Origin of the sequence: Botrimarina hoheduenensis (genome assembly GCF_007859815.1) — a bacterium.
GTDB lineage: Bacteria > Planctomycetota > Planctomycetia > Pirellulales > Lacipirellulaceae > Botrimarina > Botrimarina hoheduenensis.
On record NZ_SJPH01000012.1, the window covers coordinates 18,564 to 69,434 of the forward strand.

The window sequence follows — 50,871 nt, forward strand, 5'->3', positions numbered from 1 at the left end:
TACCTCTTCGCGGTGCGTGGTGCCCCAGAGCACATCCGGAGTGACAACGGCCCGGAGTTCGTGGCCAAGAGCCTCCGTCGATGGCTCGACCGGGCGTGCGTGAAGACGCTGTTCGTCGCCAAGGCGAGCCCTTGGGAAAACGGATACGTCGAGAGCTTCAACAGCCGCTTCCGCCAAGAGCTGCTGGACCGTGAGCTGTTCTTGGGGCTGGAGGATGCCCGGTGGTGCGTTGATCGGTGGCGGCTGGACTACAACCACCACCGGCCACACAGCTCGCTGGGTCACATCCCTCCGGCCGAGTTCGCCGCCCGTTGGGCCGCTTCCGCTCCGGGCCCTGCTCAGCCTACGGCTTCGCAGGCCCCTCCGCTCCAGCTGCCCAACGGACTACCATCTAATCATCCCGATTCTCTCAGAGCGACTGGCACATAGATCGGGGGAAGACCAAGAGCCTCGCCACGGCTTTAGGCTCTACCAGACGCCATCCTTGCCCAATCTAGGTACTGCCTCTCGAAAGTAACTCAGCTAGCGTTAGGCGGCAGTCAAGGCAAAATTCTGCAGCAAGCGAAGAGGCCAATCGATCCAATTCAGCTGAGTTGGTGCAACCACTGGTGCAACGGTCGTATGCAACCGTCGTAAGTGTATGCTCTGTTAGGGGGTTAAAACCCGTTTCTACCCGATTGCAAATCCGACATCGGCGGTTCGATTCCGCCCGGCGCCTCTCGATCAAACCCCGTGAAAACCCAGTGTTTCGCGGGGTTTTTTCGTTTCTTGGCTCCGCTAATGAGCAACGGCGCTAATGAGCAACGGCGAACTGTCAGCAAACGCCTCCAATTTGCCCCGGTTGCCTGCAAGCGGGTGAAACTGTTGGTGCAACGCAACGCGAACGGTTCGGTTTGCCGTGTTGGGCAACTGTCACCGATCGTAGGTGCCGGTGGCTTAGCGAAGCTTCCCCGAGGCTGGTGAGCCAGAAAGCGGCAGTGCTGGCAGCGCAACGAGTTCTTGGCGGTCGAGGGATTCTCGTCGCTTGCTGCGGCTCGCCGACCTGCTGCCTCGCTTCCGCTCCTGAGCTGTTCGTAGTGCTACGCCTCAAGACGCATAGCGCGGCGGCGATTGGCGGTAACCAAAGCCGCTAGGAAGATTATGGCGCAACTGGGCTCGGGAACGGCGACGGAGGTGGTACTAAGAGTGTCGCGCCAGAGGGTGTAGTCACCGAGGTCAACTACCCCGTTGAGATTAGCGTCGGCGTCCAAGTTGGTTGTCGAGCCGAACGTCGATCGCCAAAGTTCATAATCGTCGCTATCGACGACGCCAACGGTCCGTTCGCACGCAGCGGATCGTGTCTCGCACCTCGTCGATGAGATCCCGGGCCGCGAAGATTGCCTCGCGCGGCTTGGCGGCCTCGCCCAAGAGCGGAACGCCATCGAACACCGGGGGGGGATCGGCACCGGCAAGCGAGAGGATCGTCGCCGTCACATCGATCGCCGAATAGAGCCCTTCTTCGACGAGCCCCTTACCGATACCGCCCGGCCGACGAATGATCAGCGGTACGTGCAGCCCGCCTTCGTAAAGCCAGCACTTTCCACGGAGGTGGCAACGGCCGTTGTCACCCATGAAGATCACGACCGTGCTCTCGGCGAGTCCTTCCTGATCGAGACGATCGAGGATCTGGCCAACCTGCGCGTCCATCGCTTCGATCGAGTCGAGGTAGCCTGCCCAGTCGAGGCGACACTCGGGCGTGTCCGGGAAATACGGTGGCAGTTCGACGGCTTGCGGATCGACGGGCGACTCGGCCGCGGCCCGAATCTTCGACCAGCCAACGCCCGGATGCCGGTGCGTGATCCCGAGGGTGATTTGTGCGAAGAAGGGCTGCCCGTCGGCTCGCAGTGACCAGTCATCGCCATCGAAGACCTGCTCGGCGACGAAGTTGAAATCGGTCTTGGCGTTGTAGCCACAGCCAACCGCGCAGTAGTAGCCGGCTCGACGGAGTGGTTCGGTGATGGGCTGAACCCCAGCGGGCAGCACGACGCCACCTCGACGCTGGTCCTGCGTTCCGGTGCGTGTCTGATAGACGCCGGTGATCATCGCGTTCCGCGAGGGCGTGCAGGATGGGCCCGTGCAGAACAGCCGCGTGTACCGCACCCCATGAGCCGCCAGGGAGTCGATCTTCGGCGTGCGGACCGCCGGGTGCCCATAACAGCCGAGCTCGGGACTCATATCCTCCGCGTAGATGAGGACAATATGAGGACGCGTCGATTCCGCGATATCGGCCACCGCGAGCCGACAAAGACAGAGGACGAAGAAGGTAGCGAAAAATCGGTGCATCGAGGGCTGCGATTCTAGGTGAGCGATAGGTTGCCGTGTGTCGCCGAGCTACGCCGCTAGGCCTTCTGATCAATCGTAAACGGGACGAACAACGCGGCACCACGTGCGAGGAAGATTGTCCATCTCTCCGATCAGTTCAAGCAATCGACTCCATCTGACCCTGGTCTTCCTCGCCTGGTTTTCGAGTAGGCTGCGAAAGACCGCGCCTAGGCAGCGGTCGGGATCGCTAGCCAGACGCTGGGCTATTGACCCTAAGCAGGCAGCTCGATAACACTTACCGAACTCGCCAGGGGATGCCCTTCCCTGGTGAGGCTCTCGCTTTTTCCGTGCCGTCTACGACGGAGGCCCGAGCGGTGCTTCGATAGCCGTTCAGTGGTGCCTCCGGCAGCGGCCATCATGCCTGCGGCAGCGCGAGATCCCGCGATCCGGGTTCTTTTAGCGGCTCAGACAAGCAGAGTTACTCAGGGCCCCGTGGCGCAACTGGATAGCGCGTCGGCCTCCGAAGCCGAAGGTTGCTGGTTCGAATCCAGCCGGGGTCACTTGTCTTGAGCTGGCTCCCGTCTCTTGAGCTGGCTCCTGTCCTGGGCAAGTGCGGGGGATCCGTCGCCGCGTTGCACCGCGTTTTTATGACGACCATAACCCGAGCGCCGGGTTGCGGATGAAGTAGAACGGCTCGCCGTCGGGGCCTTCGTGCCAGCCGTCGTTGAGCTGATCGATGCTAAACGCCTGCGCCACCTCATCGTACGATCGGTGCTCGTAACCCACGCTGCGGATCTCTTCCGCGGTTAGGCCCGCGCCCGTGGCGTAGGTCACGCGGAAGCGCCCTTCGGTCGAACCGTGGATCAGGTGGGCCGCGGCCGAGAGATTGCCCGCCAAATCCTCATCGGCTTCCAGCGCCGCGAGGGTCGCCGGGGTTCCGCAATATCCGTACTGGCGAATCAGCCGATCGATCTGGGGGTCTTCTCCGAAAGCGTGCACGGCCGGGGCGAGCACGATCAATTCACCGTTGTCTGCCATCGCTTTACGGGTGCGGTAGATCGCTTTGTTGCCGAGCCACGTTGAAGAAAACTCGCGCGGGTCGAGGTAAACCACGCAGCGGTTGAGCGGTCGATCAACGTGCTTCAGGTTCAGCTCCCCCGAGAGCCGTGCGGCCCATCGGAAGCACTCGCTGCCATCGCCGGCGGTAAGCGCCCGCAGCGCCGGCCCCCCCGGCTTGTCTTCAACGACGGTAAGCAGGAATCGCACGTCGGCCCGCGGCCGCACGAACCGATAGAAGCCCTCGTCCATGAGTCGGCGAACCGGCGTATCGATAACCCCCAGCACCTGTTCGATGCCGCAGACGGCACCGAGGAAGTGCGACTGATGCAGCATCTGCCCCCCGCCGCAGCCAATACAGATGTTCTTCGAGTGGTTGGCGAAGCCGATCACCTCGTGCGGCACGACCTGACCGAGCGAGAGTACCAGATCGTAGCCTCCGGAAATAATCCGCCGATTGACGGCGACTTCAACGGGCGACCGCATCCGCCCCCCCGAGAGTTCATCGAGAAACTCCGCGGGGAACACGCCCAGCGGCTTGAGATCCGTCCGCCAGTTATGGGCATGGAACCGGTCGAGCGGGATCTCCTCGCCAAACATCATGCGGAGCTGTCGCTCGGTCATCGGCAGGTGCGTCCCCAGAGCGGGCAGGATATCGATCGCGACCCGATCGTGGAGCATGCGCCACAGCTCGGCGGTGAGCGTACCGGCGAACGAATAGAGCCGCGTGTGATCGGGCGGCACGAGCAGCAGACGCTCAACACCGGCGTCGAGGATCCACGTCTGGGCAATCTGTTCGAGACATTCTTGCCAATTTTTGGTGGTTAATCCGGCGGGACCGCCGTCGAGTGTAATTAGTGGGTCGTTCACGACGTTCACTTTAGAGGCTTCTCATTAAGGGCCGGGCGGCGGGTCGAACAGATCGCTGCCGCTTGATAGTATCACCGCACCGCGGACACGATCGCCCCCGAAAAATCACCGATCTTTACCGTTTCGCTCGGAACGTTTGCCCCCGCTCGCAGGGGCTGTCTTCCGCAAGTCTTGTCCTTATTAACGCAAGCTATGGCCGCTCTGAAAATCCGCCCGGATGACTGTGAACTCGACTTTCTCTCGCTGGGTGCCCTCGTCCACCGGCTCGATCCGGGGACCACTCCCTTCCGGAGAGCCCGCTCGTTCGATGTCCATGTTTCGGGGGGCGAATACAACTGCGCGGCGAACCTGGCGAGCTGCTTCGGCCTGAAGACCGGTGTCGCCACGGCGATGGTCAACAACGGTGTCGGCGAGCTGATCGAAGCTCAGGTCCGCGAACGGGGCGTGCGCCCCTACTACAAACGCTTCGAGCACGACGGCGTGCGCGGGCCGAACATGGCCACGGTCTACAGCGATCAGGGGCACGGCGTGCGCGCCCCGGTCGTGTTCTACAACCGGGCTAACGAGGCCGGCGCGTTGCTCAAGCCCGGCGACTTTGACTGGCAGGCGATCTTTGACCGCGGCGTGCGCTGGTTTCACTCGGGGGGGATCTTCGCGGCGATCGGAGCGCACACGGCCGAGCTGATCGTAGAAGGCATGCAGGCCGCTCGGGCCGCCGGTGCGGTCACCTCCTTCGACCTGAACTACCGCGCAAAACTGTGGCGGACCCTCGAAGGGGGCGAAGCCAAAGGCCTGGAAATGATGCGCGCGATCGCCGCGAATGTCGATGTGCTGGTGGGCAACGAAGAAGACCTGCAGAAGGGGCTCGGCCTCGAGGGACAAGACGTCGAGCACAAATCAAAGCTCGACCCCGAGGCGTTCTTCGGCATGATCGAGCAGGTGAAGGGGGCGTACCCCAACGTCAAGGCGATCGCTACTACGCTGCGTGAAGTGAAGAGCACCAACCGCCACAACTGGGCCGCCGTGCTCTGGATGCAGGGTGCCGACGTGGGCGCTGGAGAGCGTCTGGTGAGCCCGACGATGGAGCTAGACGTGCTCGACCGCATCGGCGGCGGCGACGGCTTTGCCTCAGGTCTTGTGTACGGCTTGCTAAGCGGCCGACCGACTGAAGAAGCGCTGCGGCTGGGCTGGGCCCACGGTGCCTTGCTCACGACCTACGCTGGCGACGTTTCACTGGCAACGCTAAGCGAGGTCGAAGCGTTGGCAGTAGGCGGATCGGCACGCGTGCAGCGCTAGAAAAACTCCGCCGCAGTTTGTGTTTTGTGCCGATTAAGCACGCAACCATCGGGCTGTCTCGCCGTAGAGCAGCCGCTGCACGTCTTTGCGGATGGCGGGCTCTTCGCAGCGCCATCCCGCCGCCGTTAGGTCGGCGTACTTCTCGACAAGCACATCGCCGATGATCCGCCGACTATGATCCCACTTATAAATCAGTTGCTCCAGCACGCGGCAGTCGCTGTGCTGCGGCACAACGCTCGTTCCCAGCAATTCGATCCGCATCCGCGTGATCTCGCTGATAAGCGACGGATTATTGAGAAACCACCAGCAGCCAAACGGCAGCAGGTTGCGGAACTTGCGGGCGGTCACGGCCAGGGCGTGCTGATTCTCGCGAGCCAAGAGGGTTACCAGGAAGTTCACGTCCGGAAAGTCCCGACACAATGCCGCCACCGAATCCATATCGGCCGCGCCAAGCGAATCGCCCGCCAATCGCAGCGCCGGATTCTGCGCACGCGTGACGCCGATCATGAGCGCCTGGGCCACGCCGTGACGCTCGCAGGCGGGCAGGATCGCCTCGGTCAGAATGCGGTTGCCGGGCGTCGGGGCCGGATAACGCCACGCGGGCGGGAGACTCATCGCACAGTAGGCTGCGCCGATCCGTTCGATCCATTCGTCGAGCAGCCGACCGACTTCAGCGAGGGTATCGCCCGCAAGGTCTTCTTGCACGCGGTAACCCCAGGACCGAAGCTCGGCGCAGGCTCGGGGCCAATCGACCACCAACGCATCGAACCGCAGCACGGGGATAAACCGTTTGTCGGCGCGCAGTGCTGCTGGGTCGGCAAGCCAGCGCGCGCGTTCACCGGCGTCGAACAGCTCGTTGGTCATGGTCACTCGCTCGACTCCGGCCACGCCCAAGACGCGATCGATTTGTTCTGCGGGCGACTGGGCGGCGAACCACTTGCGGTAGCCGTCGAGTGTCGGCTCGTGGGGATCGAGCCCCAGCCGCGTGAGGGTCGTTACCACGCCCCGGCGGGCCTCAGAGAGGGGCGTCGACTCGACAAACAGCTTCTGCCAGATGAGGTCCGCCTGCTCGGATTGGCTCAGGCTCCAGAAGCGCTCGGTCGGCAACTCCTGGGCACTCAACTCGCGCAACACTTCGGCAATCAAATAGTGGTAAGTGACGAGTTCATCAATTCCCCACAGCATCAAGCCACGCGAGTCGGGGGCCACGCCGCGTCCGATCGGCGTGCCGAAGGCGGGGGGAAACAGGTGCGTGTGGAGGTCCCACACCGGAGTTTCCGCGACGACACGACGCACGAGCGGGCCGATCTCACTCGCAGGGGGGTTAGCGCTGGTGCTGTTCATGGATTAAAGCTTAACGGGGTTGGTCGCGTCGCGACAGAAGCGCCCCGCCCCGATTCAAACCGCCTTCGATTTGTCTCTTCCGTTACCCGGTCAGGATATTGATGGACGCTGCAGACTTTCGTCTCGATGGAAGAACGGCCGCGGTGATCGGCGGCACGGGAACGCTGGGCGGTGCCATGGCAGGAGCCCTCGCGGCCGCCGGCGCGCGTGTCGCCGTCTTGGGACGCAGCGCCGAGCGCGGCGCGGAGCGGGTGCGATTGATCGAGGCCGCCGCAGGACAAGCCGCGTTCTTTACCGCTGATGCGCTCTCGGGCGAATCGCTCGCAGCAGCTGCGGAAGAGATCGCATCACAAATGGGACCGGCGACGATCCTCGTGAACGCCGCCGGTGGCAATCGACCCGAGGCGACGCTCCCCCCCGGAGCCGACTTCTGCAAGCTGCCGCGTGGTGCCTGGAATGAAGTCTTCGACCTCAATCTGGTCGGCGGCTCTCTGCTGCCCAGCCAGGCCTTCGGCCCGGCGATGCTCTCCGCGGGCGAAGGGAGCATTATCAACATCGCCTCGATGAGCGGCATGACGCCGCTCTCGCGGGTGGTCGCTTACTCGGCGGCGAAGGCGGCCGTGCTGAACCTGACACAGTTCCTCGCCCGTGAGTGGGCTACGCACGGCGTGCGTGTGAACGCCATCAGCCCGGGGTTCTTTCCTGCCGAGCAGAATCGCGCGCTCTTGATGAACGACGACGGCAGCTACACCGAGCGCGGCGGGCAGATCATCGCGCACACGCCGATGGGCCGCTTTGGCAAGGCACACGAGCTGTCCGGTGCCGTGGTGTGGCTGGCAAGCCGGGCAGCGTCGTTCGTCACGGGACAGAACATCGTGGTCGATGGCGGCTTCTCCGCGACGACCATCTGAGATCCGCGACAGCTTTCTCCGTAAGCCTTTGTCAGACTTCGGCGGCGGCCGGTTGGCCGATCCACAAACGATTCCCATCGGGGTCTTCTATTCGAAACTCGGTCATGCCGTAGAAGGCCACGTCGAGGTCAGCGACGCTCACCCCGTTAGCGCGCACCTGGTGGTGATACGCCGCGAGGTCCTCGGGATAGAGATAGAGGACCCCTGCCCGGGGTGCGTGCGGGGCGATGTTGATCGATTCGTCCACCATCAGCTGACAATCGCCACAGCGGAGCAGCGCCCACCGCCACTCGTCGTTGCGTTGCTCGACGCTGAAACCAAGCTTCTCATAGTAAGCAACGCTGGCCGGCATGTTGCTCACGGGCAGCATGGGGACGATACGATTCATCTTCATGAAAGCGCTCGGTGAAAGGCCAGCGGACGGGATCGGCTTCGTAAAATGAGCACGCTGCTCTCAGCCGAAAGCTCCGTCTGCCCCGACACTAAAACGACAAGCCCACACGCACGATTAGCGAGTCGTCCAGATCGACCGCTTCGCCCGAGTCTTCGTATTCCAGCTCACGGCCGAAAACGTAGCCCAACTCATAACGCCAAGTGGCACCCCCCAGCGATTCGCGATCGTAGCCGATCAGAGCGGCGTAGCGGCTCAGCTGCAACGGTTCGGTTACGCCCGAGTCCCGTTGCACGGCCCAGACACCACCGCCGAACTCCCCACTGACATAGACGTTCGACTTGACGCCCGACTCATTGGCCAAGGGAACGATGATCCGCGGCCGAGGCATCATCGCCTCGTACTTGATCCAGCCGCGATCGTGGATGAAGCCGACTACGGGGATCACCGCCAGGTCGGCGTTGTTCACGTAGCCGGCACCGATCGCCCACTGCCAAGCGGGCGAGAGGTTGTAGATGCCCATCGCAAAGCCTGAGATCTGCGCGGCGTCGGCATCGTCCAGGCTGTGCTCATCGCCGTAGAGCCCCACGATCACGTTCCCCCGAAAGAACCACTTTTCGGTCAGCGGACGAAACGTGGCAAAACTTAGCTGCAGGTCATGTACGACCGCCGGCGTCTGGAGCGTCGTGGGCCCCTCGAACGTGTGGACGCCGTAACCCGGGCTTATCAGGATCGGGCAGCCCAGCAGCACCGGAGGCAGCCCAATATCGACGCTCGTGAACCAGGCATTGTGCCCCATCCCTGCGTCGTCGAAGGCGGGGATGTACTCGAAGGTTGTTTTAGCACCTTGGAAGAAGCCCGGTCGGCGTGCACCGGGGATCCCCGGTGCACGGCTCGGCGGACCGCTCAACGGGGCTTCGTTCGGGATAGCGTCTTCGGCAACATTGTGCTGCAAAGGCAAGTAAACCGGATCCACCTGCGGCGTAACGAACAGCAGCGAGGCCTCTTCACGGCGCGGCACGCCCTGCCCCAGTTCATCGCCCACACTGACTCCGCCCACCCAATCGTCGGTGCTGATTGCGTTGGTCGGCGCTGGCTCGGCGGCCAGGTCGGAGCCGATCCATAGCAAGAAGGGCAAGAACAGCGCAAACCGTCGTGTGTGGCGTGTCATGAACATCGATCGCGTCGGAGCGCTGCGCCTTCGAGTCGGTTGGTTAGTAGCCGATGCCAATGCGGAACATCACCGCGTCGTCCGGAAGAAAGCGTGCCGGATCGCCCGAATCGCCAAAGAGAATCTCGCGATCGAAGGCGTAGCCAACTTCGATATGCCCGCGTGCCTGCGTCGCAGCCTGCCATTCCAAGCCGAACAACAGCCTCAGGTCGTTGTAGTCGATGCGATCACCGATATCTTCGCGCTGGACCGTCCACGATCCGCCGCCGTATTCGCCGGCGACATACCACCACCAATCGGTTGAGCCAAACGACCGCATGGTGCGGCGGATCTTGGGATTCGGAAAAACCAAGTAGAGATCCCACTCGGGCGAGGGTCGCCAGCGGACGCCGCCTGCCGGCAGCGTCTTCACGCGCAGCCGATCGAGATACACGGCACCCAGCAGCAGCTCAAACTGCGGCGTAAGGGTCACCACTCCCAGCGCGCGCCCGAGAAAACGCATCGAGTCGGTGCTGACTTCGTCGAAGTCGGTCCAGACACCCGTACGGAAGCCCAGTTCGGCCCCCAGCTCGGGTGAGAATCGGGGAAACCACGAGAAGTCGACATAGGCGTCGTACGCCCGTGGTGGCAGGTCGGGACCACGCGGCATCGAGGTGGGGTCCCCTTCGGGACCGTTGAACCAATTGAACGCAAACCCCGGCGTGACCAGGAGCGGCGTTTCGATCTGACCGGCGATCGGCCACGCGAATGTCGAGGCGATCTCCGTGCGGTTCACCTCAAACGCATCGGCAGAGTTGTCGCCCAACAGGATCGTGTGCTCTCCGCGCAACCGTGAGAAAAACTGACGGAACCGAACGGTGCTTCCGTCTCCTTGCTCGAATCCATACGTACCCGGCTGCCACCCCAGCGGCGACCCTTCGCCGTACAAGCCGGCCGGGGCCGGCGGCGCACCGTACGAGTACGACGGAGCAACGGGCGCCGCGCTATAAGGTGCCCCATAAGGAGATGCTGCCCCCGGAGCGAGTCCGCCATAAGCCGGGGGGGCCGCGTAACCGCCACCAGCTGGCGGCGCATAAGAATAGGGCAAGGCCGCGGGAGGCGGGCCGGCGTAGGGCGCGCTGCTAAACGGCGAGGGACCGTTCGGAACGCCAATCGCCCCGCTGTAGGGATCGAAGCTCGGCGGCGGCACCGATGCGGCGGGTGCCGCAGTAAACGGATCACCCCATGCCGGCGGCGCGGCCGAGTAAGTCCCTTGCGGCACCTGGAGGCGTTGCCCCGCCACGGGAGGGCAATTCAACACGCTAACCGCAGCGGCCAGGATTACCGCGCAAACACACCGGCAGCGCAATGCGCCGCGGTCGGCAATCGTGTGTGGCTCGCTGGCGACGCGCACGCGTCCTGCCTCCGGGTTCAAGGGGGAACCGAAGGCGGGTTCGTAGCAGTGTCAGCCGAGCAGGGTCAAGGCGAAGCGGCTCTCATGCCGCTCCGCAACCGCCGCTAAGGCTCAGTTGCCGGTGGCACCCCAACCGGTGCTGCCAACTTGGTGAGCTCCACGAACGCGGGGGGCGGAGCTAGCGGGCTCGACGCTGGAACGGCTCGAAGTGGCTTGCGCGGACGCGGCTCCCTCCAAGGGCTGGCGGTAAACCGCCTGCCAGACCGGGGCCGCAAGCTTCTGCGTCACACGGTCGCGCGAATCGAACAGCGGCGGGGCTTGCCAATAGGCACCGCTATCACCGCTGGCTTCGTTGGCGTCGATCGAAATGCCCGAGTTCGGATCGCTCAGCGCTGGCGTATCGGCGTTCGGCTTGAAAGCCCGTTCGGGAGTGGGGTTATCGTTGGGACCAAGCGCGGGCTGCGGCTCGCTGTAACTGGGTGAGGGACCGGCCGGGGTCGGCGCGAGCTGCGTGCTGGGAGACGTGTAGACTGGCTGGCTGGAGCAGCTGGCGCATCCGCTCGAAAGCGGCGCATCGTAGACCGCCTGAGTGACGCCACCGCAGGCGTCGCAACCCGACGAACAGCAGCTGGTGCAGCTCGAAGTGATCACGGGCGAGAGCGTGACCGGACGCGAGACGCCGTAGGCCAGTGACGACATGACCGGACCATACGATGCCGGGTAGGTGGGGCGGTAGGCGGTTTGGTACGTCGCGCTCGGCGTGTAAGCCGGCGCATAACCCGCAACATAGGAGCTCGGTGCTGCCGCAGGAGCGTAACCCGCCACATAGCTGGTCGACGTGCGCGGCGCAAACAGACTACGCGTGAAGTCCGTCAGGTACTTGCCCGGATACCAGCCGTTGTAAGTCGATTGCGTCTGATAAATGACCGGCGAGTAGGCAACGGTCGCCTGCGGCACGACTCCGACAGGCGAGCAGCACTGAGCAGAAGTTTCAGCAACAAGCGCGGCCGCCGCCAGAGCGACGAATCCGAACGACAAGGAACGTATTGGGGAAGTCATAGGTGTGGCCTGATGGAACGACAGGAACCGACGGTCTCTTCAGAATATGTAACTCGCGTTACGCACCTTGGACAACCATTGGTTCCAGGAACTTCAACATTTGGACGCAGATTCCGAATAGGAGGGCTCGGCGAACACGCTCGGGTGTACCGGTTATTCGTATTCTGCGGGTCCTGACCGATCTAGTCGGCCTCTTTTGGGCTGTCCCGGCTTGCCCGCCGGTGAGTGCTGAGAATGCCCCCAAGACGCTCCGAGGGTGCCGTTCGCCGGCTCTGAGCCCCACTGGGTGCCTGCGCTGGACACCTCCGCCGAAGCCCAACCAGCCCGACCAATCGTACCCGTTGCTAGCGGAAAGCGACGCGACAAGGCCCCACGGGGGGCTGCCCGCGTCGCCGTTCGTGCTCCAGGTGCAACGCCAGCCAGGTCGCTCGATAATCGCCACCGTGGGCATGGAAGCACGCCGCGGCTTCGCTCAAAGAGATCGGGGTAGGACGCTCGCGCGTCAGTTGATCGAAAAGCAGCGCGAAAATCTCCGCTGAAGGACTGAGCGTCGTGAGCACGGGGATTCCGCGCACCACACGATGCGTGGTGACAAGCACGCGGAGTCCACTCCAACGGACGAAGATCGTCCACAGCCCGACTAGCAGCATCGACCAGCGTTCGAGCCCTTCGATCACTAGCAGCGTGCGTCGATCGCCACGGATCCCCCTTAGCAATGCCCGGGCGGGAGTCGTCACTACAATCGAAGGCGGCCCGCCAATGTGAGCGGCTAGGCTCCGGACGAGAACCGACTTGCCCACACCATGCGGGCCAACCACCTGCCCGCGATAGCCGAGCCGCTCCAACTCAACCTGGAGCTTTGGCAATGAGAGCGCACGCGTCTCGACGTGGGCCAGCTTGCCGGTGCCGGTCCAGCAAGTCGCAAAGGGATTCAGGGATCGCGAAGGAATCGACGCTGCCGCAGACACCGCCACAGCCGAGGATGCGATGGCAGTCATGAGCGCGTTCCTTCTTCGGCAGAAGGTCCAAGCCAAAACGGCTCTTCAACAACCCGCTGCTTTCCACCCGCGAAGAATCCGCGTAGCCGCACGGCCCAGCAAACCTTGAGCAGCTGCCCGTCGTAGCTCCAAGGGCTACCGGGCAGCGTCGTGCTAAACATGTCCGGCGATTCGTCGGCGCGACGAGGCAGCGTGGCCTCGCGACGGCGCAGGAAGTCGTGCACCGCCAAGTCCTCTTCGCCCTGGCCGGTGGTGTACCACAGGACGGCTAGCTCGAGGTGTTGCAGCCCCGCCTCACGCCATCCGCCCAATCGATACCGACCCGTCAGGATTTCGCCCGGTGCATAGCGGCGACCACCGCGGTCCAGCCAAAGCTCGGGGGGTTCGTCGAGCGTGGGATCGGTCATCGAGAAACAGCCTCGAGCGAAAGGCCACTTGAAGACAGGCTTACCGAGTCCGCGGAAGGAGCAAGCGTCGGCTCGGGTGGGTATACACAGAGCGGGAACCGCCGCGTTGCTTCTGCCGAACGAACCGGTGCCAGCCGCGTTTCGAGCGACCACCGGACCTCGTTATGGGGAGAACGAAACGACAACGGCCCCGTTGCGGGGATCGTGATCGTAAAATCGAGTTCTAGCGCCTGCCCCGGTTCGACGAGCAGGCCGCGCTCGCGGACGAGCGTCTCACGAACCACCTCGACCGTTGCGACACGCGAATCGGTCCCCTGCTCATAGGTAGCCACTTCTTCGCAGACCAGTGAAATGGTCAGCAAGCGGATCCGGCCCGATCCCGACTGGAACACCACCCCTTGGACACTCTGTCCGGGCTGGAGCGGGTGCGTAGCAATCTCAGCACGCGTGGCTCCGAAACCGCCCACGCTGGTCGCATCACGCCACAGCGAGCGAATCATCCACACGCTGGTCGCGGCCAGCGGCGCGACCACCAGCAGGGTCAGGCCAAGCCGACCGGGAAGCGAGTCAAAACCGATCGCCTGAAAGACCACCAGACCGGCCAGCAGGTTCCACATGACGCACAGCGTGGCCATGCCGCTGAGTCGCCATCCCTCGCCGCCGTCGAGCGGCAAACGATAGGCCAATCGCAAGCCAGGGCTGTCGGCGATCGGCTCAGCATTCGGGAGCGGTACCGCCGACGGAGCGGTGCTAGCGCGGCGTTCGGCAGAGGACTGCACCCGCGCAATCGCCCACCACAAGCCGATTAGCCCAGACGCCATCAGCGACACCGGAATCACAAGCACAAACCACGGCCACCATCGGCTGCCGGTCGATAGCACAACCCGCTGGGGATCTTCGGGATCGTACCAGCACGGCAGATTGGCCCCCTTCTGGAAAGGCTCCAGCGCCAGGGCAGCCTCTTGTCGGCTGGGCGTATCGCGGCCAACCCCGTGGCGAGTCCACGCCGTGATCGTGCGCGCGGTCTTGGTCTTGAAACGGATCCGCAGCTCGGGACAGTACTCATCCTCGGCAAGACCGGGCCGAACGGCCACGTGCGTGTCGACGACGGTTCCCTTCGCCCGCTGAAAGCCCTTGATCTCTTGCGCGAGCTTCAGCTCGGGCAAGAGAACGTCCGTCAGGCACCACCAAGCACCGATCGCCCCGGCAACGACGAACGTTGCTTGGTACGCGAACTCTGCGGCTCGGGTCCAGGCGACCGATCCCGTGCGGCGACGACCGCGCTTCTTCAGCAGCAGCGGAAAGCGACTACGCATAAGCGGGGCAGACGGACGATAGGCGGGGCGGAAGCGGCTACTTCGCCCGGCGCACCATCGGCGGGCCCCCCTCAACGGCGGGCACCGGCTTATAGCCCGGGCGGTAGAAACCTACATTCTCCAGCGCCTTGAACACCTCTTCCAGCGTCTTCTCGCCAAAGTTCGAGATACTGAGCAAATCTTCGCGGGTGCAGTGCAGCAGGTCATGCACCGTGAAAACGCCGCGTTCTTCGAGGCAGTTCGTGGTCCGGACGGCCAGACCGATCTCGGCCGTGCTCATCTCTAAACGACGCTTCATATCGTCGCTTTCCGCCTGCACACGATCCAAAGGCACACGTGTGGCCATGGGTTCCCTCCCGTTGCGGTGATGTGAGTCTTCCCTAACTCGCGGTCCGCGGTTCGCAGGGAACCACGACGCGTGAGGGGAAAATATACCGACCGTGGCCCCTACTTCGGCAAGTTTTTTTCGGATTTTTTTGGGCGTCTTTCGGGGGGGTAGCGATAGCACATGCCACCGATGGTCGCCCCCGACCCGTACCCCGTATACTGGAAATTGATGACGACCGATCAACCTGCCAGGGGCTGACGAGCTGCCAGCGGGCCGCATGACGGCACGCCTGCCGCTCGCCCCTTCCGTTGGTCGTTGCGATCGCTGGCAACCCGCACAGAACACCTTGATCCTATGCCCAACCTGTTCGCCGGCCTCAATCCGTCGCAGCGTGAAGCGGTTGCGCACCTCGAAGGTCCGCTGCTGATCCTCGCCGGCCCGGGCAGCGGAAAGACGCGCGTTGTCACGCACCGCATCGCCCACCTGCTCGAGCAGGGTGTTCCCGCTCGCAATGTGTTGGCCCTGACCTTTACCAACAAGGCGGCCGCTGAGATGCGTCGCCGCGTCGAAACGCTTGCTCCCGGGCAACGCGTGTGGCTCGGTACGTTTCACCGGTTTGGTGCCGCGATGCTGCGGCAACACGGCGAACGCGTTGGGCTGGACCCCAACTTCACGATCTACGACGCCTCGGACGCTCGGCAAACCCTCAAACGGGTCATTGAGAATGAGCGCATCAATACGCTCAGCTACACGCCCGATCGGCTCGCCGCGGCGATCAGCGACGCCAAGAACCGGCTGATCACACCCGACGAGTACCAGCCCCGCCGCGGAAGCCCCCTGGGGCAGATCGTCGCCGAGCTTTACCCCGCTTATCAGAAGCGTCTGCTGGCTTCGGCTGCGGTCGACTTCGACGACCTCCTGCTGCACGTCGCCAAGCTGCTGCACGACGACCCCGATCTGCGCACGCAACTCGACGAGCGCTTTCGGTATGTCATGGTCGACGAATATCAAGACACCAATCGGGCGCAGTACGTCATCCTGCGCGCGCTGTCGGTTAATTCCCCCAACCTCGCCGCAACAGGGGACCCCGACCAATCGATCTACGGCTGGCGGGGGGCTGACCTAAACAACATCCTCGAATTCGAGGCCGACTTCCCCGGCGTGCGTATTGTTCGGCTCGAACAGAACTACCGCAGCACCAAGAGCATCTTGAGTGTCGCTGACGCGCTGATCGCCAACAACAAGCGGCGAAAGCCCAAAGCCCTGTTTACCGAAAACGCCGCCGGCACCCCGGTTCGGCTGACCACCTACGCCGACGAACGCGAAGAGGCCCGCAGCCTGGCCGACGGCATCCACGCCGCGGTCGCGAGCGGCACCCGACGCTACAGCGACTTCGCTGTGTTCTATCGGGTCAATGCGTTGTCGCGGGCCGTGGAGCGCACCTTCCGCGAGCGACGGATCCCGTTCCAGATGGTCCGCGGCCAAGAGTTCTACCAGCGCCGCGAGATCAAGGACGTGCTTGCCTACGCTCAGTTAATCAACAACCCTCGCGACGACCTCGCGTTCGAGCGGACCGTCAATAGCCCGCCCCGCGGGGTCGGCAAGAAAACGCTCGAACGCCTCAGCGCGTTCGCCACTCGGCAGGGCGTGTCGATGCTGGATGCCTCGCGCTGCGCGGCTCAGGTGGAGGGCATCGGTCCGCGCCCCGCGAAGCAGATCGCCGGCTTTGTCCAGATCATGGAGCGGCTCGACACTTACGCCGACGCCCCGGTCGAGGAAGCCATCGGAGCCATTCTTTCTGAATCAGGCTATCGCACGCACCTCGCTACGAGCGAATCAGATGAAGACGCCAACCGACTCGCGAACTGCGAAGAACTGCTGACCGACGCCCGGCAGTACGACGAACAGTCCGCCGAAGATGACACGCTCGACCCCAGCCTCGAAGGGTATCTGGAACGGGCGTGGCTCGTGAATGAGATCGACGGCTGGGAAGACGACACGGACAAGGTCACCCTCATGACCCTACACGCGGCGAAAGGGCTCGAGTTTCCCGTCGTCTTCTTGATGGCCGTTGAGGACGGGATCCTGCCCCACGAACGTTCGGTGAACGACCCGGAACAGCTTGAAGAGGAACGCCGTCTGGCATTTGTCGGCATCACCCGTGCCGAAGAAGAGCTGCACTTGAGCCACGTTCTGCGGCGCGACTTTCGCGGTCAGCGACGGATCGCGATCCCCAGCAGCTTCCTGTTGGAATTGCCGCGCGATGAGATGGCCTGCAAATCGGCACGTCCGGCCGTCGACTGGGAACTCGAAGGCTGGGACGAGGGCCCTGCGGACGAAGTTGAGATCCAGATCAACGCGCTCACCGATGAATCGGTCGAACTGCCTCGCGCGACCGACGATCCGGCGCTGAGGATCGCCGCCGCGGCTTTGACGACCGGTGCTGCGCTGCTGTCCGGAAGCCGCGCCGCTGCCGCAGCGGCACCAGACGCTTTTCGGGTCGGCATGGCGGTCGATCATCCCGAGTTGGGTCGAGGAGAGGTGCTCACGCTCAGCGGCAACGGCAAGGGGCGGCGTGCGACCGTACGGTTTGGCGGTATCGAAAAGCGTTTTGTGCTCGCGTTCAGTCCGCTGCAGCCGGCAACGAAGAACTAGTCTCGCACGTCTCCTTGTTGGACCGGCACCACCGATGAAGATCGCGGTATTCAGTACGAAACCTTATGACCAACGTTTCCTTGAGCCAGCCGCCAAGGAGCACGGGCACGAGCTGACTTTCTTCGAGACGCGGCTCACTGCGGACACGGTCGGGCTCGCGGAAGGAAACGATGGCGTCTGCGTCTTCGTGAACGATCAGCTCAACCACCCCGTGATGATCGAACTCGCAGCCCTCGGGGCGAGGCACGTCGCGCTGCGGTGCGCCGGATACAACAATATTGACCTCAACGCCGCCAAGAAACTGGGCGTGCGAGTGGTCCGTGTGCCCGCCTACTCACCCCACGCCGTCGCGGAACACGCGGTGGGACTGATTCTGGCCCTGAATCGCAACCTGCACCGCGCCTATGGTCGGGTCCGCGACGGCGACTTCCGCCTCGAAGGGCTCTTGGGCTTTGATCTGGTGAGCCGGACGGTTGGCGTGGTGGGCACGGGGCGTATCGGGTGGGTCTTCGCCCAGATCGTGCGCGGATTTGGCTGCCGAGTGCTCGCGTATGACACGCAGCCCCGCGCGGAAGGACCACAAGCCGGCATCGAGTACGCCCCGCTCGAGACCGTGCTCACTCAGTCAGAGATCGTCTCCCTGCACTGCCCCCTGACGCCCGAAACGCATCATCTCATCGACGATCGAGCGATCGAGCGGATGCGCGCGGGGGTGATGATCATCAACACCAGCCGCGGGGCGGTCATCGATACACCGGCGGTGATTCGTGGACTCAAGAGCGGCAAGATCGGCCACCTGGGCCTGGATGTCTATGAGGAAGAGGCCGACATTTTCTTTGAGGACCTCTCGGATCGGGTGCTGTCGGACGATGTATTGGCCCGCTTGCTTACCTTCCCCAACGTACTGATCACAGGCCACCAAGCCTTCTTCACATCCGACGCCCTCCACAGTATCGCCGAGACAACGATGAGCAACCTGTCGCAACTCGAACGGGCCGATACATGCCCAAACGAGCTGCTGGCCTGAACCAGCTGCGGTTGATCCGAAGCACCTGAATCGTGCCCCGCGCAACCCCCGCTACTCGTAGATCGGGAAGAACGTATTGAACGCTTCCTCGCAGAAGACTCCGGGATCGTTGAAGCGACGATGCTCGTCGAGTCCGTCCAGCGTCGCCATTTCTTCGGCAGTCAGCGCGAAGTCAAACAGCTCGCGATTCTCGCTAAGTCGCTCGTGACGAGTGGTCTTTGGTATGACGGCGGCACCGCGTTGCACGCCCCACCGCAGCAGCACCTGGGCTGCTGACCTCCCCTGCGCCGTGGCGACGCTGTTCACCGCGGGATGCTTCAGCAACGACTCCTGCGGGTCGGCCATGCCGAGCTGAAAGTACGACTGGGCTCCCAGCGGAGAGAAGGCCGTGCAGGCGATGCCTTCCTCATGGCAAAACCGCAACAGCTTGGGCTGGGCCAAGCGCGGGTGCATCTCGACCTGGAGCGCTGACGGGCGGATCCGCGCCGAAGCCAACAGATCGCGCAGCAGCGCGATGTTGTAGTTGCACACGCCGATTCGGCGGGTCAGACCGGCTTCGACCAACGCCTCCATGGCCCCCCACGTGTCCGCCAATGGAACGCGATCGGGGGCCATCGCCGGTGACTTCGCCGCCGGGTCATCGAACCATCCGGGGGGGTAGCGCAGCGCCGGATCGACGTACCGCAGCGCAATGGGAAAGTGGATCAGGTAGAGGTCAAGCTGCTGCAGACCGAGATCCGCAAGCGTTCGCTCGAGCGCAGGGCGGACGTGTTCAGGTCGGTGGTAGGTGTTCCACAGCTTCGAGGTGATCCAGAGTTCATCGCGGCGGATCCCTTCGGCAAGCGCCGCCTTGATCCCCTGCCCCGCTTGCCGCTCGTTGCCGTAATCGCAGGCGCTGTCAAAGAGGCGATAGCCGTTCGCCGCGGCAGCACGGACGGTCTCCGCGGTCGTTTCGGGGGGAATCTTCCACAGTCCTAATCCAACCGCTGGCATGCGATCGCCGCTTGGCAAGCAGAAATCTGCTCCTTCGAGTCGAACGCGGTCAGGGGAACGCGCGCTTACGGTCATGCCTGTTCTGCCGAGGGTTCAAAAACCAGGGACGCCGAGTTCACGCAGTAGCGCAGTCCGGACGGCTTCGGACCGTCCGGAAAGACGTGCCCCAGGTGAGCCTGGCACTGTTTGCAAATAATCTCATCCCGAACCATGCCATGGCTGCTGTCTTGCCGGACGGCAACGGTTTCGGAAACGGCGGCAAAGAAACTTGGCCACCCCGTGCCCGAGTCAAACTTGGTTTGCGAGTCGAAAAGCGGTGTTTGGCAGCAAACGCACCGATAAACGCCTGGTTCCTTATGGTTCCAGTAGGCACCGGTAAAAGGGGGCTCGGTGCCGCAGTGCTGGGTTACCTGGTACTGCTCCGGGGTAAGCCGCTCGCGGAGTGTTGCGTCGTGGGGAGTTGAAGGCTCAGACATAGACGAGTTACACGGGAATGGTGTGGGACACATCGACAAGGCAAGAAAAAGCCCTCCGCCGCGCCGCCGGTCCCCAGGACGGGCGGCGCGGAAGCGATTAGTATAGAGGATTCCTCGTGCCCAGATGACCTCATGCGTGCGTCTAAGTCGGACGCTCCCCCAGTGCGGTCGCTGGCCCCGCGGCCAGACCCTGTCCCCTCAGTGCGCCGCCTGCTCCGTCTTTGCGACTCCTCGATGCCCAGTTCGTTTGTTTTTTGTACCTGCCAGCCCGGTGCCGAAGTCGCTCTCAAGGGTGAAGTGGCGGCCAGGCTGCCCGAATGGCGATTCGCGTTTTCACGTCCCGGCTTCGTCACGTTTCGTCTGCCGCGTGAGACAAGTCCCGAGCGGTTCGAGCCACTCCGGCTGACCTTTGCCCGTACGATGGGCGTTTCGCTCGATCGCCTCAGTGGCAGCAGCGACGATCTGGCCGGACTCGCTCAACAAGTTTGGAGCCACCCGGAGGTCCTAGCGCTGCTGAACGACGGACCGCTGGGGCTGCACGTTTGGCGTCGCGATGAAGCCTTGCCGGGTGAGCACGGGATTGAGCCGGGGCCGGGAGCCGAATCCAACGCGGCGCTCGAGGCCCTGCGGGTGGCCGCACCCGCGGGAGCGCTGCTAAGCGACACCCTCAAGAAAAATCTGGCCGAGGCCGACGGGATCGAATCCGACGACGAGCCTCTCGAAGCGGCCACAACGGACGCCGCCGCGACACCGAAACGGCGGACTCGGTTGGCGCTCGATGTCGCTCTTGTTGAGCCCAACCAGTGGTGGATCGGTGCCCACGCGCTACGGAGCCGAACCGATCGTTGGCCCGGTGGCGTACCGCGTCTGCAACTGCCGGGGCACGCGGTATCGCGGGCTTATCTGAAGCTGCAAGAGGGACTGCGCTGGTCGGCGATCCCTGCCCGTAAAGGCGATGTGTGGATCGAGTTGGGCTGCGCACCGGGGGGTGCCAGCCAGGCTCTGCTCGATGCCGGCATGCGGGTCATCGGCGTCGATCCGGCTGAGGTCGACCCCGTCGTGCTCGCCGAGCCCGGTTTTACCCATGTGCGGCATCGCTCCGCGGAAACCCCTTTCCAGCCGCTCCTCGGCGCGCAGTGGTTGACGGCCGATGTCAACGCAGCCCCCAGCTACACGCTCAACGCGGTCGAATCGATCGTCACGAACGAGTCGATGCGGATCCGTGGGCTGTTGCTGACGATCAAGCTGCTGAACCCCGAACTCGCCCGGCCTGAGCGGGTGGCTGAAGTGATCGACTGGATCCGCTCGTGGGGCTATACGGACGTGCGGGCACGGCAACTGGCGTTCAACCGGCGTGAGTACTGCGTCGCGGCGCTTCCGTCACGCGGACAGCGACGCATGAAGCGGAAACGTGCCGTGCGCGAGAACCGAACCTCTCCGCCAACGACGTCCGACACAACCGCGACAACTTAGCGCGGTCCAAATAACAGTCCGGCTCAGCTCGCCGATCGACGCGAACGCCAAACAGTACGCCAGCACATAAAAAAGAGTGCTGGAGCTAATCGGCATGGCGGCGGTAGATCGCTCCCGAATCGATCGGCGTGAAGCCGAGCGAGTCGTAGAGGGCCAGCGCATTGGTATTCTCTGCCATCACCTGGGCCTCGACGATCGAGGCACCGCGGCGCTGCACGACACGGAGCGATTCGTTCAGCAGATGGGTCGCCACTTTGTGGCGGCGGTGACTGGGATCGACGTAGAGATCGACGAGTCCGACCGTGGGGATCCCCCACGCCGAGGCAAGCGGCTCGATGTCCCAGTAGGTGACGCTCGCAATCTCGCGTTTCTCGGCACGATGACGCAGGGCGAAGCGGATGCGGTCATGGCCGCAAGTAACACAAGCCTCCCACCAGCTCTTGGCGGGGGGAAGATACGTCTGTTCGAGGTCGGTTTCACGCCGCACCACGCGCACATCACGGGCCCCGGCCGAGCGGAACCGCGCTAGCTCGCGGTGCAAAACGATCACTCGGCCAGCTGGGTCGTAGCCGTTTCTGATGAACCGTTCGGCCTGATGCGGAGTGGAATCGAGCAATCCTGGCAGCTCGCTGCCGCCGTACATCCCCAGATAGAACGCATCGAGCGGCCGGATGCCACCGGCATAGTGAACCGTCGCCCCACGCGATTTCTGATAGGCCTCGCTGCGCGCGATCAGCTCGTCGGCGACCGCTTCGTCGGTGACGTCTGAGCGGAGCATCAGCACCTGCGTCGAGCCCAGCGACGTATCAACCCGGGCACCGGTTTCATCGGGGCCAAAGGCCGCGTGGGCGAAGCCGATCGGCACGCCCTCGCGCTCGGCGATGATCATGCCGGCGGGATCAAAAAATTGACGCGAGAAGACGCACAGCTCGAGCAGTTGCGGATTGATTGGCTGAGCGATACCGCGAGACGGCGGCTGGCTGTTCCAGATAGCGGCCAAATGAGGCGGGTCAGCATTGCGGAACGACCGGAACTGATACACGACGCGCCGCACGCCCCCCCTGCCCTGCTTCGTCCCGCCGAGGCACGCCGCCCGGCGGCTCTTGCCGCTGCAACCACTCCCCCGTGAGGAGATCCACCTGCTAGGAGATCCCTCGGCCGTGGTAGTGGCTTGCTACGTGCTGCTCGAAGGCTCGGGGGGGAAGTCACCCGATCGGCGGCAGACGCACCTGGATGGTATCGCCCACGACACGCGTCGAAAAGACTCGCTGAGCAATCGTACGGCTGAGAAGCTGTTTTCCCGTCGCGAGGTCGTACTGCCAACCATGCCAGGGGCACGTGAGCTGGCAGCCCTCTAGCCGCGCTTTACCGAGCGGTCCTCCCTGATGAGCGCAGATGCCGTCTATCGCGAAAATCGCCCCTTCCGCGTGCGCCAGGGCGATCACCGTCGTGCCGATCACGACTTCCATCACTTTCCCCGGGGGCAGATCGGCTAGCGAGGCGGCGTTCTCCCACGCTCCTTCTCCAGGTGGCGGTTCCGTAGTGCTCTGCTTCCCCAGTCCAGAAAGCGGCGACGGTGGGCCCGGCGCAGGATCATCGGATGACATCGTGATCAATACTCGGTGAGCTAGGCGTGAGGGACCGAATCATCCGTCGCCCCCACGGCGGTGTGGGGAGCGGCAGGCTTCGAGCTCCGCCGCTGGGGAGGGACCCCTTTCCAGCGATTATGGACCCACCAGTACTGTTCGGGGGCCTCGCGGATGATCGCCTCAAGTTCGTGGGTGAACCATTGGGTTAGCAACGGCGTGGTTGGGTAGGCGAAGCCCGCTTCAAGCGGATCGACCACCGCCCGAGTGGCAATCTGGTACTCGAGCGGACCCCCCGTTCGTCGCACGCCAATCACCAGCGTCGGCGCCGAGAAGCTCAGCGTGAAGAGCGAAATCGCTTTGTGGTTGGATGCGGGCTTGCCAAAAAAATCGACCCAGCAGCCCCGATGCAGGGCCGCCTGGTCTCCCAGCAGGGTGAGCGCCCCGCCGCGCTGCATGAGCCGCTCCACGTCGGCTTGGCTTCCCTGCTTGGGCAAGATGTGCTGTCCGGTCTTACCCCGAAAGCGGTTCACAAACCGGTCCACAAAGGGGTTATCGATCGGCCGGGCCACGGTGTGGGTGGGGAACCCCAACAGGCCGAGCAGATACCCACCCAACTCGAAGTTGCCGAAGTGCCCCGAAATCAACACGACGGGCCGGTGGTCGAGAACCCGCCGGACCACCGCCTCTTCGCCCGTTAAGGTGCACCAGCTTCGCCAAGTAGTGCGGTGGATCTTGCGGGGCGTGTGAGCGATCTCCGCGACCATCAGAAACAGGTGCCGCCACATGCGCCGGGCAATACGCCGGCGCTGGGCGTCGGAGGCCGCGGGAAAGGCGATCCGCAGGTTGGACTCCACCAACCTGCCCCGCAGCCGCAACACGTCGCCTGCTAACCAGGCCAGGGCTCGCGCTGCCGACTCGCACGCGCTGAGCGGCAACGCCTGAATCGCGGCGACAAAGACCCGCAGAACGGCGTAGGAGGTCAGATCCAAAACTAGCGTGAGCGGCTTCACGGGAGGGATTGTCGCCGTTTGGGGGCTTCGGCGGCAACGCCGCTCGTACGGTTTGAACGGATTAAAGGAGCCAGCGGTCGGCTGGTTTACGGCATCCCGGACCTCCCGCCTCGCACCGGCCCGCTTTGCGACCCATGTTCGAGGGTTCGATAGCCGCCCCTTCAACGTCGTCTAGGCTCACCCAGCATGTCCGCTGTTGCTTCTGCCCCCGCCCCAGCCGCTACCTCGCTGGAGGCGATGCAACTGAACCAAGAGCTACTCACAGCGCTCATCTCAGCGACTAAGAAGGGGCTGGCGATGACCGGCCTGAAGGCCGAGTGCGTCGGTGCCTCGCGCGTTCCTGGCCGACAGCACGGTGAGGTTACGGGTATGATCGGCGTCCACGGGGCGGTATCGGGCTTCGTGGCGATCAACATGCCGCAGCGTCTGGCGATCCAAGCCGTCTCGGGGCTGCTCGGCGAGCCGTGTGAAAAGCTGTGCTCACAAGTGATCGACGGTGCTGGCGAAGTCACCAACATCATCGTCGGCGGTGTCAAGTCGATGCTCTCGCAGACCGGCTGGGCGTTCTCCCATATCACCGTGCCCTCCGTGATTGTTGGCGACGGTTACCAGGTTGCCTTTGCCCGCGGCCTGGAGTTGCTCGACGTGGTGTTCGAGGTTCAGGACCCCGAACTGGTGCTGGTCAACGACCGACTTATCCACGTCAGCGTCTCGCTGCTGAAGCTGTAAGACGCGGCCGCTAACGGAGACCGTCAGGCGGTGAGAAGCTCACGCTTCGTCTGCGGCACGCAACCAAGTGGCAATTGTCGGAGTGCTAGCCACAATCTCTTCTGGCTTGAAGTACAGAGCGATCTCGCGCGCGGCGGCTTCTTCGCCATCGGAGCCATGCACGAGGTTCATCTGTCGACTGGAGCTGAAGTCGCCCCGGATTGTGCCTGCGGCGGCCTGCAGCCCGTTGGTGGCACCAAGCATCTCACGCACCACGCGGATGGCTTCGAGCCCCTCGAGCACTGCCGCGACAATCGGACCGGCGGTGACAAAGCCCTCCAGCGTCGGATACCAAGGCTTCGCAACGTGCTCAGCGTAGTGCTGCTTAGCCAGCTCCGGCGTGATCTGCATGAGCTTCATCGCGACAAAGTTCAGCCCTTTGTCTTCAAAACGGGTGATGATCTGGCCCATCAGGCGGCGCTGGACACAGTCAGGTTTGAGAAGAATCAGCGTGCGTTGCATGAGGGGGGTGCTTTCTCCGGGAGTGCCGGCGCTTGAATTGATCGCGGAAAGGGCTTGTCAGAAGCTTGGCGATTGTAGGGGGACCGCGTGGCCCCCTCAACCTGGGTTGATCGGGCACGCCCGCGCCGCTTTTCTGCCAACCCCGACCGCCGCGCTTGCTGGGGGTCGCCACACCGGCAAAAGTCGCTTGTTGGGGCAGCTATCGCGAGTCGTCAAAGTGCTCTCGACACACCCCGTCAGCCTGTTAGCCTTCGCAGCGAATATCGACAAGGCGATCGCCCTCAAGACGATCGTCTCACCGCGTAGCGCGGCCCCTGCCGCATCGAGCCCCGCCAGCGAGGAACCGTATGTCGAGCCGTCGCTCAAGGCCTGCCCGCCTTCAAGCACCGATCCGCAGCAGGATCGTTGCGATGATGATCCTCGGGCTGATGGCGGGGTGTTCGACATCGAAAACAAGCGTCCCCAATCCGTTTCTGACCACCGATCGGGTTGCGCCACCGGCGACTCACCTCGCGCCCGCCCCGCAAGCTGGCCCGTATTACTCGGCACCCGCCGGTGCGCCTCTCTACGGTGCCCCGGCCGCAAGCCCCTACGCTAGCCCCAACTCGTTTGGCACGAGCCCCAGTGCGTTCGGCACGCCCCCTGCGGCACCGATTACCCCTGCACCGGCTCCCTTGGGCCAAATCGACAACCGGAGCCCCGTGGCGTCGCTTGCCGCGGGCGACGCGGTTGCGGTCCCGGGCGATGGCGCTCCGCTGCGTTTCGGCTCGGCGATCCCTCGGTCGGCTCAGCCAATCAGCCCCAACTCAATTGCCCAAGCCCCCGCGACAGCCAGCGGCTGGATTGCCGGCTCGGCTCCGGTACGCTCCGTTCCGAGCTATGCGACGGCTGCGCCAACCACTCGATTGCCGCAGAGCGCTAGCCCCCGCGAGCCCGTCAGCCTGGCGGCCCTCGGGGGAGACAATCGCGGGCAGATCCGCATCACCCCGCTCGGGCCGCCCACTCAGCAGCCCGCGGCCTCGGTTGCCGATGCCACGAGTGAAGCCGCCACTTGGCGTTAGGGCGAGTCACCACGTCTGCGTAGACGCCGCGCCGGCTAGGAGGAACAATTGCCGTTGTTGCCTCCCCCTCTCGTGTCACTAACCACCGCGCGTCGCGCCAACGGATCAACGTGTCGGCTGTTCCCAGCGGTTTCGCTCGTACACTGCAGCTCGTCGCCGCCGGACGCAATCGCCGTCTGCTAGCGCGTTGGGCCGGCTGTATCGATCCGATCTCGCAGCGTGAGCCCGCCCTGCAGGCGCTCAACGACTACGATCTGCGTAAGCAGAGCCTGTCGCTACGTTATCGAGCACGGAGCGGGGAACCGCTCGATCGGCTTGTTGTAGAAGGCTTCGCGCTCGTGCGCGAGGCAGCGCGACGTACCAAGAATATGCGGCACTTCGACGTGCAGATTCTCGGCGGGGCCGCTGCTCACTACGGCTCGATCATCGAGATGCAGACCGGCGAAGGCAAAACCTTGACCGCCACCCTGCCGCTCTATCTCGCGGCGCTCGAAGGCAAAGGGGCCCATCTCGCGACGGTCAACGATTACCTGGCTGCCCGCGACGCCGAGCTGATGGAGCCGGTTTTCAAAGCGCTCGGCATGACCGTTGGCGTCATCCAGTCGCAGCAGCCGCAGCCCGAACGCCGCAAAGCGTACGCGAGTGACGTGACGTACGGCACCGCAAACGAAATGGGATTCGACTTTCTGCGTGATCGCCTCTTGAAACGCCAGATCCAAGAGGGTGCACGCGATCTGTTCGGCGAGATGCTCGCCGGAGGAGAAGGCGGTGGCGAGAAGCCGGTCCAGCGCGACCTGCACTTCATGCTGGTCGATGAAGCGGACAGCATCTTGATCGACGAGGCCCGCACGCCGCTGATCATCAGCGCGCTACCGGGCGAGGATGAGAAGATCGCGGCCGAGGCCTACCAATGGGCGGCCGCCGAGGCCCCGTCTTACGAAGAAGAGCTTCACTATGACTACGATCCGAAAGAGAAACGCGTCGATCTAACGCTCGCGGGTCGCCGCCGTGTGCGCGAGACCGCAAAGCCGACCGCCATGGATCATCTGCCGCTTTCGGAGATCTATGACTACGTCGAGCGCGGCATCAAGGTGAACCGTGAGATGATCTGCGATCGGCACTATGTCATCCGCGACGGCGAGATCGTCATCGTCGATGAGTTCACCGGCCGACTGGCCGAGGGCCGCAAGTGGCGGAGCGGGTTGCATCAAGCCATCGAAGCCAAGGAAGGGGTCGAGGTCACCTTTGAAACAGCAACGGCCGCGCGGGTGACGATCCAGGACTTGTTCCTGCGCTACAACCGTTTGGCCGGTATGACCGGCACGGCGAGCACCAGTGCTCCAGAATTGCGCAAGATCTACAAGGTGAATTGCCTGCCGATCCCTACCAATCGCCCGCCGATCCGCCAGCAACTGGCATCGCGCATCTTCGGCAACGCCGACGCCAAGTGGTTGGCGATCGTCGAAGAGATCGCCGAGGTCGTCGCTGCGGGAAGACCCGTGCTGGTCGGCACCCGCTCGATCGACAAAAGCGAACGCGTCGCGAAGTTGCTCTCCGAGGCAGGCATTGAGCACACCGTACTCAACGCCCGCCACGCCGCCCGCGAGGCAGAGATCGTCGCCGCCGCGGGACAAGCCGGCCGGGTCACGGTCGCTACGAACATGGCGGGCCGTGGAACAGACATCAAGCTGGGCGAGGGCGTTCACGAAGCGGGCGGACTGCACGTCATCTGCACCGAGCTCCACGAGTCCAAGCGGATCGACCGTCAGCTCATCGGCCGGTGCGGTCGGCAGGGAGACCCCGGGTCGTACCGGCAGTATCTCGCCTTGGACGACGAGATCCTTGCTCAAGGCCTGGGCGAGAAGCCGGGGGAGCGGCTCCGCCGTCGTGGTGAAACGCTCACCGGTTCGCTCGCTGGCTCGTACGAGCGAGTCTTCCAACGCGCCCAGCGCCGCGTCGAACGACGCCACTTCCGCGATCGCAAGGTGCTTCTCTATCACGACAAAGAGCGGCAGAAGATGCAACGGGCGATGAGCCAAGACCCGTATCTCGATACGCCCGGCTAAAGCCAACCGGCAAAACACCCCCTCTGCAGAGCGGTCAATCGGTTCGTACCGGTTCTCGGGATTAGAACTTGGATACTGTCGCGCGCAGAGCGACCTAAGCTTTATCTACTTGAGAAGTTGGATCTCAAGCAAATTCCGTATCCAGATCGCTGAGCATATTGCGACGCAACGCCGCCAATACCGATGCCGCGGAGGCCCAGCGCCGAATGGCGATGGTGCGGTGCGTGCTGATGGCCTCGGCGGTGATGCTTATCGGCACGCTTGGGTTCAGCCTCATTGAAGAAGAATGGTCTTATTGGGACTCGTTCTTCTTCACATTGGTCACTGTCACAACGGTTGGTTACGGCGACTACGGTCTCTGTGAAAACGGCCGCGCGTTCGCGGCATTGATCCTGCTGGGCGGGATCGGCACGTTCACTTACTCCCTGTCGACCCTGATGCAGATCGCCTCAGACGTTGACGCCGCTGCGAGACGCAAGATGAAACGCCAGATCGCCGAATGCTCTGACCATGTGATTGTCTGCGGCTACGGCCGCATGGGTCGGATGATCTGCCACGAGCTAGACCGCGACGGGCGGGCTTGTGTGATCGTTGAGCAGCATCCCGAGAGCGTGCAGCAAGCCTTTAACGACGGCCGACTCGTGATCGCCGGTCGGGCCAGCGACGACGAAGTGCTCATATCCGCGGGCATCGATCGCGCGAGCTGCGTGGTTTGCGTTGTGGACAGCGACGCCGAGAACATGTTCATCACGGTCACAGCGGCCGAGCTCAAGCCGGGCGTGCGGATTATCGCCCGCGCTGATTGCCCTTCCTCCGCTCGCAAGCTGGAGCACGCCGGTGCCGCGCTGGTGGTGTCGCCGCACCAGATGGCGGGCAAGACGATCGCCACAGCGCTCGTGCACCCGCGGCTCACCAAGTTCCTCAATCGTGGGGAAGAGCACGCCGGGTACTTCGAGTTGGGCGAGATCGTGATCCAGGCAGGATCACCGGCCGAAGGTCAGACCGTGCGCGAGCTTGGTTCGAAATTACAGGGGCTCGTGTTTGTCGCGGTCGATGAGTCACACGGTGAGCTGGTAGTTCAGCCGTCAGGCGACTTCTGCTTCAAAGCAAACGACGTCGTGATCTTTGCCGGTGGTGAAGCGGTGGTCACACAGATGCAACGAGCCGCTAAAGTGGCGACGTCACGCACAGCGGCCGGTGTCTAAGTCAGAGAGTGCGCGCGAACCTCGTCGCGCACAGCGGGTCCTCGATCGACGGTGACGTGCAGGGAGTACGTCGCCAAGAGCTGACCCCACCACGCTGATGAGCACCAAGACTTCCACCGCCGCCACGCTTGCCAAGACGCTCTCTCCGGAAGACGTGCGGCGGGGAGACTATGTAGCCGTGCTGTCCGTCGAGTACGAATGGCTGAACGGCAACGCCTGCTCGGATTCGCCTTACCAGGAAATAATCCTGCGTGCTTGCTTCCGTCCGCGCGATCCGGAACCACCGCTGCGGGTGATCGACGTCTGCCTCCCGTTCGTTTTTGTGCAGCCGCCCCAAGGGCTCGGACATACGATCGACATCCGGAGCGTTCGGCTTGCCCGGCTGGATCGCAACTACGCGCGTCGGGTAGTTCGTACGCTGAGCAAACGGCGCGGCAAGAAGCAGCGGCCCGGAACCTAACCGCTGAACGCTGTCGAGTGCCGGCCTCGATCCGCCGGTACTCGACAGCAGGTTTATGCCCGGAGCAAGTGCTTTTGCCTTGCCGTTTTGGCACTCACGCCTGCTGAGAGATGAGCGTGTCCAGCTCCGCTTTCAAACGCGGCAAGATTTCGTCGTAGCCGAATTGGCCGAGGGCTTCTTCGCCCCGCTTTAGATTCACGTAGTTCGGGCCGCACCAGAGCCCGAGGTCGGCGTCGTCCGTTTCACCCGGACCGTTTACCCGACAGCCCATCACCGCGATGGTGATTGCATGATCGCGCGCGTACTGGGTCATCTCCTTCACCCGCTCCGCAAGATCAACGAACGCTTCATTCTCGACTCGGCTGCAACTCGGGCAACTGATGATGTTCATTGTTGGCAGGCCGTAATCGACCACGCTCCGCGTGCGGCCCGCATAGATGTCAGCGACAATGGCCCGGCCGGCCTCGATCTCCTCGAACTTGCGATGATTGGGCACTGTGAGCGACACGCGGAGCGTGTCGCCGATGCCGCGTGAAATGAGTTGCTCGAAAGCGATGCGTGTCTTGATGACCCCCTCGGGCGGGATGCCCGCCTCGGTCACGCCCAGATGCAGCGGCACATCGGGCCGGGCCTCGGCGAACCGCGTGTTCACCTCGACCACCTGCTTGGGGTCCGAATCCTTGAGCGAGACGCAGTAGCGTGTGAATCCGATCGAATCGAGATACGCACAATGGTCGAGCGCCGACTCGAGCATCGGCCCAAGACTGTCTGAGGGGTCGTACTTGGCCTTCTTCGCGGGATCGACGCTCCCACAGTTGACGCCCACGCGCATCGCACAGTCGTTGTCCCGAGCGACCTCGACCAGGTAAGAGACCTTCTCTTGCCACGGCTTTTCACGCTCGTGGTGATAAAGGTGGCCCGGGTTGTAGCGGAGCTTATCGACATGCGGAGCTACGAGTTCCGCTAAGCGATAGTTCTCCTGCAGATCGACCGACAAGTTGGCCGTGGTCTGCCCGCGGATCTCGGCGAGCGCTGCCGCATCGGCCTTGCTGTCCACCGCGATACGGACCACGTCGGCCCCCAAGCCGGGCCCGCCCGCCGCCATCAGCTCGACGAGCGCCACGGTCGCGTCGATGTCCTGCGTGCGCGTCGCGGTCATGCTCTGCACCGCAATCGGCGCGCCGGCACCGATCGTCAGGTTGCCGATGCGGACGCTGCGGGTTGGTTTACGCGTGATCTGAACCATAGACGTCGGCTAAGAATACGACGGAAGTGAACGGGTTTGCGGTGGTGTGAGCCAACCGAGCAACGGAAGGCTCGTAAAGCGAATCTTTGCGTGCCGGCGGGCAACTCACAATCCGGCCCACAAAGCCGAACCGATCCGCACGAGGGTCGATCCCTCGGCGATGGCCGCTTCAAAATCGCCCGACATGCCCATCGACAGCTCAGGGAGTTCGACACCCGTCTGGCTGACAATCTGCTCGCGCAACTGGCGGAGGTCGGCGAAGTTTTGCCTCGCGGCGGCTTCCCCGCCCACGAGCGAAGCCATGCCCATCAGGCCTCGCAACACGACGTTCGGCCAAGTCGTTGCCATTTCCGAAACGACCTGACCAACCTCTCCGGGCAAAAAACCGTGTTTTTCTTGATCGCCCGAGATGTTGACCTCCAGCAGCACCTGCTGTTGCTTGCCGATGGCTTGCGCTGCGGCGTCGATCGCAGCGAGCAGTCGACGGCTATCGACGCTGTCGATGGCGTCGGCATAGTGCACGGTTCGGGCGACCTTGTTGCGTTGCAGATGACCGATCATCCGCCACCGAACTTGACAGCCGCGCTCGGTGAGCGTTTCCGCTTTATCCCAGAGCTGCTGCGGCCGACTTTCGCCGAGGTCACAGCAGCCCGCCGCAACCAATTCAGCAGTTTCGTCGGGCCCCACGTACTTGCTCACGCCAATCAGTCGGACCGTTTCGGGCGCACGGCCCGCGGCATGACAAGCCTGCGCAATACGCTCTTGAACGTGAGCAAGGTTCTTGCCGACGAGAGCGCGGACTTCGTCGGCAGAGGGCATAGAGAACGCAGCGAAAGAAAACAAGCGATTAGAATTCGGCTTCGATCTCGAAGTATTCATCGACCTCGCCGGTCGGCAAGAACCGTCCGACAAAGGCCTCGGAAGAAAGGTTCTGTCCCAAGACGGTGCGATTGGCGGGGGGATCGAGCGTGCGGTAGTAAAACCATTGGTCTTTTCCGCTCTGAATCCGATAGCCCACTGCCACGTCGGGCGTAACACGCTTGAGCGACTGGGCGACGGTCAATCGGCGCCAGGTCCGCTGCTTCATAAACCGTTTGGGGGCGAGGTCGAACCACAGCACCGAGGCCAGATTTCTGCCGGTTGCGGTGGTCCGCAGACTGAGCGTGCCTTCGCTCTCGGACAGTTCGCCGCCGCGATGCTCGACTCGCCACTCGGCAAGCGAGGCGGGGAAGACTGCCGCGGCCGGTTTGCCAGCCGCCTGAATCACGCCATCGCGGGTCTCGGCCTCAGGAGCGAAACGGGCCCCTGCGGCAAGCGAAAATTGGGTCTCGCTCTCCAAAACGGCTTCCGAGCCGCCGCCAATCACCAGTTCGGCGATCGCCAGCACGCCGTGCTGACGACCCAAAATGACTTGGCGCTCAAGTCGGGCCCCGTCGGAAAGCCGCGTGGCCAGCTCCAAGTAGTCACAGTCTTGGTCGCTGTACCAACACTGCGACTCCCAGGCTTCGACCGCGACCAGAGGCTTGCCGTCACGCCGCACGGCCAGGGGCCAATCCCCCTCCAAGAGCGTCTGCTTCTGAGCCCGGAGCTTGATCCGCATGGTTGGCTGATCCCAACTGACCACCACCTGGGGGGCTTGGGGGTTCCAACCGGACGAAAGCACCGCGCACTGGGCCCACTCGGACTCGACCGACGGGTCGGGCGGCGTGCTGGCAGCGTGCTTCGAAGCGATCCCCAATCGGCGGGCAGCGGCTGCAAGGTCCTCGGTGTCGCCATCCAGCTTCAGGGCGGCTGCGATCATGGGGGTCAGGCGTCCACCGTCGCGTGCCAAGGGGAGATACCCTTCGCTATCGATCAGCCGCAGCGCGTGACGCACCATCCACTCGTACTGCGTCTGCGCGTCGGACGACCAGGCCCCGCGCCGCGTGGCTTGGCCCAACCGTCGGCAGCGTGTCCAGCTCGCGAGCAGCAATGGGAGCGCCGGAAGCAACCGAGCACCGACCGCCCCCTCACCGTCGGAGAGCTCGACCAGCGACTCGCTGAGCCGCTCCCAAGCCCCTTCCAGCTGCGTGTGGGCCGGCCGCAGCGCACTGAGCCCCGTCGCCAGCAGCAGCGGTAGCTCGCTGGCCAGCAGGGTCGCGACGATGGTTCTTGCGGGAGGGGCCTCTTCGAGCGATTCGCCAGGATGCGTCGCTTCTTCGGCGATCGCCAAGAGGGTTTGCACCATTTGCAGCCACAGCGGTGTCGGCAGAGCACCGGGGACCGCGGTGACAACGACGCCCCAGGCGATCGCGTCAAGCGCTTGTGTCTGATCGTCACTGGTTGGTAACGAGGCCGTCTCAAGGCTGTCGAGCCAGTCGTTGGCAGCCCCCTCTAGATCGCCGAGCTTGGCGGGCAGCTTGTCGGCCCGCTTGGCGGCCTTCACGAGTCGCGCACACAGCTCCGAGGGTTCGACGATTCCCCATGCAATCGCTGACATTCTGGTGGCAAGGGCGTGGTCACTGGCCGCCTTGGCCAGCTCGGCTCGGTAGAGTTCCCAAGCCGCCGAGCGGTCGCCGCTCTTCCAGGCCGCACGCACACGTGCGGAGGCTTCGCTGCGCCAGAGCTGTTTGGCGCTTAGTTCGCCGAAAGGCTCAGCGGAAAGTTCGGTTGTCGGCAGAGCAGGGATTGTGGCGCCAGCCATGGCGATCCTTCATCGTTCGGCGTTATGCTGCGGGCGATTCAATGCGAAGACGCGATAACCAGCAGTCGGTCGATCTGGCCCCAAAACATAAGAGCGAGGCATTTATGGTCTCAGCGTATCGCCCTGTGCCGTTCCGTCCTAGCGTCTTCCCGGACGTGTTTTTTTGCGTGCTGATTGCCGCGGGGCTTCTGCCATCGGCGATCGTTCGCGCCGAACCCGCCGAACCGCCCCATGCCCGCCGGATGACGCCTGACCAGGAGGTGTGGGTCGATGCCTCGGCGGGTCGGGTCTATGTCGGGGGACGAGTCGTGTTGCGCGAGGGGGTGCTCGAGATGTTTGCTTGTCCTGCGCAGACCAAAGAGCACGAGTCGATTGTGGCGGTGGATGCCAAGGGATTTCTCCTGCATACGTCGTTGCTGGCGATCGGTGCCGAGCCCGGCACACCGGTGCGTTTCGAGCCGCACTACAAGCCGCCAACGGGGACGCCAATCGCGATTCAGATCGAATGGACTGATGCCGACGGCGTGGCCCAAACGGCCCGCGCACAGGACTGGATCCGCCATATCGACACGGGAGAGGCGATGGAACTACCGTTTGTTTTCGTCGGCAGCAGCCTGTGGACCGATCCGCAGACGGGCCAGCAGCACTACCTGGCCGACGCGGGGGATCTGGTCTGTGTTTCAAATTTCGGCACAGCGCTGCTGGATGTGCCCGCCGCGAGCACACAGTCCAATGAAGAGCTGCTCTTCGAGCCGTTTACCGAGCGGATCCCGCCGGTTGGTACGCCCGTGCGTTTGATTTTTTCGATCGCGCCGGTCAACGAGCCCGGTGGTGAGGCACCCACTACGAAAACGGGTATCGTGGCCTCCCCCGCGACCACATCAATCGACGAAGCTCTCGCTAAGCTCGCCGGGGCGGCAGTGGGGACCGGCTCGACACCCGCGCTGCGTGAGGCTTGGCAAGCCGTCGCGCAGTCAGAGCCCGCTGCCTGGCCCAACGTGCTGCAGACGCTAAGCGATGCCTCGCCGCTGGCAGCAAATTGGCTGCGCTCGGCGCTCGCCGCCGCGTCGGAGACGGCCAAGCAAACCGGCCTGAAAGACCAGGAGGCCGAGCTTCTGCGGCAATCCATCCGCAGCACCGAGCTCAGCAACCTGTCCCGCAGGACCGCCTACGAGCTGCTGATCGAGCATCGACCCGACGAGCGTGAAACGCTTCTGGAAACTCTCGCCGACGATCGGGACGAAGAGCTGCGTTACGACGCCGTGCAACTGTTGCTCGAACGGGCAGCGGAGGCCGGCGATGAGCCGAACGGAACGAAATCGACCAACCGTGAAGCCGCTCGGGCGGCGCTCTATCGGGTTGCCTTGAGCAAAGCACGGGTGCTGGACCAAGTCGAAGCCGCAGCGGCGGCGCTGGAAGACCTGGGCGAAAAGCAAACGCTGACCGACATCATGGGCTTCGTAACCGCTTGGCGTTTGATCGGCCCGTTCGACAACACCGCTGGAGCAGGCTTCTCTCATGCAGAGGCACCGGAAAAATCTCTTTCGGCAGACGTATCGCTGGTAGGAAAGCCGCTAGCCGACGGTAAGTCGCGAACCCTCACTTGGTCGTCATACACGTCGCGTGATCGGCTTGGCGAGGTTGATCTGAACACCGGTTTAGCGGCAGAACAGTCGTCCGTTGGCTACGCGTGGGCAACGTTAACGAGCGACACCGACCGCGATATCGAGGTGCGGTACACCTCGCGGAACGCCACCAAGGTGTGGGTCAATGGCGATCTCATCGCCGAGAACGAGATCTACCACGATGGCTCCGCCGTGGATCAATACCGCGCCCAAGCCAAACTCAACGCAGGAGCCAACAACGTGCTGATTAAGGTTTGCCAGAACAATCAGCCCGAACCCTGGGCAAAGGCATGGGGGTTCCAGCTGCGCGTTTGCGACGCCACCGGCGGCCGGATCGAAGGGGTCACCGCTCTCCAAGAAAATCCCTGAAACATCCGCTTCCCTGGTCGCTCTCTCCGCGATCAGTTGCCCGCCTTGCGGCATCGGCCGACAGAGCCCCCCGAATCGTGCAACGGATCACTTCCTCAAGCCCCACGCGACTAACGCTATGGCAATGATCTCTGTGCCCCGTGTTGTCTCCGCCGCGTTAACCAGCGGACTGTTGTTCGCGAGCTTGGCCGGTCCTTGCCTGGCAGACGAATGGCGTGACTTCCGTGGCGGAGGGGCCCAGCAGGTCGGCATGCCGAGCGATTGGTCGATCGAACAGGGCCGCCACGTGGCGTGGGAAGCCAACTTGCCAGGAAGCGGGGTTTCGGGTCCGATCGTCGTGGGCGGACGTGTTTTTGTCACCGCCTCGGACGGGCCCCGCCGTCAGCGCCTGTACGTGTTAGCGCTAGATGCGCAGACGGGCAAGCGTCTCTGGCAGCGCCGTTTTCAAGCGGTCGGCCGCACACTCTGCCACCCGACATCAGCCAACGCGGCTCCCACGCCGGCGAGCGACGGCGAGCGCGTCTACGCATTTTTTTCTTCAAACGAACTGATCGCGCTCGATCTTGAAGGCCAGCTGCAATGGATGCGCTGCTTGACGCTCGACCATCCGGGGCTCGGCAACGACATCGGCATGGCGTCTTCGCCCGTTGTCGCGGGAGGGGTGGTAGTCGTTCAAGCGGAGTGCCAGCAGAACTCGTTCGCCTTGGCGGTTGATGCGGCCACGGGCACCACCAAGTGGGAGGTCGCGCGTCCCCAACAATCGAATTGGACAACCCCGTGTCCGCTCGTCTCGGCCGACGGAATGGCAGAGGCGGTGGTGCTACAAAGCAGCGATCGCGTGGGGGCCTATCAGCTTTCCGATGGCACGCCCCTCTGGAACCTCGATCTGGAGTGCGAGGGCATTCCCTCGGCCGTCCAAGCCAAAGATCGCTTGCTGGTGGCCTCCGCGGGTTTGACCGCGCTCGAACTAGCGGACGAAGCCGACCCCCAGCCGCTGTGGCGGACCGCGCAGCTGAGCCCCAGCTCGCCAACGCCGGTGGTGATGGGCGATCGCGTCCTTATCGTGAGCCGCAACGGCGTGGCGGTCTGCGGAGACCTATCGTCGGGCAAGGTGGTCTGGCGGCAACGCTTGCGTGACCGGTTCTGGGCAACTCCGGTCGTGGGGGGCGGGCTCGCCTGTCTGATCAATGCCAGCGGCGACGCGTGGGTGCTCGATGTCAACGATGGCGGCCGAGTGCTGCTGGAGACCTCGTTTGGCGAGCCGGTGCTTGGCTCTCCGGCTTTAGCGGACGGTGCCCTGTATGTGCGGACCAGCGGCAAGCTGTGGAAGATCGCCGCGGACAAGGCACCCGCTGCGGGCACCGCCGCAGGGGGGTAAGCTCTTGGGGCCCCGAGCTTGGCTCGAGGCTGACGCCTCGCATGGCGTTTGATCCCGTCACGCCACCAACCTTCGCTACACATGTCGGAAACGATCGAGATCGTCCCCGTGAAGGGTCCGATCCACGCCTCGATCCGCCCCCCGGGTTCCAAAAGCCTGACCAACCGCGCCTTGGTGTGCGCGGCATTGGCCTCGGGCAGGTCGCGGCTCACCGGGGTGCTGGACTCCGACGATACGCGCGTCATGGTGGAAAGTCTGGGGCGGCTCGGCATCCGGGTGTCGGCCACCGACCCCCAGACGCTCGTCGTCGAAGGGGTCGGCGGCCGCCTGCCCGCCTCACAAGCGGATCTGTTTGTCGGCAACAGCGGTACGACGATCCGCTTCCTGACCGCCTTGGTAACCCTTGGCAACGGTTCTTTCCGTCTCGACGGGGTACCCCGGATGCGCGAACGACCGATCGGTGATCTGGTCGAAGCGCTCAACGCCCTGGGAGCGCACGTCCGCTGCGAATCGGCCGGCGGATGTCCCCCCGTGGTGGTAAAAGCCACCGGGCTGCCCGGCGGGACGGCCGCGGTGCGGGGCGACATCTCGAGTCAGTTTCTGAGCGGGCTGCTGATGGCCGCTCCGGCTGCCGCGAGCGATGTCGAGCTGCTCATCGATGGAGAACTCGTTAGCAAGCCCTACGTGGCGATGACAACCCGTGTGATGGCCGACTTCGGCGTGCAAGTGGAGGCCAACCCCACCGCCTCGCGCTTTACGGTTCCCGCCGTGGGAGGTTATCAGCCGTGTGACTACGCGATCGAGCCCGACGCCTCGGCGGCAAGCTACTTTTGGGCCGCGGCGGCGATCACCGGCGGACGTGTCGAGGTGCAGGGACTCTCAGACCGCGCGCTGCAGGGCGACGTCCGCTTTGTCGATTGCCTGGAAGCCATGGGCTGCACGGTCGAGCGCGGCCCGGACGCGCTGACTGTCACGGGCGGGACGCTGCGCGGAGCCCGACTCGATATGAACGCCATCAGCGATACGGTCCAAACGCTCGCGGCTGTCGCGCTGTTCGCCGAGGGGCCGACCGAGGTGACCGGCGTGGCACACAATCGCCACAAAGAAACCGACCGCATCGGCGATCTGGCAACTGAACTCCGCCGCCTCGGTGCTGAGGTGGAAGAACGCCCTGACGGCATGGTGATTTCACCCCGCTCGTTGCGCGCCGCCGAAATCGAGACGTACGACGATCACCGCATGGCCATGAGCCTGTCGCTGGTCGGACTACGTCAGCCCGGTGTGCGGATCAAAAATCCGGGCTGCACGGCGAAAACCTATCCCGAGTACTTCGAAGATCTTGCGAGGCTCACCGCCGAGGCTCGGTGAGCGACGCGCGGGCTCAGCAGGCGATTGCGAGCTGGCTCGTTTTTCTGGAAATTGCCACGGGCTTCAGGCTCAGTTTGCTTCCGGCTCAGCTGACTGCAGGCCAAAGCGGCCTGCCTGCCAACTGCCTTAAGCAACATCTGCCGTTTTAGCGTCGCGTTCGGCGGCACGGCGGCGTAGTTCCTTCAGCAGTTCATCGGCGCGATCGAGCAAAGCCAACCCTGATTCGGAAGCCGCTCGCTGCTCGGGGTTGGACTCGGAGCCGACAAACTCGGCGCGGCAATGAGGGCATTCAATCCCTTTGCCTAGGTAGTCCACGCGCACCTGAACACTGCGGCAACAAGCCGGGCACTGCTGTACAAAGAAAAGAGATCCGGGCATCTTGGCACCTCCTGTGGGGATGGGTCCGAAAGCTCGCGAACCAATAGTCTAGTCGGCCTGAAACGAAATTTTCAACGTTCTTCGAGTGTTTCTGGCGTCAAATCGGGCCGTTTGGCGCGAATCTGCGGGCTTTGGCAAAAACGAATCTAGGGGGCGCAACGCCCCTGCTTCGCTATGATGAGGGCGGAAGCGAGCCCCTCCGTGTCACGCGAAGGGGCAGACTTCCAATCCCCCCCGGGAGTCAGGCCGACAGGCCCTCCCCTAAGCCAGGCCGGACAGAAACGGGGTCAGCGGATGGCAGGAAAGCTCTATACGCTTGCGATCCTCTCGCTCTGGGTGGGATCCATGGCTTGGCTCGTGTCGGAACGGATTCTGCCGGCGATTCTCTCTGGCGAGCCTCCCAGCAAGACAATGCTCAACCAGGTCGAGCCCGTGGCTTGGCGACTCTCGGTCGATGGCAAGCCCTGTGGCGTTGCGGTCCTGCAAGCCACCCGCGATGTGAACGGCGTCTCGGAGATCCATAGCCGCGTGACGCTGGATCGCCTGGAGCCCCCCCGAGCCGCTCCGCCGTGGCTCGCTGCGATCGGGGCCACGCTCAAGTCGCTGGGCCTTGATATCGACACGCACACGGTTTTCGATCCGCTCGAGCGTCTGTCCCACTTCAAGATGCGGATCACCATCAAAGACCTTCACGAGCCGGTAATTGTCACGGGCCGAGTCAAAGACGCAAAGCTAGAACTCCGGGTTCGCGCCGGCGAGTTTGCTGACAACCGCGTTACTCACGACTGGCCCACCGAGGGCTTGCTGGCAAGCGAACTGATGCCCGAGGCAAAGCTGCTCTCAGCCTATGTCGGCCGGCGCTGGCAGAAAGAGGTCTACAGCCCTTTCGGAACACTCAAATCGCCGGTTGAGGTTCTGAACGCACTCGTGGTTGAAGAAATCAAGCCCTCGCACAACGGACAATCGATCGTCGCCCGCTTGGTCGAGTTTCGCGCTCCGGTCAAGGCGGGCGTTTCCGACGAGGGGCGGCTTCGTGCTACGATGCTGGTCGCGGAAGATGGCCGCGTGCTCCAGCACGAGGCACACTTCCTCGGCAGCCGGATCACTTTTGATCGGCTGAGCGAAGCCGAATCAGCCCGCCTCGGATCGGAGCGACTCGACCAAGACCAGAACGGTTTCACCGAGAGCACCACGCTTCCCTGGGAAGCCAACGCAACTGACAAGGTCAACACACGTCGGAAAGTCGGCGCAGCTCTGTAATCGCCCACCGCGTAGCGCTAGGCACCGACCGCCGTACCTTCCCCACTGTCTCCCTTTCCACCGCGCCCTTCCGCGAGCGTCGATGATCGAGTTCGAAGCGGTTTCGCGGAGCTACGGTTCAACCGAAGCGGTCAAGCAGCTCGATCTGATCGTTCAGCCGGGTGAGCTGTTCGCGTTGCTGGGACATAACGGGGCCGGCAAAACGACCACCATCAAGATGCTCGTCGGCTTGCTGCGTCCGGGCCGAGGCAGCATCGCGATCGACGGGTTCGACGTGGCCCGCACTCCTCGCGAAGCCGCGCAACGGGTCGGCTACGTGCCCGATGAGCCGCATCTGTACGACAAGCTCTCCGGCCGCGAATTTTTATCGTTCGTGGCAAACATGCATGGGCTCCGCGCCGGCACAGCCGACGCGGCCTTAGCAGCACAGATCGAACGCTTCGGGCTCGGCAGCTTTGTCGATCAGCTCACTGAAAGCTACTCGCACGGCATGAAGCAGCGGACGGTTTTCGCGGCAGCGATGTTGCATGATCCGCGCGTGCTGGTCGTCGATGAGCCGCTAGTGGGACTCGATCCGCACAGCATCCGGCTGGTGAAAGACCTGTTGAAAGCACACTCGCAACGGGGCGCGACCGTTTTCATGTCGACCCACACGCTAACGGCCGCCGAGGAGCTGGCGGATCGGATCGGGGTCATGCATCGGGGAGAACTCATTTTCCTGGGAACTTTAGAAGAGCTACGCGAGCAGCGTCACGTGGTCGGCGGATCGCTCGAATCGCTCTATCTGTCGCTCGTCGATGAACGGGGCAAACCGACACCCGAGAGCCCGAGCCCGTGATAACGCCGCAGCCGCCCCTGAACACGACGCCCCCGATGCTCGGGGCAGCCGACGAGGCACGGCTGATGCGGCGCCTGCGCTACCAAACCGTTCGCGCGCAGCTCAAGCAGGTATTAACCACAGCGCGGCTCCGGACGGGGCTCGTGATTCTGCTCAGCGTGCTGTTCTGGATCGCGTTGTTCGCGATGTTTTACTTTGGTCTTGAATTCTTAGTGAAACACGTCGGGCCCGTGGGAGATCAGTACCACGCGCAGACGATTGAGTTCATCTTTCATCTGTTTTTTGCGTCGCTCAACGTGATGCTCATCTTTTCCGCAGGAATCATTCTCTATAGCGGTCTGTTCGCTTCCGAAGAGACGCGTTTCCTGCTCACCCAGCCCCTGCGGCCCGAGCGGATCGTCCAGCACAAGCTGCAAGAAGCAACGCTCTTCAGCAGCTGGGGATTCTTCCTGCTCGCCAGCCCGCTGACGATTGCGTACGGTCTGGTCGCGGAAGCGCCGTGGCATTATTACGCCTTGATCGGGCCTTTGATCTTGGCGTTTGTTTATATCCCCAGCGGGATCGGTGCGGCGGCCTGCCTGCTGTTGATCCGCTACCTGTCGCACCTTCGGTTGACCGTTGCGGCGCTCGTGGCGAGCCTGGCCGTCGGTGCCGCCGGCTGGGCGATCTGGGAAACGGTACGCACCCCCCAGGCCGAGCTGTTCGGTGCCGAGTGGTTCAACGACACGCTCCGACGCTTTCGCTTCACCCAGTCCGAAATGCTGCCAAGCTCGTGGCTGAGCAACGCGTTGCTCGACGCAGCGAGCCCCCCGCCGACGATCCCGCTCCCCTTGGATCAGACCCCGGCGGTCCGGGCCCTCATGTTTCTGGCGTTGCTCGTGTCCAACGCGCTGGTGTGTCAGTTGGTGGTGGTCACGATCGCCAAACGAACCTTCCGCCGGGCGTTCAGTGAATTGGAATGCCGCCCACGAGCCCCCCGACGGGCGGGGCTCACGACAATCGATCGCGTAGCCGGCTGGTTGTTCCGGCCGTTTCCCGCGCCCGTGCAACTGATCCTGATGAAAGACTGGCGGCTGCTCCGCCGCGACCCGGTGCAGTGGTCGCAGTTCTTGATCTTCTTCGGATTGCTGGGTCTGTACTTCTTAAATATCAATCGCTTCAGCGCTCCGGGCAGCAACCTCAACCACACGGCGTGGATCAACACCGTGAGCTTTCTGAATCTTGGTGTGGTTGGACTGATCCTCTCGACCTTCACCACGCGGTTCATCTACCCGATGATCAGTCTCGAGGGCCGCCGATTCTGGATCCTGGGCCTGCTGCCCGTGAGTCGCAGAACGATTCTCTGGAGCAAGTTCTTATTCGCGGCGCTCGGGTCGCTTGGGCCCTGTGGTTTGTTGATTCTGACGAGCGACCTGGTGTTGGGAGTCGATCCGTTGGTGGTCGGCGTTCACCAGTTCACGATGATGCTGCTTTGCGTGGGGCTCGCGGGACTGGCGGTGGGTTTGGGGGCGGCCATGCCCGACTTTCGCGAGTCGTCTCCCTCCAAAATCGCCGCGGGCTTCGGGGGAACGCTCAACCTGGTCCTCAGCGCAACCTACATCAGCCTGATCGTGCTGCTGACCGCCCTGCCCTGCCATCTCTATCTGGTCGCCCAGGGGAGCGGCCTGAACGTGCGCTTCCTGGAAGGGTCGCGACTGATCGGGTGGCTTATCGGCGGGGCCGTCACGGCCCTCTTGCTGGCAACGGTCACGACGATAGTGCCGCTCCGGCGTGGCATCCGGGCGTTCAACCAACTCGAGTTTTACTGAGATTTCTCGGGTTAACCCGCGGTATGGGCGACCCGGCACGAGGGTTAAGCCGACCCCCGCCCCGCGGTTACCAACATGCCGTAGGCGATGCTGCGTCCGATGCCCGCCTCCCCGATTTTGCCCGAGCTAGTCCGCCACACGGGGTTCCGTTAGGTTGCTATCCGTTTGCGAAGCCCCCCATTCGTTTCACGCTCAGCTATCTGACCCCGCGATGCGTGTTGGTGCCGTCAACTATCTGAACTCAAAGCCTCTGATCGAGGGGTTCGCTCAGATTGCGCCCACCGCGTCGCTGCGGTGCGATCTGCCCAGCCGTCTGGCAGACTCGCTCGCCGCGGAACGTCTGGACGTGGCGTTGATCCCTACGTTTGAGATCCTGAGCCATCCCGCTTATCGGATTGTTTCGGACGCCTGCGTGGCATCGGACGGAGCGGTCGGGAGCGTCAAGCTTTACTTTCGGACGCCGCCTGAAAAGGTGCGGACTCTCGCGCTCGACGAGGGCTCGCGTACCAGCGCAGCCCTGAGCCAAGTGCTGCTGCTCAATCGCCACGGCGTGCGCCCCGCAACGCTGCCCCTGCCGATCGGCGAAGGCCTGTCGAGCGTCACGGCCGACGCCGTGCTGCTAATCGGCGACCGCGCGATGCACTCCCCTTCGGATACCGAGGCCGAGCGGATCGTCGCCGCATGGGATCTGGGGGAAGAATGGCACCGCGACACCGGCCTGCCCTTTGTCTTCGCCTGCTGGGCGGCCCGCGCGGGCATTCCAACCGCGTCGCTCGCTGCTCAGCTGAACGGGTGTCGTGATCGCGGAGTCGAGAGTTTCGCTGAGATCGCCGACCGCGAGTCGCTCGCCCTCGGGCTTAGCAAGGATCACGCGGAGCGTTACCTTCGTGAGAATCTTCGCTTTCACCTAGGCGAACGAGAGCTCCGCGCGTTGCACGCCTTCCGGACGGCAGTGGTCAAAGCGGGCTTGTTGAAGCCGTTGGCCGCAACGCCCGCCCCGCTCACTGGCGAGTAGAGATCGGCGAGTAGAACGTCGCGCCCGGATAGGTGCCGCTCGTTGCCCTGTTGCTCGTAGCCCTGTTAATAGTTCCTTTGCTTCCCTCTTTTGGTGCCCGCAGCCATGGTCGCCGCCAGCCCTGTTGTTTCGGTCCTTTCCAAAGCGGTTGCGGGCGAGCGGCTCACGCCTGCCGAGGGCCTGCTGCTGCTCGAAGAAGCCGATCTTGCGTCGCTTGGACGGGCCGCGAATGAAGTCACGCAGCGGCTCCATCCCGAGCCGTACCGCACTTACAACATCGATCGGAACATCAACTACACCAACTTCTGCACCGCAGTCTGCGACTTTTGTGCGTTCTACCGGAGCCCGAAGTCCGCCGAGGGGTACGTGTTGCCGCTCGAGGTAATCCTCAAAAAGATTGACGAGACCGTCGAGCTGGGCGGAGATCAGATCCTGCTCCAGGGGGGACTCCACCCCGACTTCAAGCTCGACTGGTACGAGGAAATGCTGTCGAGCATCAAGACCCGCTACCCGCAGGTGAACATCCACGGGTTCAGCCCCCCCGAGATCTACCACTTCACGAAAGTGAACAAACTGCCGCTCAAGACGGTGCTCGAAAGGCTTCGCGCGGCGGGGCTCGGCAGCCTGCCCGGGGGCGGTGGTGAGATCCTGGTCGATCGTGTCCGCAAAGCGATCACCCGCGGCAAAGTCCTGACCGACGATTGGCTAGAGGTTCATCGTGTTTGGCATAGCCTGGGCGGCATCAGCAGCGCCACCATGATGTTCGGCCACGTTGAGACCCTCGCCGAGCGGATCGAGCACCTCGAACGGCTGCGCCAGGTTCAGGACGAGACCAACGGATTTACCGCGTTCATCTGCTGGACATTTCAGCCCGACAACACGCAGATGGACCATCTGGCTTCAGCCGGTGCTCACGAGTATCTGAAGACCAACGCCGTGGCGCGTCTGTATCTAGATAACTTTCGGAGCTTGCAGTCGAGCTGGGTGACTCAGGGCCTGAAAGTCGGCCAGATGGCGCTGCTGTACGGGGCGAACGACATGGGCAGCCTGATGATCGAAGAAAACGTGGTTGCCGAAGCGGGCACGGTCCACCACCTCACGCTCGAACAGATCCGTCAGAGCATTCGGGAAATCGGTTACGAACCGCGCCAGCGGAACGTCTTTTACCAATTGGTAGACCGCGAGCTCGAATTGAAAGCTGTTAACGCCTCCAAGCGGCTGCCGCAGCTGCCGGTGGTGAGCTAACCTTGCGGAAGCCGGTACGCCGCTCCGCGTGGAGGGCCTCCGGTGTCGCCAGGCCCTGCCGGCGGCGCTTCAGCACCGCTCTTGCCGCCCGAGAACCCGTCATGACGGATCCGACGGGGATCCCCGATCCCGACTCCCCTGCTTCGCCAAAAACAGGTCGGCCGATGATCGAGGTCGTTGGCCTGACGAAGGTCTATCCGGACCTCGCCGCGGGCGACTTCAAGGCCGTTGACCGCGTTTCGTTCACCGCCTCGTCGGGTGAGGCCTTCGGTCTGCTGGGCCCCAACGGCGCGGGCAAGACGACGGTCCTGCGGATCCTCACCACGCTGCTCAAGCCCACCAGCGGCGTCAGCCTCGTCAACGGCTTCGACTGCGTCCGGCAAGAAGAGCTGGTCCGCAACCAGATCGGTTTTATCTCGGTCGGCACGGCGGTCTACGATCGCATGACCGCCTGGGAGTTCGTCGAGTACTTCGGCCAGCTCCACGGCATGAACGGTCCCAAGCTGCACGAGCGGATGGAGTGGCTCTTTGACAAGCTCGGCATGCAAGACCTGCGCGACACGCTCGGCGGCAAGATGTCCACCGGCATGAAGCAAAAAACCTCGATCGCCCGCGCGCTGGTCCACGACCCGCCCGTGATTATCTTTGACGAGGCGACCAACGGGCTGGACGCCTTTGCCGCACGCGCTTCGCTCAAAATCGTGAGCGAGTTGCGTGACGCCGGTAAGTGCGTGATCTTCTCCACCCACATCATGAGCGAGGTCGAACGCCTATGCGACCGGATTGCCGTGATGAGTCATGGTCGGATCGTCGATACGGGTACCCCCGAAGAGCTGTGCGATCGGCACGGTGAGAACGATCTGGAAGAACTGTTCTTCCGCCTCGCAACCTCGGAGCCGTCGCCCCCGGCCGATGCGCTCTCCGTCACAGGAGAAGCCGCGCCGTGAACCTCCGCAACATCCGCTTAATCTGGCGCCGTGAGATGCGCGATCAGCTCCGCGATCGGCGGACGCTGTTCGTCATCGTTGTGCTACCGCTGCTGATGTACCCGCTCTTGGGCGGCGTCTTTTTTCAGCTCTCGCAGTTCCGGCAGCAGCATCAGGCGGTTGTTGTTGTAGGCGGTGCCGAGCAGTTTGAAGCCCTCCCCGACTTGCCTCCGCTGCTGTCCGACGAGGGCTTTACCGGCGAGCTCTTCAGCGATCCGTCGCAGCGTTCGCGGATGACCGTCCAGCGGGTGGACGAAACACCGGAATTGCTCGTCGAAACCTACCGCGAGGCGCTCGCCTCGGGAGAGGTCGATGTGCTGCTCGGCTTTCCGCCCGGATTTGCCGAGGGACTTGACGAGGTCCGCCGCAACCTAGCCCTGCCCAGCACTGCCGGCCAGCCGCAAGAAGCACCGAATGAGGGGCTCGATCCCCCCTCACCATTGGTGCTGTACAACTCGGGGCGCGAGCGCTCCCAGGTCGCCCACCAACGCGTCCAAGAATTGCTACGCGTCTGGCAGCAAAGGGTGGTTCGCTCGAACCTCGCCGCGGGCAACGTTCCCGCGGCGGTCACCCAACCGTTTGCGGTTCAGCAGCTCGATGTGGCGGCCCCCACCAGCCGCGACGCCCTATTTTGGTCCAAGCTACTTCCGCTCATCACGTTTGTGTGGGCGCTCACCGGCGCGTTCTATCCGGCGATCGATTTGTGCGCCGGCGAGAAAGAGCGGGGCACACTAGAAACGCTGCTGGCCAGCCCGGCACGGCGGGGCGAGATCGTCCTGGGCAAGCTGCTGACTGTCATGTCGTTCAGCATCTTCACGGCGTGCCTCAATCTGGCAGGCGCGGCGGCGATGATGCAGCTGCTGATCGGCTCGATCAGCAAGGCAACCGGCGGCGTCACGATCGCGCCCCCGTCGATTAACTCTCTCGTGTGGCTGCTCGTGGCGCTGGTGCCGGTGGCGGCGCTCTTCAGCGCGCTGAGTCTCGCTCTGGCCGCGTACGCCCGCAGTAGCAAAGAGGGGCAGTACTACTTCATGCCGCTGCTGCTCGCCGCCATGCCGCTCACGGTGCTGCCGATCATGCCGGGCGTCGAACTCTCGCTCGGCAATAGCCTCGTGCCCGTGATGGGCTTGGTGCTGCTGCTACGCTCGGTGATCGGCGGCGATATGGCGACGGCCGCCACCTACGCCCTGCCGGTAATCGCGGTGACCCTCACCTGCTGCTGGCTGGCGGTGAAATGGGCCGTTACGCAGTTCAACCAAGAGTCGGTGCTGTTCCGCGAAGGTGAACGGTTCGATCTGCGGCGCTGGCTGGCAGCGCTGCGCGAGCATCGCGGCCCGACGCCTTCGCCCGCCGCCGCGATCGCTTGCGTCGGGTTGATCTTTTTAGCACAGTTCGCCAGCCGCATTGGGCTGCCCTACTTGGCCCCCGCCAACCCCGGTCAGGGGTTTCTGACGGCTGCCATGCTGATCGGCCAGATCGGTTGCATTGCGCTGCCCGCGTTGCTGGTGGCGATCGCGTTTACGACGAATTGGCGAAGATCGCTGTGGGGAGACCGACCCCCAAGAGGGAGCACGGTGGCTCTGGCCGCGTTGCTGGCAATCGCCATGCACCCGGTGGGCCAGCGATTGGCTCAATGGATCCGCGAGCAGTATCCCCTCTCCGACGAGGTGCTGGAGCAGCTCCAGGGGTTGGGTGCCTTGGCGGGCGAAAACCCACCCTTATGGGGGGTTCTTGGCCTCTTTGCTCTCTTGCCCGCGTTATGCGAAGAGCTGGCCTTCCGGGGCGTGATTCTCTCGGGACTGCGTAAATCCTTGGGGGACGCCGGCGGGGTGCTGCTGACCGCTGCCCTGTTCGGAGCCACTCACACCATTCTGCAGCAATCCCTCGCGGCCGCGCCCATCGGCGTGGTCCTCGGACTGGTGGCGCTCAGGACCGGGAGCCTACTCCCCTGTGTGGTCTTCCACGCGATTTATAATGCCCTGCCTCTCCTGCTTGCGTATTACCGAGAGTCGATCACCGAGTTTGCGGCCTCGTGGGGGCTTGACGGGATCGTTTTCACCGAAATCGGCAGCGAGCAACTAGGCTACACAGCCCCAATTGGTATTCTGGGAGTGTTCGGGGCGGCAGCCGTGCTGTACGCCCTGAGACGCCGTGAGTGCGGCCTGCCGCACGATCCGGTCGGGCTGCGAACCGCTCCGTCGCGAGTGTGACGCGAGTGGGAATCGGATGGCCCGACGCTGTGCGGGCTTGGCGTCTCGAGGAGGAGTGTCGCCACTTGCGGCCCCGAACGCCACCTGACTCGGCCACGCCGCGCAGTCGCGCCCGGCGAACTCGACCGAGCCAACGGTCAGCATCCCGGCGGCCTCGTACGTCGCCAAGGGTGCCTCGGCCAAAGCGATTGCTCTTAGGAAATCTATGACCATACAGGCTTTTCGAGCGCGGGTTGTCTTCCCGGTTGCCGCGCCGCCGATCGAAGATGGCGTTGTCGTCATCGAAGCGGGCCGCATTGTCCGCATCGGTCGCCAGGCACCCGCCAACGCCGAGGTCGAAGACCTGGGCGATGTCGCGTTGATGCCCGGCTTTGTTAACGCACACTGCCACCTCGAGTTCAGCCATCTGAAACGTCGGGTCGGTCGCAAGGGAGTGACGCTCCCCACGTGGATTCGGCAGATCATCGAGAAACGCCCCCCCGCCAAGAAGATCGGCAAAGCCATCTCCGGCGGACTCGAGCAATCGCTCCGCAGCGGCACCACCACCCTCGCTGAGATCTGCCGCACCGAGACCGAGGCCTACGCCACCACGGCACCCAGCCCACGGCTGGTGCTTTTGCAAGAGTCGATCGGCTTCTCACAAGCGCGTGCCGGTTCGGCCCTGGCGGCCGCCGAGCAGCGGCTGCAAGAGCTGCACGACTTTGTGCACGGCCAGCTCGTGCGTCAGGCGTCGGGCACCGATGGGGCCGCCATCAACAACGAGGCGCTCGATCGCGGGCTGGCCCTCAACGGTGCTGCGCCGCTCCCCTCCAAGTGGGTCGGCGGCAAGTACCGCGTGGGCGTCAGCCCGCACGCGCCCTACACCGCGTCGCCGCAGCTCATTCGCGAGCTCGTGTCGGTCGCTGTGTCGCAAGATATGCCGGTGGCGCTGCATCTGGCCGAGTCGCCCGAGGAGCTGCAACTGCTCAACGAGGGCAAGGGGCCCTTCCAGCAGATCCTCGAAGAGCGGGGCATGTGGGACCCGTGGGTCATCGGACGCGGATCAACCCCGTTGGACTATCTGCGGATGCTCACCCGCGCTCCCAAGGCGCTCGTCGTGCACGGCAACTACCTGGACTATCCCGCGCTGGCGATGATGGCCCGCCACTCGTCGGCGATGTCGCTGGTCTACTGCCCACGGACACACGCCCACTTCAAGCACACCCCCTACCCGCTCGCGACGGCGCTCGAGCTCGGCGTGCCGGTCTGCTTGGGCACCGACAGCCTAGCCTCGAACCCCGACCTCTCGATCCTTGGCGAGATGCGTGAGGTTGCCGCACGGCACCCGCAGGTTGATCCTGTCGAGATCTTGCGGATGGGCACCCTTGCCGGCGCGCAAGCGCTGGGCCTGACCGACGTTGGCGCGATCCGTCCCGGAGCGCACGCCGACCTGGTAAGTGTCCCCTTCCCGACCGGTGTCGAGGGACGCCCGGCGGAACTCTTCGGCCGGTTGCTCGCCGAGGAGATCGACGTCGATACGGTGTGGCTCGGCGGACAGCGGATGGGCGCCGTGGCGGTGTGAGCGACGCCCTGTCGCGTGAGCCTATCGAGAAAACCTTTATTCACTGCGCGGCAGGAGCGCTATAAGGTGATGTGCGCCTGGCCTCATTTTGCTTGACTCACGGTGCCCAAGAGGTTTACGGTAGGGCTTTGTTTGGGAAAAGGATTTCGATCCTCTGGCTAGCGGTTCACTCCTCTGGTGCCGGTTTGATGCGTATTGCGAGTTGCTTGTGCGCTTTGTCGCTGACAGTTTCCGCCACGGCGGGAATAATCGGTCAGCCCCGCTTCGTGCAGCCCACCGTCGCCGCCACCCCGGCGGGCTATATCGTCAATGATCTGCTGGTTGATTTCGACGGGCGGATATTTGGTCAACAGCTGTTGATCGAGTTGACCCAAGGATCGATCTATAACACTCCTGATTTCGGCGGCAACTCGCCTCCGAACGCGGCTATTTTTAGTCTGGTGCCGGAACTTGCAAGTGATTCTTTTGTCGCCATGGGCGGAGCAGATGCAGCGACATCTGCACCGGTTCTGATTGTTGGTGGAGCCGTGGATCTGCACGACGGGCCCACCAGGTTGGTTTTTGATGATGAGCGAGTCAGCATCGCTTGGGCTGCAACTCCCGGCTTGATCATTCAAGATCAACTCAATTTCCAGATCGCGAGACTAACTCTATCTGATGACGCCATCGGGAGAGTAGCACTCTATACCAGCTACTGTACCGCGGCGATGTTCCCTGACCGTATTGCGCTGACTGTTCGGGGGTGGTAGAACGCGGAGCGTTCTAACCCCACGGAGGCCGTCATGCGGGTAGCGGTCGCGATTGAGTTGACGGAT

General features: G+C 63.6%; 43 protein-coding genes, 1 tRNA gene and 1 pseudogene. 24 read left to right on the plus strand and 21 right to left on the minus strand.

What is annotated here, in order from left to right; genetic code table 11:
- A pseudogene (locus tag Pla111_RS16420) lies at window positions 1-297 on the plus strand (integrase core domain-containing protein); the annotation flags it as partial.
- 999 nt (window positions 298-1,296) lie between these two features.
- On the opposite strand, the gene Pla111_RS16425 reads toward Pla111_RS16420, so the two are convergent.
- Window positions 1,297-2,322: a sulfatase family protein gene (locus tag Pla111_RS16425; protein ID WP_146575548.1), complete on the minus strand. Its 1,026-nt coding sequence runs from the start codon at window positions 2,320-2,322 to the stop codon at window positions 1,297-1,299.
- A 465-nt stretch (window positions 2,323-2,787) separates the two neighbouring features.
- On the opposite strand from Pla111_RS16425, the gene Pla111_RS16430 reads away from it, so the two are divergent.
- Window positions 2,788-2,861: transfer RNA gene (locus tag Pla111_RS16430), tRNA-Arg, on the plus strand.
- Between the two features lie 85 nt (window positions 2,862-2,946).
- Here the strand turns inward: Pla111_RS16430 and Pla111_RS16435 are convergent.
- Window positions 2,947-4,227, minus strand: a complete 1,281-nt coding sequence (locus Pla111_RS16435) for a lactate racemase domain-containing protein (protein ID WP_197525110.1) — start codon at window positions 4,225-4,227, stop codon at window positions 2,947-2,949.
- A gap of 192 nt (window positions 4,228-4,419) precedes the next feature.
- Between Pla111_RS16435 and Pla111_RS16440 the strand changes: the two genes are divergently transcribed.
- Window positions 4,420-5,523: a sugar kinase gene (locus Pla111_RS16440; RefSeq protein WP_146575550.1), complete on the plus strand. Its 1,104-nt coding sequence runs from the start codon at window positions 4,420-4,422 to the stop codon at window positions 5,521-5,523.
- Window positions 5,524-5,556: 33 nt separating this feature from the next.
- Here Pla111_RS16440 and Pla111_RS16445 read toward each other — a convergent pair whose 3' ends face one another.
- Complete coding sequence (locus Pla111_RS16445; protein ID WP_146575551.1) at window positions 5,557-6,867, minus strand: glucuronate isomerase; 1,311 nt, start codon at window positions 6,865-6,867, stop codon at window positions 5,557-5,559.
- A 101-nt stretch (window positions 6,868-6,968) separates the two neighbouring features.
- Here Pla111_RS16445 and Pla111_RS16450 point away from each other — a divergent pair, with 101 nt between their 5' ends.
- Window positions 6,969-7,778, plus strand: a complete 810-nt coding sequence (locus tag Pla111_RS16450) for an SDR family oxidoreductase (RefSeq protein ID WP_146575552.1) — start codon at window positions 6,969-6,971, stop codon at window positions 7,776-7,778.
- A 31-nt stretch (window positions 7,779-7,809) separates the two neighbouring features.
- Here Pla111_RS16450 and Pla111_RS16455 read toward each other — a convergent pair whose 3' ends face one another.
- The 8 genes from Pla111_RS16455 to Pla111_RS16490 form a co-directional block, all read right to left on the minus strand.
- Complete coding sequence (locus tag Pla111_RS16455; protein ID WP_146575553.1) at window positions 7,810-8,172, minus strand: VOC family protein; 363 nt, start codon at window positions 8,170-8,172, stop codon at window positions 7,810-7,812.
- Window positions 8,173-8,260: 88 nt separating this feature from the next.
- The gene (locus tag Pla111_RS16460) at window positions 8,261-9,340 is read right to left on the minus strand and encodes a DUF6268 family outer membrane beta-barrel protein (RefSeq protein ID WP_146575554.1); all 1,080 of its coding nucleotides are present in this window, start codon (window positions 9,338-9,340) and stop codon (window positions 8,261-8,263) included.
- Window positions 9,341-9,383: 43 nt separating this feature from the next.
- Window positions 9,384-10,637, minus strand: a complete 1,254-nt coding sequence (locus tag Pla111_RS16465; RefSeq protein ID WP_146575555.1) for a hypothetical protein — start codon at window positions 10,635-10,637, stop codon at window positions 9,384-9,386.
- A gap of 207 nt (window positions 10,638-10,844) precedes the next feature.
- Entirely contained in the window at window positions 10,845-11,792 is a 948-nt protein-coding gene (locus tag Pla111_RS16470) for a hypothetical protein (RefSeq protein WP_146575556.1), read from the minus strand.
- A gap of 344 nt (window positions 11,793-12,136) precedes the next feature.
- Entirely contained in the window at window positions 12,137-12,790 is a 654-nt protein-coding gene (locus tag Pla111_RS16475; RefSeq protein WP_146575557.1) for a hypothetical protein, read from the minus strand.
- The gene (locus Pla111_RS16480) at window positions 12,787-13,197 is read right to left on the minus strand and encodes a hypothetical protein (protein WP_146575558.1); all 411 of its coding nucleotides are present in this window, start codon (window positions 13,195-13,197) and stop codon (window positions 12,787-12,789) included. Before Pla111_RS16480 ends, Pla111_RS16475 begins: the two co-directional genes overlap by 4 nt.
- Window positions 13,194-14,513, minus strand: a complete 1,320-nt coding sequence (locus tag Pla111_RS16485) for a DUF3592 domain-containing protein (RefSeq protein ID WP_146575559.1) — start codon at window positions 14,511-14,513, stop codon at window positions 13,194-13,196. Before Pla111_RS16485 ends, Pla111_RS16480 begins: the two co-directional genes overlap by 4 nt.
- 37 nt (window positions 14,514-14,550) lie before the next feature.
- The gene (locus tag Pla111_RS16490; RefSeq protein WP_146575560.1) at window positions 14,551-14,859 is read right to left on the minus strand and encodes a DNA-directed RNA polymerase subunit alpha C-terminal domain-containing protein; all 309 of its coding nucleotides are present in this window, start codon (window positions 14,857-14,859) and stop codon (window positions 14,551-14,553) included.
- Window positions 14,860-15,195: 336 nt separating this feature from the next.
- On the opposite strand from Pla111_RS16490, the gene Pla111_RS16495 reads away from it, so the two are divergent.
- Together Pla111_RS16495 and Pla111_RS16500 are read left to right on the plus strand one after the other, a co-directional pair.
- Window positions 15,196-17,496 (plus strand): ATP-dependent helicase, encoded by a 2,301-nt coding sequence (locus Pla111_RS16495; protein WP_146575561.1) that lies wholly within the window; start codon window positions 15,196-15,198, stop codon window positions 17,494-17,496.
- Window positions 17,497-17,530: 34 nt separating this feature from the next.
- Window positions 17,531-18,523: a 2-hydroxyacid dehydrogenase gene (locus Pla111_RS16500; RefSeq protein WP_146575562.1), complete on the plus strand. Its 993-nt coding sequence runs from the start codon at window positions 17,531-17,533 to the stop codon at window positions 18,521-18,523.
- A gap of 51 nt (window positions 18,524-18,574) precedes the next feature.
- Here the strand turns inward: Pla111_RS16500 and Pla111_RS16505 are convergent, their stop codons facing one another.
- Window positions 18,575-19,516 (minus strand): aldo/keto reductase, encoded by a 942-nt coding sequence (locus Pla111_RS16505; RefSeq protein WP_146575563.1) that lies wholly within the window; start codon window positions 19,514-19,516, stop codon window positions 18,575-18,577.
- Window positions 19,517-19,587: 71 nt separating this feature from the next.
- A complete protein-coding gene (gene msrB / locus Pla111_RS16510) occupies window positions 19,588-19,992 on the minus strand; it encodes a peptide-methionine (R)-S-oxide reductase MsrB (RefSeq protein WP_146575564.1) in 405 nt (134 codons plus the stop codon).
- 234 nt (window positions 19,993-20,226) lie between these two features.
- Between msrB and Pla111_RS16515 the strand changes: the two genes are divergently transcribed.
- Window positions 20,227-21,465, plus strand: a complete 1,239-nt coding sequence (locus Pla111_RS16515; RefSeq protein WP_197525112.1) for an SAM-dependent methyltransferase — start codon at window positions 20,227-20,229, stop codon at window positions 21,463-21,465.
- Between the two features lie 85 nt (window positions 21,466-21,550).
- Here Pla111_RS16515 and Pla111_RS16520 read toward each other — a convergent pair whose 3' ends face one another.
- The 3 genes from Pla111_RS16520 to Pla111_RS16530 all read right to left on the minus strand — a co-directional run bounded on the left by Pla111_RS16520 (window position 21,551) and on the right by Pla111_RS16530 (window position 24,043).
- Complete coding sequence (locus Pla111_RS16520) at window positions 21,551-22,519, minus strand: GNAT family N-acetyltransferase (RefSeq protein WP_146575566.1); 969 nt, start codon at window positions 22,517-22,519, stop codon at window positions 21,551-21,553.
- 151 nt (window positions 22,520-22,670) lie between these two features.
- Window positions 22,671-23,072 (minus strand): Rieske (2Fe-2S) protein, encoded by a 402-nt coding sequence (locus tag Pla111_RS16525; protein WP_146575567.1) that lies wholly within the window; start codon window positions 23,070-23,072, stop codon window positions 22,671-22,673.
- Window positions 23,073-23,092: 20 nt separating this feature from the next.
- Window positions 23,093-24,043 (minus strand): lysophospholipid acyltransferase family protein, encoded by a 951-nt coding sequence (locus tag Pla111_RS16530; RefSeq protein ID WP_146575568.1) that lies wholly within the window; start codon window positions 24,041-24,043, stop codon window positions 23,093-23,095.
- 207 nt (window positions 24,044-24,250) lie between these two features.
- Between Pla111_RS16530 and Pla111_RS16535 the strand changes: the two genes are divergently transcribed.
- Window positions 24,251-24,793, plus strand: a complete 543-nt coding sequence (locus Pla111_RS16535) for a chemotaxis protein CheX (RefSeq protein WP_231931115.1) — start codon at window positions 24,251-24,253, stop codon at window positions 24,791-24,793.
- Between the two features lie 39 nt (window positions 24,794-24,832).
- On the opposite strand, the gene ndk is transcribed toward Pla111_RS16535, so the two are convergent.
- Entirely contained in the window at window positions 24,833-25,294 is a 462-nt protein-coding gene (ndk, locus tag Pla111_RS16540) for a nucleoside-diphosphate kinase (protein WP_146575569.1), read from the minus strand.
- Between the two features lie 347 nt (window positions 25,295-25,641).
- Between ndk and Pla111_RS16545 the strand changes: the two genes are divergently transcribed.
- The 4 genes from Pla111_RS16545 to Pla111_RS16560 all read left to right on the plus strand — a co-directional run bounded on the left by Pla111_RS16545 (window position 25,642) and on the right by Pla111_RS16560 (window position 30,086).
- The gene (locus tag Pla111_RS16545) at window positions 25,642-26,355 is read left to right on the plus strand and encodes a hypothetical protein (protein WP_146575570.1); all 714 of its coding nucleotides are present in this window, start codon (window positions 25,642-25,644) and stop codon (window positions 26,353-26,355) included.
- 110 nt (window positions 26,356-26,465) lie between these two features.
- Window positions 26,466-28,421 (plus strand): preprotein translocase subunit SecA, encoded by a 1,956-nt coding sequence (locus Pla111_RS16550; protein ID WP_231931118.1) that lies wholly within the window; start codon window positions 26,466-26,468, stop codon window positions 28,419-28,421.
- Window positions 28,422-28,579: 158 nt separating this feature from the next.
- Window positions 28,580-29,626 (plus strand): potassium channel family protein, encoded by a 1,047-nt coding sequence (locus Pla111_RS16555; protein WP_146575572.1) that lies wholly within the window; start codon window positions 28,580-28,582, stop codon window positions 29,624-29,626.
- A 97-nt stretch (window positions 29,627-29,723) separates the two neighbouring features.
- On the plus strand, window positions 29,724-30,086 hold the full coding sequence (locus Pla111_RS16560; RefSeq protein WP_146575573.1) for a hypothetical protein: 363 nt from the start codon (window positions 29,724-29,726) through the stop codon (window positions 30,084-30,086).
- A gap of 94 nt (window positions 30,087-30,180) precedes the next feature.
- On the opposite strand, the gene Pla111_RS16565 is transcribed toward Pla111_RS16560, so the two are convergent.
- The 3 genes from Pla111_RS16565 to Pla111_RS16575 all read right to left on the minus strand — a co-directional run bounded on the left by Pla111_RS16565 (window position 30,181) and on the right by Pla111_RS16575 (window position 34,015).
- Window positions 30,181-31,332: a flavodoxin/ferredoxin-dependent (E)-4-hydroxy-3-methylbut-2-enyl-diphosphate synthase gene (locus Pla111_RS16565; RefSeq protein ID WP_146575574.1), complete on the minus strand. Its 1,152-nt coding sequence runs from the start codon at window positions 31,330-31,332 to the stop codon at window positions 30,181-30,183.
- A 105-nt stretch (window positions 31,333-31,437) separates the two neighbouring features.
- Window positions 31,438-32,151 (minus strand): YggS family pyridoxal phosphate-dependent enzyme, encoded by a 714-nt coding sequence (locus Pla111_RS16570; protein WP_146575575.1) that lies wholly within the window; start codon window positions 32,149-32,151, stop codon window positions 31,438-31,440.
- 28 nt (window positions 32,152-32,179) lie between these two features.
- On the minus strand, window positions 32,180-34,015 hold the full coding sequence (locus Pla111_RS16575) for a hypothetical protein (protein WP_146575576.1): 1,836 nt from the start codon (window positions 34,013-34,015) through the stop codon (window positions 32,180-32,182).
- Between the two features lie 41 nt (window positions 34,016-34,056).
- On the opposite strand from Pla111_RS16575, the gene Pla111_RS16580 reads away from it, so the two are divergent.
- From Pla111_RS16580 to aroA, 3 genes are all read left to right on the plus strand, one after another.
- Window positions 34,057-36,009, plus strand: coding sequence for a YdjY domain-containing protein (locus Pla111_RS16580; protein ID WP_146575577.1), 1,953 nt, complete (start codon window positions 34,057-34,059; stop codon window positions 36,007-36,009).
- Between the two features lie 118 nt (window positions 36,010-36,127).
- Window positions 36,128-37,387, plus strand: coding sequence for an outer membrane protein assembly factor BamB family protein (locus Pla111_RS16585; RefSeq protein ID WP_146575578.1), 1,260 nt, complete (start codon window positions 36,128-36,130; stop codon window positions 37,385-37,387).
- Between the two features lie 81 nt (window positions 37,388-37,468).
- The gene (aroA, locus tag Pla111_RS16590) at window positions 37,469-38,755 is read left to right on the plus strand and encodes a 3-phosphoshikimate 1-carboxyvinyltransferase (protein WP_146575579.1); all 1,287 of its coding nucleotides are present in this window, start codon (window positions 37,469-37,471) and stop codon (window positions 38,753-38,755) included.
- Window positions 38,756-38,881: 126 nt separating this feature from the next.
- Here aroA and Pla111_RS16595 read toward each other — a convergent pair whose 3' ends face one another.
- Window positions 38,882-39,133 carry a hypothetical protein gene (locus tag Pla111_RS16595; protein WP_146575580.1) on the minus strand — a complete coding sequence of 84 codons (252 nt, stop codon included), beginning with the start codon at window positions 39,131-39,133 and terminating at the stop codon, window positions 38,882-38,884.
- 294 nt (window positions 39,134-39,427) lie between these two features.
- On the opposite strand from Pla111_RS16595, the gene Pla111_RS16600 reads away from it, so the two are divergent.
- The 9 genes from Pla111_RS16600 to Pla111_RS16640 all read left to right on the plus strand — a co-directional run bounded on the left by Pla111_RS16600 (window position 39,428) and on the right by Pla111_RS16640 (window position 50,805).
- On the plus strand, window positions 39,428-40,393 hold the full coding sequence (locus Pla111_RS16600; RefSeq protein WP_146575581.1) for a hypothetical protein: 966 nt from the start codon (window positions 39,428-39,430) through the stop codon (window positions 40,391-40,393).
- Window positions 40,394-40,475: 82 nt separating this feature from the next.
- Window positions 40,476-41,231 carry an ABC transporter ATP-binding protein gene (locus tag Pla111_RS16605; RefSeq protein ID WP_146575582.1) on the plus strand — a complete coding sequence of 252 codons (756 nt, stop codon included), beginning with the start codon at window positions 40,476-40,478 and terminating at the stop codon, window positions 41,229-41,231.
- Window positions 41,232-41,266: 35 nt separating this feature from the next.
- Window positions 41,267-43,039, plus strand: a complete 1,773-nt coding sequence (locus tag Pla111_RS16610) for a putative ABC transporter permease subunit (protein ID WP_146575583.1) — start codon at window positions 41,267-41,269, stop codon at window positions 43,037-43,039.
- A gap of 211 nt (window positions 43,040-43,250) precedes the next feature.
- Window positions 43,251-44,054 carry a menaquinone biosynthetic enzyme MqnA/MqnD family protein gene (locus Pla111_RS16615; protein WP_146575584.1) on the plus strand — a complete coding sequence of 268 codons (804 nt, stop codon included), beginning with the start codon at window positions 43,251-43,253 and terminating at the stop codon, window positions 44,052-44,054.
- A 105-nt stretch (window positions 44,055-44,159) separates the two neighbouring features.
- Entirely contained in the window at window positions 44,160-45,299 is a 1,140-nt protein-coding gene (mqnC, locus tag Pla111_RS16620) for a cyclic dehypoxanthinyl futalosine synthase (protein ID WP_146575589.1), read from the plus strand.
- 164 nt (window positions 45,300-45,463) lie between these two features.
- Window positions 45,464-46,246: an ATP-binding cassette domain-containing protein gene (locus tag Pla111_RS16625; RefSeq protein WP_146575590.1), complete on the plus strand. Its 783-nt coding sequence runs from the start codon at window positions 45,464-45,466 to the stop codon at window positions 46,244-46,246.
- Window positions 46,243-48,495: an ABC transporter permease subunit/CPBP intramembrane protease gene (locus tag Pla111_RS16630; RefSeq protein WP_146575585.1), complete on the plus strand. Its 2,253-nt coding sequence runs from the start codon at window positions 46,243-46,245 to the stop codon at window positions 48,493-48,495. Before Pla111_RS16625 ends, Pla111_RS16630 begins: the two co-directional genes overlap by 4 nt.
- 205 nt (window positions 48,496-48,700) lie before the next feature.
- Window positions 48,701-50,056: an amidohydrolase family protein gene (locus tag Pla111_RS16635; protein ID WP_146575586.1), complete on the plus strand. Its 1,356-nt coding sequence runs from the start codon at window positions 48,701-48,703 to the stop codon at window positions 50,054-50,056.
- 215 nt (window positions 50,057-50,271) lie between these two features.
- Window positions 50,272-50,805 (plus strand): hypothetical protein, encoded by a 534-nt coding sequence (locus Pla111_RS16640; protein WP_146575587.1) that lies wholly within the window; start codon window positions 50,272-50,274, stop codon window positions 50,803-50,805.
- Window positions 50,806-50,871: the final 66 nt, after the last annotated feature.

Coding starts and splice junctions, on each gene's coding strand:
- Pla111_RS16425 (WP_146575548.1), bottom strand. CDS start 2,322: ATGCACCGATTTTTCGCTACCTTCTTCGTCCTCTGTCTTTGTCGGCTC.
- Pla111_RS16440 (WP_146575550.1), top strand. CDS start 4,420: ATGGCCGCTCTGAAAATCCGCCCGGATGACTGTGAACTCGACTTTCTC.
- Pla111_RS16445 (WP_146575551.1), bottom strand. CDS start 6,867: ATGAACAGCACCAGCGCTAACCCCCCTGCGAGTGAGATCGGCCCGCTC.
- Pla111_RS16450 (WP_146575552.1), top strand. CDS start 6,969: ATGGACGCTGCAGACTTTCGTCTCGATGGAAGAACGGCCGCGGTGATC.
- Pla111_RS16455 (WP_146575553.1), bottom strand. CDS start 8,172: ATGAAGATGAATCGTATCGTCCCCATGCTGCCCGTGAGCAACATGCCG.
- Pla111_RS16460 (WP_146575554.1), bottom strand. CDS start 9,340: ATGACACGCCACACACGACGGTTTGCGCTGTTCTTGCCCTTCTTGCTA.
- Pla111_RS16470 (WP_146575556.1), bottom strand. CDS start 11,792: ATGACTTCCCCAATACGTTCCTTGTCGTTCGGATTCGTCGCTCTGGCG.
- Pla111_RS16475 (WP_146575557.1), bottom strand. CDS start 12,790: ATGACTGCCATCGCATCCTCGGCTGTGGCGGTGTCTGCGGCAGCGTCG.
- Pla111_RS16480 (WP_146575558.1), bottom strand. CDS start 13,197: ATGACCGATCCCACGCTCGACGAACCCCCCGAGCTTTGGCTGGACCGC.
- Pla111_RS16485 (WP_146575559.1), bottom strand. CDS start 14,513: ATGCGTAGTCGCTTTCCGCTGCTGCTGAAGAAGCGCGGTCGTCGCCGC.
- Pla111_RS16490 (WP_146575560.1), bottom strand. CDS start 14,859: ATGGCCACACGTGTGCCTTTGGATCGTGTGCAGGCGGAAAGCGACGAT.
- Pla111_RS16495 (WP_146575561.1), top strand. CDS start 15,196: ATGCCCAACCTGTTCGCCGGCCTCAATCCGTCGCAGCGTGAAGCGGTT.
- Pla111_RS16500 (WP_146575562.1), top strand. CDS start 17,531: ATGAAGATCGCGGTATTCAGTACGAAACCTTATGACCAACGTTTCCTT.
- Pla111_RS16505 (WP_146575563.1), bottom strand. CDS start 19,516: ATGCCAGCGGTTGGATTAGGACTGTGGAAGATTCCCCCCGAAACGACC.
- msrB (WP_146575564.1), bottom strand. CDS start 19,992: ATGTCTGAGCCTTCAACTCCCCACGACGCAACACTCCGCGAGCGGCTT.
- Pla111_RS16515 (WP_197525112.1), top strand. CDS start 20,227: ATGCCCAGTTCGTTTGTTTTTTGTACCTGCCAGCCCGGTGCCGAAGTC.
- Pla111_RS16525 (WP_146575567.1), bottom strand. CDS start 23,072: ATGTCATCCGATGATCCTGCGCCGGGCCCACCGTCGCCGCTTTCTGGA.
- Pla111_RS16535 (WP_231931115.1), top strand. CDS start 24,251: ATGTCCGCTGTTGCTTCTGCCCCCGCCCCAGCCGCTACCTCGCTGGAG.
- ndk (WP_146575569.1), bottom strand. CDS start 25,294: ATGCAACGCACGCTGATTCTTCTCAAACCTGACTGTGTCCAGCGCCGC.
- Pla111_RS16545 (WP_146575570.1), top strand. CDS start 25,642: ATGTCGAGCCGTCGCTCAAGGCCTGCCCGCCTTCAAGCACCGATCCGC.
- Pla111_RS16560 (WP_146575573.1), top strand. CDS start 29,724: ATGAGCACCAAGACTTCCACCGCCGCCACGCTTGCCAAGACGCTCTCT.
- Pla111_RS16565 (WP_146575574.1), bottom strand. CDS start 31,332: ATGGTTCAGATCACGCGTAAACCAACCCGCAGCGTCCGCATCGGCAAC.
- Pla111_RS16570 (WP_146575575.1), bottom strand. CDS start 32,151: ATGCCCTCTGCCGACGAAGTCCGCGCTCTCGTCGGCAAGAACCTTGCT.
- Pla111_RS16575 (WP_146575576.1), bottom strand. CDS start 34,015: ATGGCTGGCGCCACAATCCCTGCTCTGCCGACAACCGAACTTTCCGCT.
- Pla111_RS16580 (WP_146575577.1), top strand. CDS start 34,057: ATGCGAAGACGCGATAACCAGCAGTCGGTCGATCTGGCCCCAAAACAT.
- Pla111_RS16585 (WP_146575578.1), top strand. CDS start 36,128: ATGGCAATGATCTCTGTGCCCCGTGTTGTCTCCGCCGCGTTAACCAGC.
- aroA (WP_146575579.1), top strand. CDS start 37,469: ATGTCGGAAACGATCGAGATCGTCCCCGTGAAGGGTCCGATCCACGCC.
- Pla111_RS16595 (WP_146575580.1), bottom strand. CDS start 39,133: ATGCCCGGATCTCTTTTCTTTGTACAGCAGTGCCCGGCTTGTTGCCGC.
- Pla111_RS16600 (WP_146575581.1), top strand. CDS start 39,428: ATGGCAGGAAAGCTCTATACGCTTGCGATCCTCTCGCTCTGGGTGGGA.
- Pla111_RS16605 (WP_146575582.1), top strand. CDS start 40,476: ATGATCGAGTTCGAAGCGGTTTCGCGGAGCTACGGTTCAACCGAAGCG.
- Pla111_RS16610 (WP_146575583.1), top strand. CDS start 41,267: ATGCTCGGGGCAGCCGACGAGGCACGGCTGATGCGGCGCCTGCGCTAC.
- Pla111_RS16615 (WP_146575584.1), top strand. CDS start 43,251: ATGCGTGTTGGTGCCGTCAACTATCTGAACTCAAAGCCTCTGATCGAG.
- mqnC (WP_146575589.1), top strand. CDS start 44,160: ATGGTCGCCGCCAGCCCTGTTGTTTCGGTCCTTTCCAAAGCGGTTGCG.
- Pla111_RS16625 (WP_146575590.1), top strand. CDS start 45,464: ATGATCGAGGTCGTTGGCCTGACGAAGGTCTATCCGGACCTCGCCGCG.
- Pla111_RS16635 (WP_146575586.1), top strand. CDS start 48,701: ATGACCATACAGGCTTTTCGAGCGCGGGTTGTCTTCCCGGTTGCCGCG.